This window comes from Telluria sp. Soil_C_11 (assembly GCF_057657395.1).
In genome coordinates, this window is the sequence record NZ_JBDGIN010000016.1 from 26,459 (window position 1) to 81,080 (window position 54,622).

At 62.7% G+C, this 54,622-nt stretch carries 60 protein-coding genes (1 of these 60 only partly in view); 32 read left to right on the forward strand and 28 right to left on the reverse strand.

The window, feature by feature from the left end; all coding sequences use genetic code 11:
* Positions 1–273 precede the first annotated feature (273 nt).
* Complete coding sequence (locus tag AC3A6M_RS20390; protein WP_487854551.1) at positions 274–774, forward strand: OmpH/Skp family outer membrane protein; 501 nt, start codon at positions 274–276, stop codon at positions 772–774.
* Between the two features lies 1 nt (position 775).
* Here the strand turns inward: AC3A6M_RS20390 and AC3A6M_RS20395 are convergent, their stop codons facing one another.
* From AC3A6M_RS20395 to AC3A6M_RS20415, 5 genes are all read right to left on the reverse strand, one after another.
* Entirely contained in the window at positions 776–1,069 is a 294-nt protein-coding gene (locus AC3A6M_RS20395) for a hypothetical protein (protein WP_487854552.1), read from the reverse strand.
* 106 nt (positions 1,070–1,175) lie between these two features.
* A complete protein-coding gene (locus AC3A6M_RS20400; protein WP_487854553.1) occupies positions 1,176–1,631 on the reverse strand; it encodes a hypothetical protein in 456 nt (151 codons plus the stop codon).
* The gene (locus AC3A6M_RS20405; RefSeq protein ID WP_487854554.1) at positions 1,621–2,226 is read right to left on the reverse strand and encodes a hypothetical protein; all 606 of its coding nucleotides are present in this window, start codon (positions 2,224–2,226) and stop codon (positions 1,621–1,623) included. Before AC3A6M_RS20405 ends, AC3A6M_RS20400 begins: the two co-directional genes overlap by 11 nt.
* Positions 2,227–2,335: 109 nt before the next feature.
* Positions 2,336–2,578 (reverse strand): hypothetical protein, encoded by a 243-nt coding sequence (locus tag AC3A6M_RS20410; protein WP_314542412.1) that lies wholly within the window; start codon positions 2,576–2,578, stop codon positions 2,336–2,338.
* Positions 2,579–2,650: 72 nt separating this feature from the next.
* Positions 2,651–3,157, reverse strand: coding sequence for a JAB domain-containing protein (locus tag AC3A6M_RS20415; RefSeq protein WP_487854555.1), 507 nt, complete (start codon positions 3,155–3,157; stop codon positions 2,651–2,653).
* Between the two features lie 726 nt (positions 3,158–3,883).
* On the opposite strand from AC3A6M_RS20415, the gene AC3A6M_RS20420 reads away from it, so the two are divergent.
* Positions 3,884–4,753 carry a hypothetical protein gene (locus AC3A6M_RS20420; RefSeq protein ID WP_487854556.1) on the forward strand — a complete coding sequence of 290 codons (870 nt, stop codon included), beginning with the start codon at positions 3,884–3,886 and terminating at the stop codon, positions 4,751–4,753.
* 231 nt (positions 4,754–4,984) lie between these two features.
* Here the strand turns inward: AC3A6M_RS20420 and AC3A6M_RS20425 are convergent, their stop codons facing one another.
* The 10 genes from AC3A6M_RS20425 to AC3A6M_RS20470 all read right to left on the reverse strand — a co-directional run bounded on the left by AC3A6M_RS20425 (position 4,985) and on the right by AC3A6M_RS20470 (position 12,964).
* Entirely contained in the window at positions 4,985–5,284 is a 300-nt protein-coding gene (locus AC3A6M_RS20425) for a hypothetical protein (RefSeq protein WP_487854557.1), read from the reverse strand.
* A gap of 65 nt (positions 5,285–5,349) precedes the next feature.
* Positions 5,350–5,649: a hypothetical protein gene (locus AC3A6M_RS20430; RefSeq protein ID WP_487854558.1), complete on the reverse strand. Its 300-nt coding sequence runs from the start codon at positions 5,647–5,649 to the stop codon at positions 5,350–5,352.
* A gap of 58 nt (positions 5,650–5,707) precedes the next feature.
* A complete protein-coding gene (locus AC3A6M_RS20435; protein WP_052233914.1) occupies positions 5,708–6,031 on the reverse strand; it encodes a hypothetical protein in 324 nt (107 codons plus the stop codon).
* Positions 6,031–6,258 (reverse strand): hypothetical protein, encoded by a 228-nt coding sequence (locus tag AC3A6M_RS20440; protein WP_314547679.1) that lies wholly within the window; start codon positions 6,256–6,258, stop codon positions 6,031–6,033. The genes AC3A6M_RS20435 and AC3A6M_RS20440 overlap by 1 nt, the downstream gene beginning before the upstream one ends.
* 13 nt (positions 6,259–6,271) lie before the next feature.
* Positions 6,272–6,685 carry a hypothetical protein gene (locus tag AC3A6M_RS20445; protein ID WP_487854559.1) on the reverse strand — a complete coding sequence of 138 codons (414 nt, stop codon included), beginning with the start codon at positions 6,683–6,685 and terminating at the stop codon, positions 6,272–6,274.
* A gap of 710 nt (positions 6,686–7,395) precedes the next feature.
* A complete protein-coding gene (locus AC3A6M_RS20450) occupies positions 7,396–8,211 on the reverse strand; it encodes a DNA methyltransferase (RefSeq protein ID WP_487854560.1) in 816 nt (271 codons plus the stop codon).
* Positions 8,212–9,255: 1,044 nt separating this feature from the next.
* Positions 9,256–9,468, reverse strand: coding sequence for a hypothetical protein (locus AC3A6M_RS20455; RefSeq protein ID WP_047824889.1), 213 nt, complete (start codon positions 9,466–9,468; stop codon positions 9,256–9,258).
* A 34-nt stretch (positions 9,469–9,502) separates the two neighbouring features.
* Positions 9,503–10,159 (reverse strand): phosphohydrolase, encoded by a 657-nt coding sequence (locus tag AC3A6M_RS20460; RefSeq protein ID WP_487854561.1) that lies wholly within the window; start codon positions 10,157–10,159, stop codon positions 9,503–9,505.
* A 52-nt stretch (positions 10,160–10,211) separates the two neighbouring features.
* Positions 10,212–12,452, reverse strand: a complete 2,241-nt coding sequence (locus AC3A6M_RS20465; protein WP_487854562.1) for a hypothetical protein — start codon at positions 12,450–12,452, stop codon at positions 10,212–10,214.
* A 56-nt stretch (positions 12,453–12,508) separates the two neighbouring features.
* Positions 12,509–12,964, reverse strand: a complete 456-nt coding sequence (locus tag AC3A6M_RS20470; protein WP_162600621.1) for a single-stranded DNA-binding protein — start codon at positions 12,962–12,964, stop codon at positions 12,509–12,511.
* 701 nt (positions 12,965–13,665) lie between these two features.
* On the opposite strand from AC3A6M_RS20470, the gene AC3A6M_RS20475 reads away from it, so the two are divergent.
* Entirely contained in the window at positions 13,666–14,391 is a 726-nt protein-coding gene (locus AC3A6M_RS20475) for a phosphoribosyltransferase (protein ID WP_314547818.1), read from the forward strand.
* Positions 14,392–15,133: 742 nt separating this feature from the next.
* Here the strand turns inward: AC3A6M_RS20475 and AC3A6M_RS20480 are convergent.
* The 9 genes from AC3A6M_RS20480 to AC3A6M_RS20520 form a co-directional block, all read right to left on the reverse strand.
* Positions 15,134–15,367 (reverse strand): hypothetical protein, encoded by a 234-nt coding sequence (locus AC3A6M_RS20480; protein ID WP_314547817.1) that lies wholly within the window; start codon positions 15,365–15,367, stop codon positions 15,134–15,136.
* 15 nt (positions 15,368–15,382) lie between these two features.
* The gene (locus AC3A6M_RS20485) at positions 15,383–15,766 is read right to left on the reverse strand and encodes a hypothetical protein (RefSeq protein WP_487854563.1); all 384 of its coding nucleotides are present in this window, start codon (positions 15,764–15,766) and stop codon (positions 15,383–15,385) included.
* Positions 15,767–15,904: 138 nt separating this feature from the next.
* Positions 15,905–16,660: a hypothetical protein gene (locus tag AC3A6M_RS20490; RefSeq protein WP_487854564.1), complete on the reverse strand. Its 756-nt coding sequence runs from the start codon at positions 16,658–16,660 to the stop codon at positions 15,905–15,907.
* A 145-nt stretch (positions 16,661–16,805) separates the two neighbouring features.
* The gene (locus tag AC3A6M_RS20495) at positions 16,806–18,161 is read right to left on the reverse strand and encodes a DUF3560 domain-containing protein (protein WP_487854565.1); all 1,356 of its coding nucleotides are present in this window, start codon (positions 18,159–18,161) and stop codon (positions 16,806–16,808) included.
* A gap of 1,616 nt (positions 18,162–19,777) precedes the next feature.
* Positions 19,778–20,584: a hypothetical protein gene (locus tag AC3A6M_RS20500; RefSeq protein ID WP_487854566.1), complete on the reverse strand. Its 807-nt coding sequence runs from the start codon at positions 20,582–20,584 to the stop codon at positions 19,778–19,780.
* A 346-nt stretch (positions 20,585–20,930) separates the two neighbouring features.
* Positions 20,931–21,089: a hypothetical protein gene (locus tag AC3A6M_RS20505; RefSeq protein WP_487854567.1), complete on the reverse strand. Its 159-nt coding sequence runs from the start codon at positions 21,087–21,089 to the stop codon at positions 20,931–20,933.
* A 92-nt stretch (positions 21,090–21,181) separates the two neighbouring features.
* The gene (locus tag AC3A6M_RS20510) at positions 21,182–23,245 is read right to left on the reverse strand and encodes a DNA cytosine methyltransferase (protein WP_487854568.1); all 2,064 of its coding nucleotides are present in this window, start codon (positions 23,243–23,245) and stop codon (positions 21,182–21,184) included.
* Positions 23,246–24,718: 1,473 nt separating this feature from the next.
* Entirely contained in the window at positions 24,719–25,834 is a 1,116-nt protein-coding gene (locus AC3A6M_RS20515) for a hypothetical protein (RefSeq protein ID WP_314542676.1), read from the reverse strand.
* Positions 25,835–25,846: 12 nt separating this feature from the next.
* The gene (locus tag AC3A6M_RS20520; RefSeq protein WP_487854569.1) at positions 25,847–26,221 is read right to left on the reverse strand and encodes a hypothetical protein; all 375 of its coding nucleotides are present in this window, start codon (positions 26,219–26,221) and stop codon (positions 25,847–25,849) included.
* 244 nt (positions 26,222–26,465) lie between these two features.
* Between AC3A6M_RS20520 and AC3A6M_RS20525 the strand changes: the two genes are divergently transcribed.
* Positions 26,466–26,804 (forward strand): hypothetical protein, encoded by a 339-nt coding sequence (locus AC3A6M_RS20525; RefSeq protein ID WP_487854570.1) that lies wholly within the window; start codon positions 26,466–26,468, stop codon positions 26,802–26,804.
* A gap of 85 nt (positions 26,805–26,889) precedes the next feature.
* On the opposite strand, the gene AC3A6M_RS20530 is transcribed toward AC3A6M_RS20525, so the two are convergent.
* Genes AC3A6M_RS20530 through AC3A6M_RS20545 form a run of 4 tightly spaced genes read right to left on the reverse strand, consistent with a single transcriptional unit; the run spans position 26,890 to position 29,866 of the window.
* Positions 26,890–27,261, reverse strand: coding sequence for a TrfB-related DNA-binding protein (locus AC3A6M_RS20530; protein ID WP_487854571.1), 372 nt, complete (start codon positions 27,259–27,261; stop codon positions 26,890–26,892).
* Between the two features lie 48 nt (positions 27,262–27,309).
* The gene (locus AC3A6M_RS20535; RefSeq protein ID WP_487854572.1) at positions 27,310–28,602 is read right to left on the reverse strand and encodes a ParB/RepB/Spo0J family partition protein; all 1,293 of its coding nucleotides are present in this window, start codon (positions 28,600–28,602) and stop codon (positions 27,310–27,312) included.
* A gap of 10 nt (positions 28,603–28,612) precedes the next feature.
* Positions 28,613–29,428 (reverse strand): AAA family ATPase, encoded by an 816-nt coding sequence (locus AC3A6M_RS20540; RefSeq protein ID WP_314542666.1) that lies wholly within the window; start codon positions 29,426–29,428, stop codon positions 28,613–28,615.
* A 12-nt stretch (positions 29,429–29,440) separates the two neighbouring features.
* On the reverse strand, positions 29,441–29,866 hold the full coding sequence (locus AC3A6M_RS20545) for a hypothetical protein (RefSeq protein WP_487854573.1): 426 nt from the start codon (positions 29,864–29,866) through the stop codon (positions 29,441–29,443).
* Between the two features lie 276 nt (positions 29,867–30,142).
* Here AC3A6M_RS20545 and AC3A6M_RS20550 point away from each other — a divergent pair, with 276 nt between their 5' ends.
* The 28 genes from AC3A6M_RS20550 to AC3A6M_RS20685 form a co-directional block, all read left to right on the forward strand.
* Complete coding sequence (locus tag AC3A6M_RS20550; protein WP_487854574.1) at positions 30,143–30,793, forward strand: response regulator; 651 nt, start codon at positions 30,143–30,145, stop codon at positions 30,791–30,793.
* 7 nt (positions 30,794–30,800) lie between these two features.
* A complete protein-coding gene (locus AC3A6M_RS20555) occupies positions 30,801–31,682 on the forward strand; it encodes a CPBP family intramembrane glutamic endopeptidase (RefSeq protein WP_487854575.1) in 882 nt (293 codons plus the stop codon).
* Positions 31,683–31,686: 4 nt separating this feature from the next.
* Positions 31,687–33,819, forward strand: a complete 2,133-nt coding sequence (locus AC3A6M_RS20560; RefSeq protein ID WP_487854576.1) for a TonB-dependent receptor plug domain-containing protein — start codon at positions 31,687–31,689, stop codon at positions 33,817–33,819.
* Positions 33,820–33,879: 60 nt separating this feature from the next.
* Positions 33,880–34,812, forward strand: a complete 933-nt coding sequence (locus AC3A6M_RS20565) for a hypothetical protein (RefSeq protein WP_487854577.1) — start codon at positions 33,880–33,882, stop codon at positions 34,810–34,812.
* Between the two features lie 4 nt (positions 34,813–34,816).
* Entirely contained in the window at positions 34,817–36,346 is a 1,530-nt protein-coding gene (locus AC3A6M_RS20570; RefSeq protein ID WP_487854578.1) for an ATP-binding protein, read from the forward strand.
* A gap of 302 nt (positions 36,347–36,648) precedes the next feature.
* The gene (locus AC3A6M_RS20575; protein WP_487854579.1) at positions 36,649–36,978 is read left to right on the forward strand and encodes a hypothetical protein; all 330 of its coding nucleotides are present in this window, start codon (positions 36,649–36,651) and stop codon (positions 36,976–36,978) included.
* Between the two features lie 9 nt (positions 36,979–36,987).
* The gene (locus AC3A6M_RS20580; protein ID WP_487854580.1) at positions 36,988–37,596 is read left to right on the forward strand and encodes a hypothetical protein; all 609 of its coding nucleotides are present in this window, start codon (positions 36,988–36,990) and stop codon (positions 37,594–37,596) included.
* An 8-nt stretch (positions 37,597–37,604) separates the two neighbouring features.
* Entirely contained in the window at positions 37,605–38,294 is a 690-nt protein-coding gene (locus AC3A6M_RS20585) for a DsbC family protein (RefSeq protein ID WP_487854581.1), read from the forward strand.
* The gene (locus AC3A6M_RS20590) at positions 38,291–38,818 is read left to right on the forward strand and encodes a hypothetical protein (RefSeq protein WP_487854582.1); all 528 of its coding nucleotides are present in this window, start codon (positions 38,291–38,293) and stop codon (positions 38,816–38,818) included. The genes AC3A6M_RS20585 and AC3A6M_RS20590 overlap by 4 nt, the downstream gene beginning before the upstream one ends.
* Positions 38,819–38,828: 10 nt before the next feature.
* Entirely contained in the window at positions 38,829–39,068 is a 240-nt protein-coding gene (locus tag AC3A6M_RS20595) for a hypothetical protein (RefSeq protein WP_047824873.1), read from the forward strand.
* Positions 39,053–39,589 (forward strand): transglycosylase SLT domain-containing protein, encoded by a 537-nt coding sequence (locus AC3A6M_RS20600; RefSeq protein ID WP_487854583.1) that lies wholly within the window; start codon positions 39,053–39,055, stop codon positions 39,587–39,589. The genes AC3A6M_RS20595 and AC3A6M_RS20600 overlap by 16 nt, the downstream gene beginning before the upstream one ends.
* Positions 39,586–40,239 (forward strand): conjugal transfer protein, encoded by a 654-nt coding sequence (locus AC3A6M_RS20605; RefSeq protein WP_487854584.1) that lies wholly within the window; start codon positions 39,586–39,588, stop codon positions 40,237–40,239. Before AC3A6M_RS20600 ends, AC3A6M_RS20605 begins: the two co-directional genes overlap by 4 nt.
* Positions 40,236–41,270, forward strand: coding sequence for a TraU family protein (locus AC3A6M_RS20610; protein WP_487854585.1), 1,035 nt, complete (start codon positions 40,236–40,238; stop codon positions 41,268–41,270). Before AC3A6M_RS20605 ends, AC3A6M_RS20610 begins: the two co-directional genes overlap by 4 nt.
* Positions 41,271–41,274: 4 nt before the next feature.
* Positions 41,275–41,757 carry a TrbC family F-type conjugative pilus assembly protein gene (locus tag AC3A6M_RS20615; protein WP_487854586.1) on the forward strand — a complete coding sequence of 161 codons (483 nt, stop codon included), beginning with the start codon at positions 41,275–41,277 and terminating at the stop codon, positions 41,755–41,757.
* 111 nt (positions 41,758–41,868) lie between these two features.
* Positions 41,869–42,279 carry a hypothetical protein gene (locus tag AC3A6M_RS20620; protein ID WP_487854587.1) on the forward strand — a complete coding sequence of 137 codons (411 nt, stop codon included), beginning with the start codon at positions 41,869–41,871 and terminating at the stop codon, positions 42,277–42,279.
* The gene (locus tag AC3A6M_RS20625) at positions 42,276–42,719 is read left to right on the forward strand and encodes a hypothetical protein (RefSeq protein ID WP_314542637.1); all 444 of its coding nucleotides are present in this window, start codon (positions 42,276–42,278) and stop codon (positions 42,717–42,719) included. Before AC3A6M_RS20620 ends, AC3A6M_RS20625 begins: the two co-directional genes overlap by 4 nt.
* 14 nt (positions 42,720–42,733) lie before the next feature.
* Positions 42,734–43,330 (forward strand): TraE/TraK family type IV conjugative transfer system protein, encoded by a 597-nt coding sequence (locus tag AC3A6M_RS20630; RefSeq protein WP_487854588.1) that lies wholly within the window; start codon positions 42,734–42,736, stop codon positions 43,328–43,330.
* Positions 43,327–44,358, forward strand: coding sequence for a hypothetical protein (locus tag AC3A6M_RS20635; RefSeq protein ID WP_487854589.1), 1,032 nt, complete (start codon positions 43,327–43,329; stop codon positions 44,356–44,358). The genes AC3A6M_RS20630 and AC3A6M_RS20635 overlap by 4 nt, the downstream gene beginning before the upstream one ends.
* Position 44,359: 1 nt before the next feature.
* Positions 44,360–45,730, forward strand: a complete 1,371-nt coding sequence (locus tag AC3A6M_RS20640) for a TraB/VirB10 family protein (RefSeq protein ID WP_487854590.1) — start codon at positions 44,360–44,362, stop codon at positions 45,728–45,730.
* Complete coding sequence (locus tag AC3A6M_RS20645) at positions 45,730–46,386, forward strand: TraV family lipoprotein (RefSeq protein WP_487854591.1); 657 nt, start codon at positions 45,730–45,732, stop codon at positions 46,384–46,386. Before AC3A6M_RS20640 ends, AC3A6M_RS20645 begins: the two co-directional genes overlap by 1 nt.
* Positions 46,387–46,797 carry a hypothetical protein gene (locus AC3A6M_RS20650; RefSeq protein WP_156328189.1) on the forward strand — a complete coding sequence of 137 codons (411 nt, stop codon included), beginning with the start codon at positions 46,387–46,389 and terminating at the stop codon, positions 46,795–46,797. It begins immediately after the preceding gene.
* A 63-nt stretch (positions 46,798–46,860) separates the two neighbouring features.
* Positions 46,861–49,446: a TraG/VirB4 family ATPase gene (locus tag AC3A6M_RS20655; RefSeq protein ID WP_487854592.1), complete on the forward strand. Its 2,586-nt coding sequence runs from the start codon at positions 46,861–46,863 to the stop codon at positions 49,444–49,446.
* Positions 49,439–49,816, forward strand: a complete 378-nt coding sequence (locus AC3A6M_RS20660) for a hypothetical protein (RefSeq protein WP_314542626.1) — start codon at positions 49,439–49,441, stop codon at positions 49,814–49,816. The genes AC3A6M_RS20655 and AC3A6M_RS20660 overlap by 8 nt, the downstream gene beginning before the upstream one ends.
* Positions 49,813–49,968 (forward strand): hypothetical protein, encoded by a 156-nt coding sequence (locus tag AC3A6M_RS20665; RefSeq protein WP_487854593.1) that lies wholly within the window; start codon positions 49,813–49,815, stop codon positions 49,966–49,968. Before AC3A6M_RS20660 ends, AC3A6M_RS20665 begins: the two co-directional genes overlap by 4 nt.
* Positions 49,965–50,489: a signal peptidase I gene (lepB, locus tag AC3A6M_RS20670; RefSeq protein WP_487854594.1), complete on the forward strand. Its 525-nt coding sequence runs from the start codon at positions 49,965–49,967 to the stop codon at positions 50,487–50,489. The genes AC3A6M_RS20665 and lepB overlap by 4 nt, the downstream gene beginning before the upstream one ends.
* 24 nt (positions 50,490–50,513) lie before the next feature.
* On the forward strand, positions 50,514–51,455 hold the full coding sequence (gene traF, locus AC3A6M_RS20675) for a conjugal transfer protein TraF (RefSeq protein ID WP_487854595.1): 942 nt from the start codon (positions 50,514–50,516) through the stop codon (positions 51,453–51,455).
* Positions 51,456–51,462: 7 nt separating this feature from the next.
* Positions 51,463–52,947 (forward strand): conjugal transfer protein TraH, encoded by a 1,485-nt coding sequence (locus AC3A6M_RS20680; RefSeq protein WP_487854596.1) that lies wholly within the window; start codon positions 51,463–51,465, stop codon positions 52,945–52,947.
* A 5-nt stretch (positions 52,948–52,952) separates the two neighbouring features.
* On the forward strand, positions 52,953–54,622 hold the 5' portion of the coding sequence (locus tag AC3A6M_RS20685; RefSeq protein ID WP_487854597.1) for a conjugal transfer protein TraG N-terminal domain-containing protein. It continues 1,318 nt past the right edge of the window; the window shows 1,670 of its 2,988 coding nt (coding positions 1–1,670); the start codon lies at positions 52,953–52,955; its stop codon lies off the right edge, out of view.

Below are 54,622 nucleotides of genomic sequence, written 5' to 3' on the forward strand. Positions count from 1 at the left end.
GGATCGGCCAGGACCTGGTCGGCGGCGCCGGTGCGCGTCAGCGTCACCGCGCCCGGATCGGGCCAAGGTAGCCGAAGTCCGGGAAGTCGCCGGGAGCGGCAGGACGGCGGCAAAACCGCCGGCGCCGTGATCGGCCAGCACCTGGTCTGCGGCAAGCGAAGCGCGCAGCGCCGGAGGCGCGGAGGCGTCAGGGATCAAGCCCGAAGGGTCGAGACCGCGTAGCGGGCTCGATGCGTGGCACGCCGAGCCCGGCCCCGTAGGGGAGACGCCCGAATGCAGGAGACTACGATACGCACGAAAACGATCAAAATCGTAAATCCTGACCAAATCGATTCGATCGAATCGACATACACAAGTGCGCAGGTTGTGATTAAAATGAAAATCACGCCGAGGCCAAACGGACGGTTCGGCTCCATCAATCAATCGAGGCCAACAATGAGCGATACGACCCAAAACCAGAAACAGAAGAAAGCGAAGTCACTTGACGAGGAAATTGCAGCAGCCCAGCAAAAGCTGAACATGCTGGTTGCGAAGAAACGAGAGGAAGAACGCAAGGCGCTGGAGCGGAACCAGAAGGCTATCGCCGCACTTTTGCGTACCGAGAAGCTGGACGCGGTGCCGATCGAACAGTGGACGTCTGCGCTCACGGCGTTGCGCAAGCTGTTGAAGGTCGAGGCGCCGAAGGGCGGCGAGACCGGTACGCCGTCGAAGCCGCAAAGCGACAGCGAGCCATCCAAGTCGGCTGAGTCGCCGGCGCTGCAAGAAGCTGCTTGACCTACGCGCGGGGCGCTCCAGGCCCCGCCATCATCTTGCGCTGGGCCCAGGAAAACAGGGAACCACGCTGCGCCTCTGATAGTCCTTCAAGCAAGACAGTTCGCACAAAGTCGGCGACGGCCTCGCGGAGGTTGGCAGGCAAAAAGGCCGCACTCGCCGGGGACATGACAAAGTCGGGGTGCGTGCACGCCAGAATAATTTCCAGAATGACGAGGGCGTCGTCCGTGCCGCCATGTTCTTCAACGTGGCGAATGAGTGTTACGGCGCCGTCGTGCATTTCGGGCTGATGGTCCATCGGACTCCACGGGAGGTCGCTTGTTCAGGTCGCGCCATGTTACAGGAAAAAGAATGTGTCGCCGGATGAAGAGAGGCCATGCGCCGGCGAAGCCGGCGCCCGCGCGCTATCGGAGATCGAGGGTGGAAGTCCGCTGCGCCAGGATCTGGCGGAGGATTCGTTCCCGCGCCGGAGCGCGCTCGGCGTCGATCCGGGCCAAGCGTCGCGCCTGCTCGCCGCTTTCGAGGTCGACCATGGATGCGAAGTACACGGCGGTGCACGGTCCGGTCCATGCGCGCCACTTTGCGCCGATCCGCGCTCGTACGTCGTCCGGCTGGGCGAAGTACAGCGCCCGGGCGCGGCGCCAGACGCCGGCCGTGAACTCGCGTTGACTCTGCTCGGTTTTCACGGACAGCTGTTCGCGGCGCGCCGTCTCTTCGTCGATGCCGCGCTGCTCGGCCGCTACGTGTTCCGCAAATAGTGGGTAGCGGTTCTGCTCTTTGACCAGCTTGCGCGCGTACGCGGCACGCTGACGGTCGGTGAGCTGGCGCGGTCCGTACCGCTCTTGGCGCTTAAACCGCATCGCCGCCGCTCCGGACGTCGTTGGGATTGGCGCGACCTGGCGCGCCAATCCGCTGCTCCTGCGGGTCGAACTCGATGCATGGAATCGCGTCCACCATCTGGCGCAGGGTAGCGAGCTCCTCGCCTTCCCTTTCGCTTCCCGCGTACGGGTGCTTTTCCAGGATCAGGCTGGCGGCACGCGCAAGCTGGCTGTACGTCGGAACGTCGACGTTGTGCAGGTATGCGTTCGCGCTTGCGATCGCGTCCGCCTTGATCGCGTAGTGGGGGTCCAGGCGGATGGCCATTGCTTGCGCCAGCTGCTGCGCAGTCAACAGGGCTGAGGCGAACTGCTGGCGGATCGAATCGCCGTCTTGCCCCTCGGGCAGGATGGCGAAGGTACCGGCGCGCACGGTGATGGCGTAGGGCTTTGGCGTGGCGACGCCGACAACCCGCTCTGATTGGACGAAAAGGATGTCGCCGGGGCTGGCGGTGCCGTCCTCGCAAAGGGCGCCGGCGGCAAAGGTCGAATCGCAGTGGTGGATATTCATCTTTCGATCACATGGCGTTTGGTTGGTGGTCAGCTGGGCAACTTCGTCGGGCTCAGCGAGGTCGGGCATGCTGGTCGGCAGGACGGCAAGCGCAGCGCGCAGCACCGTCAGGTGCGGAGGCTGGCGGCGGCCGGTTCGGGCGCGGCGGCGTCCGGACCGGCTGCCGCCAGCGCTTCCCCTATCCGGCTTCGACACCGATTTCGAGACAGACACGGATTTCCTGCGCCTTACGGCGTTTGCCGATCTTGATGCCGCGGTCGTAACCGTAGTTGGCAAAGCGTAGTGCCTGCTTGACCTGGTCATCCGTCCAGCCGGCGGGAAAGCTGAATACAAAACCGTCCTCGTCGAAGAGGTTGACGATGGGGCGTCCCTCGGTCGGGCGCTCGATGATTGCGTCGGCTTCGTCCAGAAATTTTTCCATGTTTCCTCCAACAGTCTGCGGGGTAAGTGGGTTGCCGGGCGGCGGGTGTGTGCACAGCCCGGCGAGGTCGGTCTACAGCTCGCCGTGCTCGGCAAAGGAATATGCAAGTTCGCCAGTCACGATGATGTGGTCGAGCACGCGCATGTCCACCAGTCCGAGCGCCTGAGTGATGTTCCGGGTAAGCAGGCGGTCGGCTTCGCTGGGCTCGGCCATGCCGCTGGGGTGGTTGTGGAACAGAATGCAGCCGGAGGCATTCAGGGCCAGCCCTGCCTTGACCACTTCGCGGGGATAGACATGGCAGCTCGCCAGCGTCCCAGTGAACAGGATTTCGCGCTTGATGATGCGGTTCTTGACGTCCAGCCAAAGGATGCCGAAATGTTCTTTTTCCGCCGCGCCGTAGGTCAGCATCAGCAGGCGCCGAACTTCCGTCGGGCTGTTGGCGCGCTCGTAGCTCGCGCGGCTGGTCCGGCGGCGCAGGATCGCCAAGGCTTCGGAAATGATTGCGTCCTCTTCCTGGCGGCGGCACATCAGGTTGGCGATCGCGCCGCTGTCGCGGCACTCAAGAGCAGTTGCATTCATCGTCACATCCTCCCGTTCAGTTGATGGAACCATTATACCGCACAAACTATTGAGACACAATAGTTTTATGTTGCGTTTTCGCTCTTGCGCGAAGCGCTGCGATACCGGAACCTGGAGACCTCGGGCCGGGTGTCGGGGCCGGAACAGGCCCTGACGGTGTTGCCTGCTCGCTCGATCAGCCAAGAACCCAGCGCAGGACAGGCCCACCCCAGAGTGACACCGTGTACCTATCGCCTCGGAGGCACGGTCGCTCGCCGGCGGGCGCCGTCATGGACACCCCGCAGGCCGCATGCGGAGCGCAGCCGAAGGCGAGCACCGAACGGGCGAGGAGTGCCTTGACGGCATAGCCCGCCGGCGTGCGATCTCTGCCGGAGAGATGGGCGATAGGTACGCGGTGTCACGGCGCCTGGTCCGTAGCGGCATCGAAGCCGGGTTGTGTTCCCTCTTCCTCACTTTCGCGCGCGAAAGTGCTAACTTCACCCAAGCGCGCCTCTGGACAGCCAAGCGGCCCAAGCCGCGCGGACGGTCGACCTGGTCGACCGGGAGGGCAAGCGCAGCGCGCAGCGCCGCCAGGCGCGGAGGCGTCAGGGATGGAAGCCCGAAGGGGCGAGACCGCGCAGCGGGCTCGATGCGCAGCACGAGAGCCCGGTCCCGCAGGGAGACGCCCATGCCTGGACGTTCTCTCGAGCTCGTTGTAGCATCGGCGCTTTGCCTCACGGTGACGCAATGAACGACCAGACAACGCCCGCACCTGAACTGCCCAAACGCGGCCGCTTCGCGGTTAACGATCCGAAATGGTGTTTCCGGCTGCACGGCAACGATTTTTGGCTCTGGAACTTGGTGCGCGATTTCAATTCGATCGACATCGACCTGTTCGCCGACCACGAGGACGATCGACCGACGGTCTACTACATGACGTCGCCGCACCTGACTGGCCTCACGGCGGTCGAGGCGACGGCGCGGGCGGGGGAGTTGCTTGTCCTGTTCAACGGAATGCTGCAGCTCAACGAAGGCATTGGCTTCCGGCCCTTCAGGCTGGGCGATTGTGTCGAGCGGGAGACCATGCGGCGCGCCTTCCTGCCGTACGGCGAGCGGGCGATGATGAAAGCCTATCCGGACAACGTGAGTATGCTGCGCTACTTGGTGCCTCGGCGGCCGCTGGACTACTTTGGGCAGGTACTGTTCCTCGCGCGTAGCGACGCGCAAGTGCAGGCAATCCTCCGGATCCTCGGCACGCATGGCGTTACCCTCGGATCGCTGTCGCAGGTGCTCGACACAGTCGAGGGCGCGCTGCGTGAGCAGTTCCCGAAGGAGAAGGACAGGATCGCGCAGGTCGCACTCTATGGCAGCAAGAAGGCGGGAGACCTCAAGAATTTCACGTACACGGCGAACAGCTTCGCGGTGTCCGGCGTCGATGCCCGTCATGGGCTTGACGAAAAGTTCGGCGTCACCGACAAGCTCGACGCGCTATCGCTCGACCAGGCGGCCGATGTTGTGCTCTCGTGCGCGCGTGGCTTCGTCACGGCGCGCGCGCACGAGACCTTTCCGGCGAAGTTCCGCGAGGTGCTGGTCGCGTCGAGGATCGACGCGTACTGAAGTCGTCGGGTCGCTGGAGCGGCCGGAGTCGCGGCGCCGGTCGACCGGCACCCGCGTCGAAGTCGGTCGTTCCCCTCCATTCACTTCCGCGCACCGGCGCGGAAGTCTGACTTCGCTAGGCGCAGCCTCTGGATGACCAAGCGGCCTCCGGCCGCGCGGAGGCGCCCCGGGCGGCCGGCCAGGCTGGCCGGGGCGCCGCGGCCCTGGGGCCGCGCTGGCGTGCCTGGCACCTCATCCATGGGACGGGCAAGGGTTGCCGGTGCCGTCGTTGCAGTGCGGGCACTCTGCCATCTCCATCATTTCCCAGTACACACTCTGACCCTGCTCCCACCATGTCAGCAGGTCCGGCTCGTTCTGAAACATGACCGGCGGCTCCGACAGTCCTTCGGTGGCCTCGCGGTGGCCGAGCGCCTGAGCCTCCATCCACACGTCAGCCATCCAGTCGCTCAAAACGTTGTTGTTCCGCACGCCATGGATGACTTCCATGATGCGCGCCTGTGCCAGCATGATCCGAACGTCAAACCCTCGCATGATTGCTCTCCCTCGCTTGTCGTGTCTTTCGGCCGGGCGGCGAACCAGTCCCCCGGCCGTCCTGCTCATCCGTGATAGAGGCACGTACTGACGGTGTGGTCGTTGCAGTACGAACAATGCTCTACCTCGGCCATGTCGATGAAGGTGTTGTAGCCGTCGTTCCACCACGACAGCAGGTCGGGCTCGTCGCGGAACATGAGCGGCGGTTCAGCACGTCCCTCCCCCGCGTCCTCGAAGCCGAGCAGCCGGGCCCTGTTGAAAGCGTCGATGAATTTCATGGCGATATCGAATCCACCATCCTCACCCGCGACCACGGCCGCGACGCGCGCGTGTGCAAGCTCGATCCTTACGTCCAGTCCTCGCATGTTTGCTCTCCTCAAGAATGGCGTTCGATGGATGAGGCGGCCCGGAGGCCGCCCCGGCTTACTTTTTCCCTTGTCCGACCAGATAGCCGACCAGTCCCGAAGTGATGGCGGTAACGATGCTGCACGCCCACTTCTTGTCATCGGCCGATCCTGCGAAGGCCACCACGATGCACGCGCCGAACACGATGCCGGTGATGACCAACGCGAACACGAAAAGCATCAGCTTCATCGTGCGCGCGAGCTTGGCATCGGCGGTTTCCCGCTCGCGCCGTGCCTGCGCATCCTCGTCGGTCTCGTTTCTGATCTTGAGTTCGAGCTGGTCGCTGTCGCCCCGGATCAGCTGGTCGAGATTGACCGTCCGTATATCGCCTTGGTTGTCCATCACAAGCCCTCGATCTTCGTTTGAACCTGATTGTTCGCGTCGAGCACCGCGAGGGAGCAAGCCCGTGCTTGCGCCGTTACGGCTACCTCGTACAGCGCAATCGCCTTCGCAAGCACTTCGCCGGGATCGCCGCCATTGGCGGCGGCGATGCGGTTCAGTTTCGTGTTGAGCGCGTCCGACATGGTCAGGGTGTACTCCACGCTCTGTTGTCCGGCTTGGCCGACCATTTTCCGTTCCTCGTCAATGAACGACGTGCAGGGCATCGGCACTACCGACAGCGGCGGCGAGCTTGAGCGGATCTGCGTTTTCGGCCGACGAGTAAAACTCGATTACCAGATCCTGCAACTTGGCGATGGCGCGGGCGCGCTCCGGTACGTCGCGGGTGTTGATGACAACATCGGCGAACCAGTTGCCGAAGGGTTCGGCCACTTCGTACAGGAAGACACCGGCCACGTTGTCGCCGACGCACAGAATCGCGGCGGTCATCATGTGGGCCAGCGGCGCAGCGTAAGTCAGCATGTCGTGAACGAGTTCAGCATGGCCGTTGTCCCACTTCGCCAGCACAAGGCCGACGTCGTGGTCGTGCATGCCGTGGACGAAAAACGCCGACAGCAATTCGGTCATGGTCACGGGTTTCGAGGCAGAGGTATTCATGGCGGTCCTTTCGGTTGGTCATCGGTCACTACAGGTACAATTTTACGCCACAAACTATTGTGCGTCAATAGTTTGTGTTGCGTGTTTGATGTTGCGCATTTCCCTGAGATACCGGAACCTGGAGACCTCGGGCCGGGTGTCGGGGCCGGAACAGGCCCTGACGGTGTTGCCTGCTCGCTCGATCAGCCAAGAACCCAGCGCAGGACAGGCCCACCCCAGAGTGACACCGTGTACCTATCGCCTCGGAGGCACGGTCGCTCGCCGGCGGGCGCCGTCATGGACACCCCGCAGGCCGCATGCGGAGCGCAGCCGAAGGCGAGCACCGAACGGGCGAGGAGTGCCTTGACGGCATAGCCCGCCGGCGTGCGATCCTGCCGGAGAGATGGGCGATAGGTACGCGGTGTCACGGCGCCTGGTCCGTAGCGGCACCGAAGCCGGGTTGTGTTCCCTCTTCTTCACTTTCGCGCGCGAAAGTGCTGACTTCACCCAGGCGCGAGCCTCTGGACAGCCAAGCGGCCCAAGCCGCGCGGACGGTCGACCTGGTCGACCGGGAGGGCAAGCGCAGCGCGCAGCGCCGCCAGGCGCGGAGGCGTCAGGGATGGAAGCCCGAAGGGGCGAGACCGCGCAGCGGGCTCGATGCGCAGCACGAGAGCCCGGTCCCGCAGGGAGACGCCCACCCCTGCGGAGCGGGCGCCGCCCTGGCCTGCCCGTCAGCCGATATCGTCAACCAAGCGCGAACGCGACTGCGCCATGCGCGTCAGGCGTTTCTTGGCGATCTCGAAATTGCCCTTGTCCAGTTCAATGCCCGTGCAATGGCGGCCGCACATCATCCCCGCCGCCAACGTCGAACCGGAACCCATGAAGGGATCGAGTACATGCGCGCCAGGCTTGGAAAATGCCTGGATCAGCGGCACGAGAATGGACAGTGGCTTTTGCGTGGGATGCAGCTTGTTGCCGGTGTAGGCGCCCCAGTCGATCACGTCGCCGATGACATTGGCTGGCTCGGGCTGCCCCTTGACGAGCAGGTAAGCCGATTCGTGCTGGTAGCGGACGAGCCGGACCGAGGAGCTATAGCGTTTCGGGAACGTGATATGGCCGCCGATCCTGAAGCCGGCGGCTTTCCATGCGGCGAAAAAGCGGTCGGTCTGGTTCCAGCCGTAGAAGCTCAGGCAAAAAGCGTCCTGGGCGAGCACCCGGTAAATCTCGCGGAAAGCCGGTTCAAGCCACTTGTCGTTGTCATCATTCGCGACGGAGCGCCCTGAGCGATCCCGGTATCCGACGATGTAAGGCGGATCGGTCACCACCAGATCGAACGACCGGTCGGCATACTGGGGCAGCAACAGCGTGCAGTCGCCCTGGTGAACCGCGAACTCGGAAGCCGTCTCGCTGCTGTCGTTGGCGGCGGGCGCGTTAGTGTCCGCCGCTGGTTTGCTGGGCTTTGCCGTGCCGGCATGCGGGCGCACCGGCGCGCTCGACGGCTGGAGAAAGGTAGGGGTGGCGATAAGGTGATGACCGAACAAGTTCATGATTGGCTCCTTGGAATGATGGTAGAAGGGTTGCGTCGCTCTCGCGGCGTCTGCTCACGCCACAAAAGCCAGTGCAGGATTACCGCACAAGTACATTCTACCAAAGCAAACTATTGTCGTGAAATAGTATATTTCAATTTGACGACGGACCCGAGTTACCGGAACTTGGGGCCTCGGGTCGGGTGTGGGGCCGGAACGGGCCCCACGACGTTGGGGTTGCCGTTTGGTCGAGCAGACAGACAGGAGCGGCGCGCAGGCCAAGGCCGGAACGTCACCGTGTACCCGTAGCCTCGAGGCCGGGGTGGCGAAGACGCGGGCGCGGTCATGGACACCCCGCAGGCCGCAGCGGAGCGCAGCCGTAGGCGAGCACCGAACGGGCGAGGAGTGCCTTGACCGCATAGCCCGCGGCGCAGCCATTCTGGCTGAGGATGGCGAGGGTACGAAAGGTGGCGTGACCTGGCGCAGAGCGTGATCGAAGTGGGCTGTTTCGTTCCTTTGCCTCGTTCCCGCCGCCGTGCGGGAACGCCGACTTCCCCAAGGCGCAGCCTCTGGTATGGACGGCCACGGAGCGACGACGCCCGGTCCGGCGACGACCTGGTCGACGCGATCGGAGCGGGCTGTTGCGTCCCTCCCCTTCGTCCCCGCCTGTTGGCGGGAACGCTGACTTCCCCAAGGCGCAGCCTCTAGCATGGATGGCCAGGAAGCCGCAACGCCCTGTCCGGCGCCGACCTGGTGGACGCGGCCGGAGCCTGGCTGTTGCGTTCATCCGTTTCGTTCCCGCCGTCGGGCGGGAACGCCGACTTCCCCAAGGCGCAGCCTCTGGTCCGAATGGTCAGGGTGCTGCCACGTCCGGGTCGGCGCCGACCAGGTCGAAGTGGCCGGAGAGGGCTGTTGCGTTCCATCCCTTCGTTTCCGCCATCGGGCGGAAACGCTGGAACCGCCAAGGCGAAGCCTCAAGAATCCGGCGCGCGCATCCCTGGTGCGTCCAACGAGGACGAAAAAAAACCGCCCGGAGGCGGCTCTCGCACGGATGGGCGGCCATCCTCACACGCCGGTGACCTCGGCCACCACGCGTCGTTCGGCATCCACGATGCCGAGATGCTGATTGTTTCGCTTCGCTTCCGAAGCAACGCCATACAATGCAAGCCCCTTCAGCAGGACTTCTTCTGGAGTCGCCCCGTTGGCCTTGGCAAGATGGCCGAGCTTCTCGTTCAGCCCGGGCGACAGGTCCAGTATCATGCTCACCGGATTTTCCATCAGCAACCTCCAAAGTTTGTTCCGTCAACAGATTCTACGCCAATTTCGCTGCGCGTTGAGGCTCCCGCGCAGCCAGCAACCGTAGTAGTTCAAGGTGGAAGCGCTCGACGGCGACCGCGCTCGGCCAGGGTTGCCACGGCGCGCACCGATATATCTCAACCAGGGGATCGTGCTTCAGCACCGGTTCGTGTATACCGAGGACGTTGACGATCTCGTACTGGGACCATCCTGCACAGTACAGCGCCTCGGACGCGGCGCACGTTACGTCCGCACGTTTGTGCTCGGCGTAATCCTCGTCGGTCCAGGCAGGGAGCCGGTACCGGTCTGCAACCGCGTCGCTCAGGCGCTCTGTTACCTCCCGCAGGGCGTCGCCCAGGAGCGGCTTGAGCTTGCTGATGGGGTCGAATCCGAGCAAGCCTTCCTCGGCGTCGTGCAGCAGTTCGCGCAGCTGCTGGTCGACCGTCAGCGGTGTTGGCGACCATTGGCGGCGCAGCTCGAGCACGGCCAGCGAATGCTGGGCGACGGAGAGCGGTACCGGATGCATCGACTCGCCGCCCCAGCGGTAGACACGTGCGAGTCGTAGCGACAGGTCATAGTCGGTCCATGCATGCGGATCGGGGTTGGCCAGGTCGATGCGCTGCCCCGAAGGGAGACGCATCCAGGCACTGGCTCGTTGTTCGATGGCGTTCATATTCGGTTGTCCTATAGAGGCGGACCGGTATCCCGGCCCGCCTTGTGTCAAGTTACGCGGTCACTTCCTCATCCACTGCCACTGCCGGGTCGGACTGTTCGGCGCTATGCACCGTGGCTTCGGTGACTCCGCCGTCTACCGGTGCCGCCGATTCGGCGGCCTGTTCCGCTGCCCCTTCCCCACCGTCTTGCTGCACCTCGGCTGGTGCCGGGGTCGCCGGGACTTCCTCAACCGGGGCACGCAGCATCGCCGGGAGCCAGCGCGTTCCGACAAGTTTCTGCTCAGCATATTTAGCAGCTTCGCCCTTCTTCATCTTGACAATCGGCATGCCGGAGCCCGGACCGCAGGCTTCTTCGACAGCGGCGATGATGGAGTCCTTGGAGACGGCGCTGAAGTACGACGCCTCGGTCGCGGTCCAGTAGTCGGCGACGTCAATCTGCAGGGCGCTTGCGATGTCGACGCCGTACTGGGTCGCAGCGTTGCCGGTAGTGGCGTCGAGCGAGAGGGCCACGCACAGGGCGAACAGTTCGTGAAGGTCGGCAGCATCGAGCGAAAGCAGCCAGCTGAATTCCTCCGATGCTTTGGCCGGTACCCGTGCCCGCCACGCGTCGATCCGTGCCTTGATCTCGTCACTGGCCCGCATGCCTTTCAGGTCAGGAGCCTTGTCGTGGAGGCTGTCCAGCGACGAGTGGCCGCTGATCTTCAGCGCATCGCGGTCGATGTAACGATGGCGGCGTGTTACCGCTTCCAGGAGACGGTGCACGGTCGCCGCCATGGCGACCTCGGGACGGTTCATCATCACAGCCTGCATGACCGCAGTCCGTTGGGCCGACAGTTGCAGGGCCAGCCGTTCCGAGATTTCCGAGCGCTCTTTCTTGGCAGGCTGGAATCCCATACCGGTCACGCTGCCCGACGCGATCGCGGTACCGGAGACGGTCGTGACCGGGATGCCCGATGCCATCGATGCCGAGCCGGTCACTTGTTGGTCGGACGCGCCTTCCTCGGGCTCGGCGCGGCGCATCAGGCCGCGCACGATTTCGACGCCGCCGCGCCCGTCGAGCGCGACGATGATCCCGCCTGCGGCGCGCACCTCGTCGGCATAGGTGACGAACGACGCTTTCAGGGCCTGAATGCTGGCACTGAGGCGCTCGATTTGCTCCTCTGCGTCGTCGGCCTCGCGCTGCAGTGCTTCGGCGCGCGACTCGGCCACTTCCGCACCTTCTGCCTCTTGCTCGTCGGCGTCCGGGTCCTCGTCGACGGCCAGCTGGTCGAGCGTGTCATACAGGCTGTCGCGCTTTTCGCTGAAGTGCTCCAGTTGCGCTTCCATTTCGGATAGCTGCGCCTGTTCGGCCTCGGAAGGCTCCCGGCGTTGCGGCGTTGCCAGTTCGAACTCGGGATGCAGGCGGCGGTCGTAGGATTCCGCGACATCGGACCACGACCAGCCTTCAGCGGCAGCGGTCTGGTCGGCAATGGCGCGCAGCTTGTCGAAGGCCAGCTGGTGGAGCAAGGCGAGGTCTTCCACGAAGCCGTCGCCGGTGTCTGCCGAGAACAGGTCTTCGGTCACGACACCACCGGCTTGCCTGTACTGGTCGAGGCCGACGAACATGACCAGCGGGTCCTTGCTACCGAGCGATTCCTGGGCGAGCTTGTTGCGGATATACATGGCGGTCCTGTAGTAGGACGGCAGCGCATTCCACACCTGAAGCTGACGCTCCTGATCGGTCGTCCTGCAGAATGCGCGGACTTCCTCGACGCCCATCTGACCGTTGCGGTACAGGTCGAGCAGTTCGGGATGCAGACCGCCGAGGCGCATGCGCTGCTTGACGGTACGAACGTTCACGCCGAAGTGCGCGGCGATGGTTTCAGGGGCTTTGCCCTCGTCGGCCATTGCCTTGAACGCCACGAACTCGTCCGCTTCGTGCGGCGCGGTGCGGTTGGCGTTTTCGACCAAACTGATGGCAATCGCGTCGTCCGTCGAACGCAGGTCGCACTTGACCGGAAAATCTTCGGGAACGAGGCCGCGCTGGACCAGCAACTCGATGGAGAGGTAGCGTCCGGCACCGGCGATGACACCGAATTCCGTGCCGCTGCCCTGCTCAGGGATCACCTGCAGGCGGTTGAGCAGGCCATAGGCCATGATCGAGGCTGCGCGGCACTCGATATCGGCCATGCTGTGCGGTTTGATCCGGGTGTTCTTGCGGCTGATGTGCAGCTTGTTGAACGGGATATCGACCTCGGTGCTGGCCGTGCCGATGACGGATTGCGGGACGGTTGGCTGGTCTGCGAGATTCATGGTTTGGCTCCTTGGTGAGATGGTTGGTACTACGAAAAAACCGCTGACGCGTCTGCTCACGCGTGCGCGGCGATACGAGCGGGCCGCGTGGTTTGCGGCACGGCGTCGTATTGCTGTAGGGCTGCGTCATAGTCCTGCAGCCACGAATCATGTTCTCCGTCCAGTACTGCCTCCGGAGCGCGGGTGATGGGCGCGCCGATGTAGCGCACGCAACCGGGGTCCGGCTCAAAGCAAAAGCCGCCGCGCTGCTTTACGCTGTCGTACCAGCTGCGGATGCGGCCACGGATCGCCACCTCTTTCCCCTTGGCGAGATACTTGAGGTCGCTCTCGGCCTGTTTGCCGTAAGTCGTGATAGGGATGAAATCGGTCGTCGTCTGGATGTTGTCGCCGTTGCGGAACTGGTGGTCGACCGCGACGACATAGAAGGCCGTGGTCACGCCGCCGCCAGTGCGTCCGCGACGGACATCGTTGACCAGATTGCCATGGATGCGAAATTCGTTAGCGAAACTCATTTGCCCCTCCATCAGTTCAGTTCATGTATCAATTATAACGCCATAAACTATTGTGCGTCAATAGTTTGTGTTGCGTGTTTGATGTTGCGCATTTCCCTGAGATACCGGAACCTGGAGACCTCGGGCCGGGTGTCGGGGCCGGAACAGGCCCTGACGGTGTTGCCTGCTCGCTCGATCAGCCAAGAACCCAGCGCAGGACAGGCCCACCCCAGAGTGACACCGTGTACCTATCGCCTCGGAGGCACGGTCGCTCGCCGGCGGGCGCCGTCATGGACACCCCGCAGGCCGCATGCGGAGCGCAGCCGAAGGCGAGCACCGAACGGGCGAGGAGTGCCTTGACGGCATAGCCCGCCGGCGTGCGATCCTGCCGGAGAGATGGGCGATAGGGGCGCGGTGTCACGGCGCCGGTCCGCAGCGGCATCGAAGCCGGAGATTGCGTGCCCTTCCCCTTCACTTTCGCGCGCGAAAGTAGCCACAGGCGCAGCCTCCATCTAGCCGTGCGGCTTTGCCGCGCGGCCGCGTCCCGGGTGGCCTGGAGAGTGACGGCCGCAGGCCGGCAGTCCCGCAGGGACCAAGCGCGGGAGCGCGCGCTCGGAATGGGCATCCCGGGTCCCGCGCAGCGGGAAGCCCAACCCTTGCCTTTCCTTGTTTTTCTTGTCCAGCCCGGTAGAATCCTTCCCTTTCACCCAGAACATATTCCGATGGGGCTTAACATCATTGGCGACCTGGTCGACGTCGACCACAGCCATAACCAGCTGCTCAACACTGGTCGTCACGGCAACCCGGTAGTCCAGCAGGTAGCGCTGGGCCAACAAGAGCTCACCGTGTATTCGACCTTTCAGAGACACAAGGCCCCGCGGAGCATGGGTCGTGACCGCAAAGGCGACAACTGCCACCTGCTGTACGCCTTGAAGGGCAAGGATGGTTTGCGGACCTCGTTTGGTGCGATCCGGCGGCTGATGCTGCATTTCGACGCCATTCTCGAGGACATGGTCGACCAGTCGGGCGAATATGATCTGGTCGTGCCCATGCCTTCCGGACACGCGATCAGTCGGCAATTCGGCCAGCGCTTGGCAGACCGGTACAGGTGTCCGGTGCAGGGAGGGTTGTTCAGCAAGATCTCGAAAACACGCGCGAGGGAGCTGCTCGAGCAGAGCGATTTGCCATCGCCTGATAAGCGCAGCGTCGCAAAACGGCTGGGAAAGGAAGACGGGGACTTCTCGTTGAAAGACATCCCGACCGGCTATCGCGAGCACTTTCCGCCGATCACGATACGGGCGGAGTTGCTGCCTGCCGGCTGCACCCGCTTCCTGCTCGCCGATGATCTGCTGTCGACCGGAACCACGCTGCTCGCGGCGCAGCGGCAGATTCAGGCCGCAGTGCCGGGCGCCCAGGTCGACGCCGCCTGCTTGTTTTCTCGGGTTTGACTGTTGTCACGACTTCGTGTACCATTTTCAGTACAGAGTGTGAGTGAGTCTCCCCGCTCTTTAAATCCAGATGAGACCCGCGTACGCACCCGTCATGGTCGGCTCGTAAAGGGCAGGTAGTGGCAGATTAGGCAGCGGCTAATCCCTCAATCCTCGGATTGTTGATGTTTCACCGGAGGAGCGATCCTCCACCCCTATTCCAAACCCCTGGTCGCGAGACCGGGGGTTTTTCATTTGTGGCGACGAAACTGGTAGCGACAGCCAAGCGGCCAAGCCGTGCGGACGGTCGACCTGGTCGACCTGGTCGGCCGGGAGGGCAAGCGCAGCGCGCAGCGCCGCCAGGCGCGGAGGCGTCAGGGATGGAAGCCCGAAGGGGCGAGACCGCGCAGCGGGCTCGATGCGCAGCACGAGAGCCCGGTCCCGCAGGGAGACGCCCGGGAGAAACGTCGAGGTGACGCTGGCGATCGCCGCGCAGCGCCGACAACCCGCGTGCAGCTGCTGCAGGACGTCGCCACGCGAAACCTCGTGCTGCCGCTCGCGGCAGAGGGGGCCGTGCGGCTTGTGGCGGGTCGGTCGGCTCGGAGAGCGGGCGGCGCAGCCGCCGCTTTCTCGGGATGCCTCCGCGGCGGGCAAAGCCCAAGAGCGGGTGCCGGCGCTCCGCCCCTCCGGCGGAGATCACGGCGATCAGCACACCCGGGCAATGTGACCTGCCCAGGTGCGGCCAGGTCAGGTGTCACGTAATTCAAACCTCGGTGCTGCCGATGAATTGTTCGCCCAGGTAGAAGTCCGCGCCGCCGGCGTCCTCGATCAGGCGCCGCCTCGCGCCTACCGCGGCGAGCAGGGTGGAATGGGTCCAGCGCGCCGCAGCGGGAACGGTGTCCAAGACCCGTCCGTCGAGACTGCACACTTCGAGGGGTTTGGTATCGTGTCCCAGCAGAAGATCGGCTTCCCCGGGGCGTACGTCGGTAACGAGCATGATGTTCTCCTCTGTTCAAAACGCGTAGAAAAATACGATCAGGCGATCGGCCAGCGCCTGGCGGGCCACCGCGACAAAGGCGATGGCTTCCGCGTCCTGCTGCACGGCGTCATGGGGTTCGCAAAAGGTCACGCCCGGGAGCCCGGTCAGATTGTCGGTCCGCACGGCCTCTTCCAGGGCGTCCAGATCCTCGGCCGTGAGGCGAACGCTCCATGCGTTGAATACGCTATCGGTTCCTCCCTTCTTCAGGTACAGCGTCTCCATCCAGGCGTAAACGTCACTCGGCGTCTTCCAGCTTTTCAGCAACAATGGTGCGTCGCCGCGACCAGACAAGAGGTCGTAAAAATCCACCAGCAGATCATCCGGTATGGCGCCTTCGGGGTAAGTAAGCACGTTCATTTCGACTCCGAACTGGTCACGGTACAGAGATAGCTTAACATATAATCTATTGCGACTCAATAGTTAAACGGCTTTTCTTGCGGACTTGTGAAGGCGTATTCGCGAGGCGCCCCGGGCACGTCGATATCCGGGAACGCGTCACGGGCGCAGACACTCGACCTGGTCGACCACGGCGCCGGCCGGCACATGTTGCAACGACTCCCACGCGAACGAGCGGCCCAAGCCCGCGACGCTGCTTAGTCCGTGCTTCCCGTCACGGGCGTTCCTCTCGATGCGCAGCGCACGTCGAAACAGAATGGGATGGGTATCGCGCAGCCATACCACCTCGGACTTACGAGACGCCGGACAAAAGAAGCAGGCACTCTTGACGGGGACGGGCAGCCCGGCCAGGGCTATCAAGCGCAGACATTCGACGCGGTCGATGCCCCATTCCTGGAGCGGGTACCAGTAGGCGTAGCGTGTCGCCTCGACGTGCCCCTCCCGCAGCTTCTTCGCGCTGGCGGTGTCGGCCTTCCGCCGCCGGCGGCAGTCCTGCTCCCCGCTGTCATAGCCGATGGCCTTGACGACGCGCAGCCCGGCGTCCCATGCCAGGCGCGCCGGCTCCCAGGCTTGCACGAAACGGTTTTGCGGTTCGACCTTGAAAACGAGACTGCACGAGTGCTTGCCGAAGGCCAGCGACGGCAGGGTCTCGTTCGCCAAGCACTTCCCTTCCAGGTTCCGGTATGGGGCGCGTTTCGGGCGGTAACGCACGACGGTGACGGGCGGGAAGCCAACCGCGGCCAGCCAAGCGTTGATGATGGGCAGATAGGCATAGGTTTCGGGCTTCTCGGCGCCGGTGTCGGCGAACAGGATGAGGTCGGGCCGGATCTCGCGCCGCCACATGGCGACCAGCATGGCCGTGCTGTCCACGCCGGCGCCATACGAGACCACGAGGGGCGGCCGCGCTGGGTGTTCCAGCGGCGGCGCCGGGAGATGCGGCGCGCATAGTTCGGCGCGACCTCGCGCTGGCAAAATCGCACTCATGACCGCGCCGCTCCGGTTACTGCTGCAGGGCTGGCTGCGCGATCGTCGCCGGCGGCGGATCCTTGCGCTTGTCGTCCGTGATGAATACGAGGTAGCTCTGGTGGGCCGGCCCGTTACGGCGCTGAGCCGCCGTCAGGAAAGAACCGAAGACGTACTTCACGCGGTGCGCCCCGTGGATGTCGTTGGCGGGAACGGCCTTGAAGCCCCTGTAGTCGCTCGGCATATCCGCGTATTCGGCCTTGGTGAGCTGCACGAAGTCCTCCCGCGGGTAGTTTGCGGCCGGAGGGATGGCCGTCGCCGCTGCAGCTGCAGCTGCGGCCTCGGCAGTGGGCGCCTGGTATTCCTTGATTTCGTCGAGCGTGCGCACGGGGACATAACGGCAATTCGTGGTCACGCTGGTGGTCTTGCCGTCGCGCTTGTTGACGCGCATGATCGTCAGCCACTCGCCGCGCACCAGGACGCGCCCGCCCGGCTGCAAGTCCACCTGCTCGGCCACCAGGCCGCCCTGAGCATCCAGCATGGCGCGCTCGTACGCGAGGCGGTTTTCGTAATGGTCGATCCAGCGCGTCGCCCACGCGACCACCCGGGGATAATGCTTCTGGGCGGCCTCGATCACCTCGGCCAGGGTGCGTTCGGCGTACAGCGTTGGGGATGCCTTCGTGAGGGCGGTATAGGCACTTGGTCCGGTGGTCACGTCTTCACGATCGCCATTTTTGCGCGGCAGGTACAGCTGGCAGTGGCTTGCTATCGCGATCGCCTCCGTCTCGGTGAGCCCTTCCTTGCACCAGTAGCCGAGCCACTGGATCGCCTCGTCCAGCGTACGCTGCTGCTTGCGCCGGTCCGCTTCGATCGTCTTGATGCGACGCGCGCGTACATCCGGGCGCTCCTTGTACTTGGCGTTTGCGAGCGCGCCGGCGGCACGTTCGCGCCAATACTGCGAGCTCTCCCACATATTCACCCATTTGCGGAAACCGTTCTGGATGCGCTCGACATCCTTGCGCGCACGACGTTCGCTGTGGTGGCCGACGAGGATGGGTTGACCGAACGGGATATTGTCGGCGATAGCCTTGGCTGCATCGTGTGCGCGCTGAGCTCCGGCCGCGTGATTTTCGCTGCGGTCTTCGAACCGCTCCGCGCGCTGCTCGGCACGATCGACCAGGCTCGTGTCCTCGTCGCCGACCTCGCCGCATAACTCGACCAACAGATCATGGCGGGCGGGCGTCCACATCGGTGCGACGAACAGTTTCTGTTGCGGCGCCCACTTGAAGCCTGCGGCTTTCACACGCGCATAGGTGTCGTCGTCCAGCTTGGCACTGGCGTACAGGCGCAGTTTGTTGTCCTCGGGTGAATAGGTGGCGGTGAGATCATGCATGATATCGGCTCCTGGTGATGATGGTGGTTTTACAGGTGTGCTGGTCGCCGGCGTCTGCTCACGCCAGCGGGCGAAAAAGGCGAGCGGCGCAGCTCGCCAGGGAAAGTTTTATCCGCCGCATCCGGCGGTCAGTTCAGGCGTCGTTGCCATACGGGCATCCTCCATGTGGTGAGCTCTTTTCGAATAAGATTATTATAACTCACAAACTATTGGCTCACAATAGTTTGTTGTCGCGCGCGTGGTCTTGCGCGAAGCGCTGCGATACCGGAACCTGGAGACCTCGGGCCGGGTGTCGGGGCCGGAACAGGCCCTGACGGTGTTGCCTGCTCGCTCGATCAGCCAAGAACCCAGCGCAGGACAGGCCCACCCCAGAGTGACACCGTGTACCTATCGCCTCGGAGGCACGGTCGCTCGCCGGCGGGCGCCGTCATGGACACCCCGCAGGCCGCATGCGGAGCGCAGCCGAAGGCGAGCACCGAACGGGCGAGGAGTGCCTTGACGGCATAGCCCGCCGGCGTGCGATCCTGCCGGAGAGATGGGCGATAGGGGCGCGGCGTCACGGCGCCGGTCCGCAGCGGCATCGAAGCCGGAAGTTGCGTGCCCTCCCCTTCACTTTCGCGCGCGAAAGTGCTGACTTCACCCAGGCGGGAGCCTCTGGCCAAGCCAGCCAGCCCAGCAACTCGCGCGGCCGCGCGCAGCACATGGTCGCCGGATTGATCATGACGGCAAGCGCAGCGCGCAGCGCCGCCAGGCGCGGAGGCGTCAGGGATGGAAGCCCGGAGGGGCGAGACCGCGCGGCGGGCTCGATGCGCAGCACGACAGCCCGGTCCCGCAGGGAGACGTCCGACCTGCACGGCGCCGCTCAGCAGCAACAAGACCGGGAGGTATGACTGACGGATCACGCCAAGGAATGTTTGCCCCGTACGAATCGGGATAGGGGCGGCCACTAGTGGCCGGCCCCTCCCACACCACCCGGCATGCGGGTCCGCACCGGGCGGTTGGAACGGTTGAGGCGACGATGCCAACCCGCGCACCGCGCCTACTTTCATCTGTGTCCAACCCGGTCGATCGAGTTCTTCACTGTCGGAGAAAGCGTCGGCTTCACCTTGGCCTCCAATTGACGAGCCCCGTTTCCAGGCATCTGAAGCATTCCCTCTCGAATGGTCGAGCAGATTCCAGCTCCCATTCCTTCGGTCCTTCAGCACCAGTCTTTAGCCTCCCCGGCCATACCAGCACCTACTACGACCTCTGCTGAGACCCCGCTCCGATTTTTTTTCGTCGCCCTTTCAGGCACAAGGCGGGGCGTCCCCAGGTAAGGGCCGCACTCCTTCATCACACAACCGCCGCATCTACGCCGCCTCTCCTTGACCACAAGAGCTTCGCGGTTTCGTGCCCGCTCACCCTGATCAGCAGCGCCTCTTATGCAGTTCTTGTCCATCGGCTCATGATTTACGATCCACGCTTCCTCCCCACACTAGGTCACCCTCGTGCAGTTGCGCTTCACTTCGCTCGCTGTGGTCAGCTTGCGGCGGGACTTGCACCCACAGGAGTGCGCCCATGCTGGGCGCACACGAAAAAAAACCCTGCCAGCATCGGCAGGGTTTCGCATCGCCCGATCAGAACACGATCGAGATATACGTGTTGGGCTTCGCGATATTCTCAAACGGGCCGCCACCGGACCAGGCGCGCGCAACACCGCCGTAGACGTTGACGTTGTACTCGCCGGCCGCGAGGATGGCGCGATCGAGCTTTGCGAATTCGACCTGGACCGTGCACCAGGTCGCGAACTTGTGATTCAGGACGTTGCCAGCTGCGTCGGCGGGATGCATCTGGAACATCTGGCGGTAGGTCCAGGTGTCGTTCTTGTCGTCGCGCAGTTTGCGCAGTTCAACGAGATCTTCGCGGTCCATCGGCACGCCGCGGGGGAGGCCTTGGTACAGCTCGTCGGTATCCTCCCAGGTGTCGGGGTCGAAGCGGATATGGTCGGCTTCCATCGCCGAGAACGCGCTGAGGACCTCGGTCGACCCGCGCAGCGCCGCCAGGATTCGGGGCTCCACGATATGGTCGACGAACGCGTTTTCGTCGCGGAAGACTTGGCCGGGCGCGAGCTTCTCGAACGCCTCCAGGAACAGCGGCGCCAGTTTCGCCGCCTCGCTGGTCGGCATGCGCAGCATGTTGGCGATGCGCTTGACGCCCAGGTCGTCGTCGAGGATCACGTAAGGCTTGGGATTGTAGTCATCCTGCAGCAGATCCATCAGGGCTTCGCCGTGATGGGAATCCAAGAGTTCTTGGCGAGTGAAGTAGGTCAGGAAGGCGCCGAACATCTCTGCCGGCCAGCCGCGCGAAATCGGAATGTCTTTCGCTTTGATGATGCGATGGATGTCGAAGGCGCGGTCGCGCCAATACTTTTGCAGCACTTGCATAGTGGGCCTCGTGGACTTGAGATTAATAAGGGCTGAATATCTGCAATGAAGCTCAATGCGGGTATTCGAGTTACTTCAAAATTCCACGTTTTAACCGACAGCCCGTCGGCAGCCACGCTGGCTCCGTCTTTGACGCTGCGTGCAGAATAGCAAGGACATCATTGCCTGTCCAGCACCGCGATTTTCGCGCGCGAAAGTAGACGGGTTGACAGGTTCAAAGCTCGAGGCCGCCTCGGCGACGCAGTTCGAGGGGCCAGCCGATTCGACCGCGGCGCAACCATTCTGAGACGAGGCCGTACCGAAGACGCGGCGGGTTTGCGCCGCCGGCCGAGCCGGCGCCCGGGGCTCAAAACAGCGGCAGAGGACCAGGCCGCAGCACACCGATCACGTAGAACACGACGTAAGCAACAGGCGAGTCGACGCCCCATATCTGGTAGTCGATCATCAACGCCAGGACGACCACGAGGGTCATCAACAGGACCAGCTTCCAATTGCTCTTCTTCATGATGTCTCCAACGAGCGTTCTAACACGCAGTGCTGGAGGCGCTGTTCCGGCACCGCACCTCCCGCGGCCGCGAGGGCCGGTGCTGGCGGTCTTCAGGAAGCCATCGCCAGGCCCAGAGCGACGTTGCGCACCCAGATGGGCGTAGCACTCAGAACGAAGGTCTCGCCCGACCAGGCCAGGAGCAAGGTGGTGCCGCACACGTCGGCGATCGCCTCGGCAGCGTCGGGCGGCACCAGGTTGCCGATGTGCTCGCGCCATACGCTGTCGCTCATCCCGTCGAGGAGCAGGTACTCCTCCGGCTCGATCAGGCTTTGCAGAGCTGCCAGCTCGAGTGTCGTGAACGGCCGGTGCCAGGTGCCGTCGAGCGAGCGAATGATGGCGACCGTTTTCTCGTCCAGCGCAGGCAGCAGGTTCAGGCGGGGATCCGCCACGCTCCAGCGTCCGTTGTCGTGTCCGGCCGCGGCGCTGACGGCGCCGCTGGGAGCATTCCAGGGCACCACGCCGTAGTGGCCGCCCGTTAGGTAGGCGTCGCCGGGCTGGCGGTTCAGCGACGTGCGCGGATCGGCTACGGCGAACGCGCCCTGACCGGTTGTACTGGCGCCGATCACCGTCCCCGTCGACTCCTCGAACGCGGTCACCGCGTACTTCCCAGCGCCGTCGAAACTACTGGTCGACCTTGGATCCGCCACCGCGTAAGCGCCGGAATCGTCGCCTCCGATGACTGTGCCGGCGGCGCCCGTCCAGGGGGTGACGGCGTATTTCCCGAACAGGTCACGCTGCGGCGGTCGTGGATCGGCCACGCACCCGCCGCCGCTGCTCGGGCCATGGCCGCTGGTTATCGTGCCGGCGGCGCCGCCCCAGGGAACGATACGGAACACGTTCTTGTGCGTCTCGGTGCCGGCGGTGCGCGGGTCGGCGACCGAAAAGCCTCCCTGGATCGGGGACCGCTGGGTCGTGATGGCTCCGGTCGCCTGGTCCCAGGCGCGCACGCCCAGCTGGCCATAGTCGCCATCATTGTGATACCGCGGATCGGCGACGCATTGCCCGGTACCGTGCGCGCTCGACACGACGCGGGATGGGTCGGTCCAGTCACCGACGCGCAACTCGTTGCTGTGCTTGTCGGGCCCGATATGGCGTGGATCGGCAACCGCGAAGTTTCCGTTCATCGGCATGCCGCGGCTGGTCACGGTGCCAATCGGCTTGGACCACTCATTCACGCCGAGGACGCCGCGGTGCATTTCTGGAACCAGCAGGTAATCGCGTAGATGTCCATTTTCCACCGCCAGACGGTTCAGGCTGCGCCAGTCGCTGCCCGCCTCGACGAAGGCCAGGCGAACCCAAGTCTTGAACTGCAATCGCGGGATGCGATGCATCGGGCCGCCGGCGGCATCGCCCGGGAATGGCATGCGGCCGAGGATTTCCCCGACGCCGCGCAAGCGCTTTTTCTCTGGCTCGTAGAGGAACGCCGGCACCTTTTCCGTGTGGCGGGCCACGAGCAGGAAACGCTTGCGGCTTTGTGCCAATCCGCCCAGCTCGCCGCAATCATGTGTGGTTTCCGCGACCGCGTAGCCGTAGCGCTGCAGCAGCTGGTTGATCTGGTCGAGCAGGTGGCGGCCGCGCGTCGCCAGGCGTGGGACGTTCTCGAACACGATGAGGTCGACCGGGTCGTCGGCCCAGGCTTCGCACATGAGCCATACGCAACGCAGCGTGAGCGAGTTCAGCGCCTGGTACTTGGCGGTCTGGCTCATTTTCTCGGACAGCAAGCCGGAAGCGCCCTTGCAGGGGCTGCTGATGAAGACGATATTCGGGCGCTCGTTGCCGGCGGCGCGCCGGATGTCCGCCGGCCCTGCTTCACGCCATGCGGCCGCCGGTTCCTTGCCGTGGAAGGCGGTGTACTGTTCGCGGGTGAACAAGTCCATGACGGTGCCGCGGACGCCCGCCTGGCGATCGAAGTCCCGGATTGCGGACGGCGAAACATCGACGCCGCCAAGGCAACGAAAGCGCGCCGAGAATGCTCCGACACGCGGGCTGGCCTTGTTGAACCCCTTCGCTGCCCCGCCGATACCGCAGCAAAAATGGAAGTGGGTGATGTCCTTGACCAGGGCGCCGCGTGATGGGGACAGCAAGCGTGGTGCATGAATCGTCGTTCCGTTCATATGCGTTTCTCCGTGATGATGGTGGGTTGTCAAGCGTCGCCAGCGTCTGCTCACACTGGCGGGCCGATCGGCGAAAAAGAAGTTCCGCCGATAAGTACCATTATACACTAAACTATTGAGGCGCAATAGTTAAAAGAATCGCATATCTACGTCTTGTCTGGCAACGCGTGCTGGCTCGTTTTCTTAAAAGTTTTGCCACTCTGCGAGTGCAGGAGAAATCGTCAGCAATGTTGTCCGTACCTGAAGCAGCTGCCGGTTACTTTCGCGCGCGAAAGTTGAAACCGTCGGAGAGCTCGCTGGCATACCGAACGGTTTGTGGGTGCGGGTCGCCGGAGTACGGTGCGAGGAACCATAGGGAGGTATGTCTGACGTCGTGATTCAGTTGATACCGGCACCTGGAAGCCTCGGGCCGGGTGTCGGGGCCGGAACAGGCCCTGACGGTGTTGTCTGCGCGTGTGAGCAGCCAGGGAAACAGTGGTGCACGGAGCGGCGCTGTAGTGACACCGTGTACCTATCGCCTCGTAGGCACGGTCGCACGGCCCTGGGCGGCGTCTAGGACACCCCGGAGGCCGCATGCGGAGCGCAGCCGCAGGCGAGCACCGAACGGGCGAGGAGTGCCTTGATGGCATAGCCCTGGGTTGTGCGATCCTGCCGGAGAGATGGGCGATAGGGGCGCGGTGGAACGGTGCATGGTGGATAACGGTCTCGAAGTCGGAAGCAATGACGGTTAGTAGAAGAGTAAATCAAAGACTAAAAGGTTAACCATGTGGATAACAGGAAAATAATGCAGAGGAATCAAATACTTAGGTGGACTTGTCCGTCAGCCAAACCTCCCTGATGACGGCTTTTTTGTGTGTTTTGAGGGCGTCAAAATCCGACTTTTGAAGCGGATTCCCCTTCCCGTCAGCCATTCCTCCTGCATTTTTCGCGTCCCGTCATCCAAACCTCCCGTCATTTTTCGATCCTGTCAGCTAGACCTCCATGGGGACACTAGTGGACGGATGCTGGTTTGCTCATGAATTAAGCTGCTGTCAGCCAAACCTTCCTACACCTGTCACCCAGACCTCCCGCAGATCGGCCCCACCTGTCAGTCATACCTACCGCACGTTTACGACCCGTCAGCCATACCTTCCTATCGAAAATGGCCCGGCTAGTTCGCCATTTTCACTTCCAGTTTCTTCTAGAAAACTCTGTACGGTCAATAAAAGTTTCTGCTGGATCTATTTTCTAAATATGGATTGATTTTTACATGCGTTGATTCAGAGCAAGTAAACTCGATCCGTCAGTCATACCTCCCGGCAGGGCGCCTTGATCGAGAATCCGTCAGTCAGGCCTACCGCGAACCGTCAGCCAAACCTACCGGCAGCGGCCATCCCGTCACCCAAACCTCCCGGCGCTTCGCTGACCTGTCAGTTAAACCTCCCGCCCGACGCGGTTGTCGGCGCGAACGTTCGGTGCTGTTTTCGGGTCGGGTCAGGCCGGGGATCCAGCTTCTTCGTTTGCGTCCTTGTGGCGTTTATTTGCAGCCTTCACTTCACGTACGAACGTGTGCGACGGGGTCAGAACGAACTCGACGTCCTCGAGCTTGTTCCGCGCGCCGCGTACCTCGTGGCCTTTTTCGACCTTCATGAGAAGACCGGCTTTAGTAAGTTCCTCGAAGGCCTCGACCACGGCGACCACGGCCTGGCGGGTTTCCTTGTAGCCGGTCAGGAGGGCGCTATCGCGTTTGATCGTCGAGAACATCATCTTGAATTCGGTGCCAAGGGCGGCGAACGTGAACTTCATTACCAGCTGCTTATGGATCCACCTGGATAGCTGGTTGCGATGGCTCATCAGCTGGTGGTAGTTGAACTGGCGGTAAGTGAGCGCGTCGATGGCGCGGGTGACCAGGGGATGGAACTGGACCACGCAACGGGCAGAAGGGTCCGCTTCGATATCCTTGCGGCGAGCCGTCGCCATGGAAGGAAAATACGTGCTGCTGCGCAGGTGCTCGTCGCGTCCGTTGGAAGTCGTGATTTCGATGTTCGTCTTGTGCAGGATTTCCAGGCTCAGCTGGATTTCGCGATACGACCGCGCGTGTCCTCGCCGGGCCAATTCCTCTCGCAGCTGATAGAGCGAGAAGGCGACACCGCTGACGTATCCCTTCTTGTCGAAGAAGCCCTGCTGCTGGTCGGCCGCCATCTTGCGCAATGCGTCCTCGACCAGTTCCTCGGAGGCGCTGGGATAGAAATCCATGGTCTTCCCCTTGTCCGGACCTTCCTTGATTTCGATGCGCGCCGGCGTGATCGTGGCCAGGTAATCCACCTGGTGGTGACGGAAGCCCAGCTTCAGGATCTCGAGCGTCCCATGCGCGCTGCGCATGCGGTTTTGCAGGTTGCGCGAGATGCTGTAGCGTGGAATGCTGTCCCACAGGGCAATCGTGTTCGAAAGCTTGTCTCGTTCCTCTTCGGTGTTCACCAGGAAGTTCTGGAACAGACTAAGCTGCGGGCTCTGGAACGCGTCGTCTCCGACGAGTCGGGTCGGGGACTTGCGTACGACGACTTGGCCGCGGTTGCGCGGCGCCGGGCGGGGAGCTTCTTGTTCGGACATCGAAACCTCTGCTTAGTTTGGTTGCGGGGCTGGACGGAGCGCTGCGTGCGCCTGGCGAAGTCTTTCCGCCACCCTTGCATATCGAGGCGGCGCCGCGGCCGGCCGGTATTGCGTGGCATCGACGCCATAAGACCGGATGCGGGCTTTTGTTTGCAGGAAGCTGTCGGCCGCGCCGATCGACGGGAACACGCGTCGCTTCTGCTCGCCGGCCGCGTTGCGCGCCGCGAGCTGCATCCGGACCTGCCCGAACGTCGCCTCGATCACGTAGCCGCCTTCTACGCCTAGTACCACCGGTGCTGATAACGCGCCTGCTTCGGCTGCTTCGCGAAACGTCTTGGACATGATGAGTTCTGTCATCGGATCACCCCTATTGATATCTTGGCTCATTCTATCTAATGGAGTGATAAAGTCAACAATGAAGCGAAATGTCGCTCTTGGTTTTCAGAAAGGAAATTATTACAATCAAGGCAAGCGAAGCGCGTCAGGGCGGAGCCGAACGTCGCGATGAGGCGGTGGGTAAATCGGGGATCGGCATGCCGATTGTCCACTGGCAGTCCAGTGGACAACCGATTTATCCACGGGCGAACGCGGGAGTGGCCCGCTGCCCGAATGTACCGTTCTAGAAAAGAAAGTGAACGGAGCCAGCGAAGCAAATTTCGATGATCACCCGTTGTCCGGGCTGGGTGCGTACGTCGACCAGGTCGATCGGAGGATCGCGCGGCTTGAGCTGGCCGTGATGGGCGACGCTCGGCGACAACTCGAAACCATTGCACACTCGGTGCGCGTGCCGCTGGCGGATCTGCTCGGCCGCGCGGAACGCAAGGGCAGGGTAGGGCGCTACCGCTACGCCAACCCGGCATATCCGCCGGCAGAATCGAATGGATTCGGACGAAAGCCGAAGTGCGCAGTGCGGTGGATCGAGGCTGGCAAGTCACTGGAGGCTTACGCGCCTGAGGGAGATCTGCTATGATCGCCCCATCTCCGGGGGCTTCGGCTTCTTGGTGATGATGGTACCGAAACGCCCGGCCTGCTCGCTGGGCGTTTCACTTTGTGGGTTAGCCCAGCTGAGTCTTTGCCTTGGCGACCGCGCTCACGAGGAGCTCGGTGACCTGTTCCACCTGCGATTCGTTCTTCGACTCCTTGAGCGCCTTGACCAGCTCGTCAAGCTGCAGCGCGAGTTTTTCAGGTAGATCCATGTCGAGCGACACCCATCCGAAACCTCCCTCACGATCCTCGAAGTACGCCTTTTCGATGACGCCCACGGCCAGACTGACTCGTTGAGGCGTCATGCCGTGGCGGGCGGCCACCCCTGTTGGCGTGCCGCCGTCAACGAGCACTTCGCGCGCAAGTTGCTTGGCGCGTTCCTTCAGGCGCGTGCCGTCAGCCAGGCGGTCGAAGTCTTGGAGAGTCAATCGCTTCAATCTCATGTTCTAACCCTAGTCGAGGGAAAAAGCGCCGCCGAAGCGGCGTGTAAGTCAGAAACGCCAGTCCTTCGGCATTGGCGCCACCGGCGTGCGCGTCGCTGTCCAATCGTCGGATCCCTTTGAATCGGCTGCAGGATGCAGCTTGTCCCAAAGTTCTTGCGGTTTCGCGGTCCGCAGCTCGGTGATCGTCCGCTGCAGGTAGCGCTGGGCTCGGGTTTCTCCCAGGGCAGCGAGAACCGGCAGGGCGATCGTTTGAAACAGGCTCCACATCGCCCATTCGGTCTGGTTCATGTCGGCGCCAAGCTCGCTGAGCTCGGTCTGCACGTCCTTCAGCAGACCGTGGTTGGCGACGCTGTTTTGGAACAGGGTGACCATTTGGTCGAGGACCAGCGCCTGTTCATTGGTGATGCGAGGCCCTTCATCCGACTGTGTCCGTTGCGCGACCTGGTGGTCGTGCGCCTCGCCGGTTTTGGGGGCGGCCGCATCGCCAGCAGTAGCCGAGGTGGTAGTCAACGTAGCGCGACCACTTCCGGCATGCGCCGTGCCTCCAGTCTCCCGGGCCGGCGCGGCGGGCACGGGCCCGGCCTTGGTGGCCTGGGCCTGGCGCGGACCCGCCTTCTCCTTCGCCGACGTGTTGCTGAGCGCCTTCCTGCGGTCGTTGCGTTGCTTCTCTTCGTCCTTCCATTCCTTCACCAGTTTGACCTTCCCCCGCACTTCGTCGCGGGACAGGGGAACGCCGTCGCGGAGGCTCTTCTCGAGCCGGGCATATTCCTGTTCGTCCAGCTGGTGGAGCTGGTTGAGGCTGTGCGCCACCTCGAGGTCGTTCGAGACGCCGTCCTGCAGCAGCTTCCGGACCGGCTCCGCGTACTTCAGCACAGCGGTGCGTTTGCTGATCCAGCCCTCCGAGCGATTCCAGATCTGCTGGGCGACTTCGAAGCCATACTTTTCGACGTCTTCGGCAACACCCATCGCTTCGTCGAACGCAGTGATGTCCTCGCGTTCCATGTTTTCCGAAACCTGGATGCGGCGGATTTCCCACGCTGACAAATTGTGCTTGACCCGGGCCGGCACTGTTTTCAGTTCGTTCGCGAAGGCGCCGCGGATGCGGTATTCGCCGGCAATGAGGTCGTACCGGCCGTCCGGTTTCGCGTGCAGGACAAGTGACTGATTGATGCCCTGAGCCGCGATGGACGCGTTGATCGACGCTTGCTTCACCGGGTTGAACTGGGTACGCACCTGCGGATTTATGTCGATCAAGTCGACAGGGATTTCCTGATCACCCCTTTGCGTGGCACTTTGCACGACACCGGCAAAAGCCTTCAGATTCATATTCGATTTGGCCATTGGTTACCTCTTACAAGCCCATGCGATTTGCGATGCAGGCACAAACTGCCATCATTTCCTTGGCCGCGACACTGCGGCTCATAGTACCGGCTTCGGTGCGCCACACCGGGCGGTCTTTCGCGACATCGATGGCCGCGCGTTCGTAAAGTTCTACCGGCAAGACGCCATCGCCCCAGGTTTCGCGCATTTCCTGCAGCGTAGTGCGGTGGAATGCCCGTTTTTTGTCGATTTGGTTAGGAAGCACGCCGAGCGAAGCCAGGCGCGGGTTGGTCCCGCGCTCGGCGACGCGGCGTACATTGGTGAAGAAGCCCATCAGTCCCTCGACGGCGTCGCGATCAGGCTTACAAGGCGAAACCGCGAAATCCGACACGGACAACGCAACGACCAGCAGGCCGGATACCGAAGGTCCCGTGTCGATGATCGCGACATCGTAGTCGTTGGCGAGCGCGGCAAAACGCTCCTGGCCTGTCGCGACTACCGCGTCCAGATCCGCGCGCTCGACGTCCAACATACCGGCGTCGGCGCCGATGAGGAACGCGTTTTCTCCCACCTGCAGCGGTTGTGCCACGTTGTCGGGCGTGAACAGGCCAGAAGCCACCAACGCGTCTTTAGGCAGCGCCGGCCGTCCAAAGTCATCCTCGGGCAATTTGATCCCGTTCGCTGCCGCCATGTTCAGCATCGTTCGCGTGAAGTTGCCCTGGATGTCCAGGTCGATCCCGAGGGTTCGCTTGCCCTTCTCGACAAAGTGCCAAAACTGGTGCCTGGACGTGGTCGTTTTACCGATACCGCCTTTTTGATTGGCAAAAGTTACGCTTTTCATCATCATGAGACGCTCTCTTCAGTTAAACGACGCGGCAGGAACGACGCTCCGGAAGGCGAACTGCAGGTTCACCAGGATCCCTAGCCAATTGACAGCGAACGAGTTTAACGGAAGGCGTCGGGATTGTGGGTAAATAGTTTCATATTGGATAGATTCTTGTCCGGACTCGGTCTGGCATGCGATCAGGCATGCAGTGCGCGCTTTGCGATCCAGCTTGAACTTCATCCATTGGGTCCGCTGTTCGATGCCGTGCGCGACTTCGTCCTTCATCAGCTCGAGCTCGAGCATGTCTCCCTCGCAGGACGAGACGCTGCAGAACAAGGCCAGGTCTGCCGGCGTTTTGGGCGGGGCGTAGAAGGCGGCGCCGAAAGCCGAGATGTTCGGAAGATCTGGAATCAGGTCTTCGAAGCGGGAAAACATGCGCGAATACAGATCGGTTTTCATGAGAATCTCCTGGATGATGGTTAGAGCTCGGCCGTACTTTCGCGCGCGAAAGTGGGGTGCGTCTGCTCACGCATGACCCGACGAGCTGACGCTATGTTACGTCTAAATCTATTTAACGTCAATAGATTTGAGGTGCCGACGTTTAGGCGAAAGCAACAAGGCTCATTATTAGCTTTGAGCCAATAGTGCCGAGTGTTAGAATTCGTGTAACAGAACAGTGGCAATGAAATTGCTATCGGTCGGCAAACCAGACGCCACGCCATTTCGGGGATGCACTTGAAGAACGAGCCCACGCGGACGACGGTATTACTCGCAGACGATCACCAGATTGTTCGGACCGGCATTGCCACTGCCCTGGAAAAGCGCGGTATTACGGTGATCGGGCAGGCGAAGAGTGCTGAGGAGGTCTTGCCGCTGTACCAGCAGACGAAGCCTGACGTCGTTTTGCTTGACATGCGCTTCGGCGAAAAAATGACCGGTTTTGACGTCGCGGCCGACCTGCTGAGGGCGGATCCGAATGCACGCATCGTGTTCTGCAGCCAGTTTGACCAAAACACGCTCATCAAGCGGACCTATGACGTCGGCGCCCTGGCGTTCGTGAACAAGGATTGCGAAGAGACCGAGCTTGCCGACGCCGTGCAACATGCCCGGGACGGGAAGCTGTATTTCCAGCCGCGTATCGCTGATCGCATGGCGAAGCTCCAGGTGCGCGGGGAGCGTACGCCGTTTTCGTCGTTGACCGAGCGGGAGCTTGAAATCGCTAAGCTGATGGCCAAGGGAATGACCATCGCGGAAATCGCCGAGGACCAGAAGCTCTCGCCGAAGACCGTTTCGAACGCCAGCATGACCATCAAGGAGAAGCTCGGCATTTCCCGCCCTGCCGAACTGACCATGCTGGCGGCGAAACACCATCTCATCGATTTGTGAAGCCTCGATGTCGCTCAGCTGGGACTTCATACTGACATTCGGGACTCTGGCCGCGGCAGTCCTGGCGCTCTGGTTGCCAGCACCGGAGATCCGCGGCTCCCGAACCTGGCTCTGGGCGCCCATCCTGGCCCTGGCGTGCCTGGCTGGCATGGCGACGGGCTTCCTGACCTGGCAGGCGCCGTGCTGGCTTGCACTCTATGCGACGCTCGCGATCGCGGGCCGTGAGGCCTCTTTACCCTGGCTGCGTGTGCCGTTGCTGCTGGCGACCTGGGTCGCACCCTTCATGTTCGCCGCGCACCGTTTTCCCGGGTTCGCCAACCCTACGCTGGTCGACCAGGTCCATTTTTCCGCAGACGCGGCCGCCTACAGCATACGTGCCAACTTCGACATGGCAGCGGTCGGCGTGATCCTCGCTGGCGTATTTTGCCAGCGGCTACGCGAACCGGGCGAGTGGGCCCAGATGCTCCGACGGGTATGGCCGGTAACGGCGCTGACGGTTGTCGTCGTGCTCGGGATTGGCATGCTCCTCGGCTACGTACGCCCGGACTTGAAATGGACCCCTTATTCGGTTTTTTTCCTGGCCTCGAACCTGCTGTTCACCTGCGTGACGGAAGAGGCGTTCTTCCGCGGCTTCACGCTCGCCGGCCTTGCGCGGCTGACGTCGAGCTGGCGTTTCGGCACGGTGTTCTCGGCAGTCGTCTCGGCGGTCCTGTTCGGGATAGCACATGTCAAGGGCGGCCCGCTGCTGATCGTTCTGGCGACGGTCGCGGGCCTGCACTACGGGGCGGCTTACCTTGTCTCGAGGCGCCTCGAAGGCGCAATCCTCACGCACTTCGCGCTCAATGCGGTCCACTTCGTCGCTTTCACCTATCCCAACTTGTCAAGCTAACCTCATGAACGGAACCCCTCGCCTCCTCGCCGTTGGTGCGCTCGCGTTGCTCGCCAACAGCCCTTCTCTTGCAAGAACCAATGACGATCCACTTTCCGACGACGTGTCGGTCGTGTTGACGCCGACACGCCTGAAGCAGTCGTTAGCGGACGTACCCGGCAGCGTCACCGTCATCTCGGCCGATATGCTCGATAAGTACGGAATCCGCTCGGTTCCTGAAGCGCTGCGCCTGGTTCCGGGCATGGAGGTCACGCAGCTGACGAACAGCGACTACCGCATCAACTATCACGGAACCAACATCTACTCGCCGCGGCGCCTGAACGTCTTGATCGACGGGGTGTCCGCCTACCGCTCGGCGTTCGCTCGCGTCGACTGGGCCGCGCTGCCGGTTTCGATCGACGACATCCAGCGGATCGAGGTGACGCGTGGGCCGAACAGTGCGTCCTATGGTCCGAACTCGATGGAAGCCGTCGTGAACATCATCACCAAGGACCCTCAGGCGGTGGACGGCGCCGCGGTGCGGGCGACCGCCGGGTCGCGCGATCTTGGCGAGGGCTATGCGCGCTATGCCGGCTCGATCGGCGCTACGCGTCTGCGGCTCTCGGCCGAGCATACGGAAAACAAGGGATTCGATCGCGTCACCAGTTTTGGCAACTCCGGAGCGTTCCCGGACCACGACGGGATCAGGACCGACCGCTTTAACTGGCGATCGACCACCGAGTTGACGGCGCAGGATCAGGTCGACCTGCAGTTCTCGCTGGTGAACAGCAAGCAGCAACAAGTCGTCGCCGACCAGTACCAGGTAACGTATCCCGACGTCGGTCTCAGGGAGCGCGACCTTAGCCTGACCTGGCGCCATACCGTATCCGCGAACCAGGAGTTCAGGGTGCAGGCGTACCAGTCCGAGCACAAGAACCGCGAAGGCTGGACCGAATGCATTCCGGCGTTCGCGTTCCTCCCCGAACTCGGGGCGCTGTGGCGCGCCAATCCGGATTACGTGCGCACCATCATCGCGGGCGGCCAGCCCAGCGGCGGCTCTGCGCAGGACAATGCCCTTTTGCTGCAGGCGCTCATCGCGATCCGTTTGCGCGGCGCCGCGGCCCTGCAGACTACGTGCGGCAACACGAACAACGACTACAGCGAGCGTCGGCGTGACATCGAGCTGCAGCACACCTACGTCTTCTCGAATGCGCTGCGCGTCGTCAGCGGCCTCGGCCTGCGCCGCGACCAAGCCGCTAGCGCGACCTACCTTGGGGGAACCGTCGGCAACACGACCTGGCGCGCATTCGCGAACGTCGAATACCGCCCATTCGAGACCATGAGCGTCAACGCTGGCGGGTTCTACCAGAAGGACGATCTGACCGGATCCTCTTTCTCCCCACGGGTCGCGCTCAACAAGCACCTGGACGCCAACAATACGGTGCGCTTCGTGGTATCGCGCGCCGACCGCATGCCGGACATTATCGAGCAGCGCGCAAACTGGTCCTACCTCACGACGAACATGACGCCGCCCGTGACGTCGTCCGGATCGGCCTACTTCGCGCAAAGCGCTCTGGCACGAGGGAACCTGGACGCCGAGAAGATGTTGTCTCGCGAGATCGGCTACAGCGGCAACTTCCCGCAATACGGCCTGATGGTGGACGCGAAGCTCTTTGACGACAACCTGACGAACCTGATCTCGGAACGGCTGACCCTCGATTCATTCTCCCCGACCAATCACGGTGAAGCACGCCTGCGCGGTGCCGAGATCCAGGCAGACCTCGACTTGACAACCGGGTGGAGCGTGCACGCCGGCTATACGCGCTTGAACAATCGCAGCAACGATCCGATGGAGCAGACGCAGTACTCGAAGAACAGTGCGCTTCTCGGCGTGGCCCGTTCTTTCGACAGCGGATGGCGCGCAGGCCTGTCGCTGTACTGGTCCGGTGCGGCGCCGAGCGGTCAAAGCCGTTACGGTCGCCAGGACCTTACCGTGTCGAAGACTTTCAGGATCGCGCGGGCGACGCTGACGCCGGTGCTCACGGTGAGCCACTTGAGTGACCGACTGACGACGTCGGTGTACGACATCGATCGCACCGTCGTGAACGGTTATTCCGATGCCACCCGTTACGCGGCGTCGATTCGCGTAAGCTACTGATCCGGCTGGTCGGCCGGCACTGACCATGCGGTGTAGTGTTTTCCGCCGAGCGCTACACGCATGAGTTCTTCCACCAAAGATCCCAGTCGGTCCCGCCGCTGGTGGCTGACACGCGCTGCAGGTGCCGCGCTGTGGATGGTCGCGCAATCTCGTGTCGTACAGGCGGCGCCGCGAGACCGCCGCGAGCTGGTGATCGCCGTGTCCGACGACGGCGAATCGACCCGAAAGGTCGTCGCCGACCTGCGCCGGCGCCTCCCCCGTGCGCAGGTCGGCGACGCCATGAGTCCGGCCACGCGCAAAGCCCTGGTCATTGCTGTCGGTCCAGCCGCCCTGCGCGCTGTGATGGCCGAGAATATCGAGGGACCGGTCATATCGGTCTTCACCTCGAGCCAGGTTTATCACTCGATCCTTGAGGCGGCCGGTGCGCGTCGGCCGCCATCGACGGCGGTCTATGCAGAACCGGCACCCGCCGCGCAGCTGCGGCTCGTGAACCTGCTGTTCAAGCGGCCGGTACGCACCACCGTCGTCCTCGGCGGGCGCACCGCCTTTCTGGAGCCGTCCCTACAGCGCGCGGCGGCCGCGACGAAGATTCCCCTTACAGTCGAAAAGTACGAACTCGACGACTCCGTCAGCCGGATCCTGAGCCGCTCCGTCGAGTCGCCGGCGATTCTGGCCATCCCGGACAGCCTGGTCTACAACAGCGACAACCTCCGCACGGTCCTGCTCACAACCTACCGCAACGGCCAGGCGGTCATCGGCTTCTCGGCAGCGCTGGTGCGCGCGGGCGCGCTTGCGACGACGTATTCCGAGGTCGAGGAGATCAACGCCCAGCTGGAGGAACTGGTGAGCGACTACGAAAGCACCGGCCGCTTGCCCGAGCCGCAATTCCCGAAGTATTTCCGAACCCTGATCAATGAAGACGTTGCGCGCTCGCTGAACCTGGTGGTCGACGAGACCGCGCGCCACTTCGCAAACAGCCCCGACAAGCGGTGACGCCATGATTTCATCGATTCGACGACGCGTGTGGACATCGGCCTGGAAGAACCGGACGATCAGCTGGCGGCTCAGCCTTATGGCCACCATTCCGCTGATGGTGATGGCGATCTTCGAGCTGGTCTACCTTTGGTACAACGGTCCCTACGAGGTGCGCAGCGATCTGCGGGAACATGGCGAGATCCTCGCGGCGGCGATTGCCGAAAACAGCGAGTACGGCCTTACGTCAGGCAATCTGAAGGACCTGGAGCGTACCGTGCGCAGCCTTGTCGCGGCCGACAAATGGATCTACCGGATCGATGTGGTCGACAGCGCGCGCAAACCACGCCTGTCGATACAGGCGAAGGATGGCCGACAGGCTGGTGGCGGCCGCTTCGACGCCCGGGTGTTTCGTCGTACGCTGCCAGTCGACGACTTCGGTAGCGACGAGCTACCTCATTTCTCGGGCGAGGCCCACGAGCGGGTCGAGACCACCGAGGTGATCGGCGAGGTGCATGTGCTGCTCTCCGAAGAGCCGGCCATCGCCAAGCAAAAGCGGCGTCTGCTGTTGCAGATGCTTCTCCTGGTCTTCGCGGTGCCTCTGAGCGTCTGGGTGGCCACCCTGCTCGGCAAAGCGCTTCACAGGCCGATGAACACGGCGATCCGGGCGTTGCGGGATGTCCGCGGCGGCGACTACTCCGTACAGCTCGACGTCGACGACGGCGGCGAGATGGGCGAACTGCTGGACGCCATCAACGACATGTCCCGAAGTCTCGACGAAGCGAAGCGCAACCTCGAAGGCAAGGTGCTGGCACGCACGCGGGATCTGGAGGCGTCTCGGAATGAGGCGCTCAAGGCTGACGCCGAGAAGCGCAGGCTGATTCAGAAGGTGGACTCCGCCGTCGAGGACGAGCGCAAGAGTATCGCGGTCGAAATCCATGATGAACTGAATGCGACCTTGCTGGGTGCTCGCTATAGCTCCAGACGGATCCTGGACATGGCGAGCGCGCTTCCCGCGAGCCATGAAACTGCCGTCATCAAGGAAAGTGCGGAAACGATCGACCGCATCTCGGCGCAGCTCTACACGAGCGCGCGCAAGATCGTCCGTCGCCTCCGGCCGGAAGTGCTGGATATGCTCGGGCTCGAGGGGGCAGTGGAAGAGATGTTGCAAACCTATGAATCGGCTCCGGGGGCGCCGTCCTTCACCTTCAATCACGCTGGCGACTTCAGCCAGGTGGAAGGTGCACTCGCGATCGCCGCTTATCGCCTGATTCAGGAATGCGTGTCCAACGTGGTCAAGCATGCTCAGGCCAAGGACGTCGTCGTCATGGCGAAAGTGCGGATCAGCCAGGATGCGCGGGTGCTGCGACTGGGCGTGATCGACGACGGCATTGGGTTCGAACCCGATGGCGTGCAGGAAGGCATTGGGCTGATTGGCATGAAGGAGCGGGTCTACGCGTTTGGCGGCACGCTGCGGATCAAAACCGGGCAGGGCGCCGGCACCCATATCGAAATCGAGTTGCCGTTGAACACCGACACTTCAACAAAGGATTAGGAAATTGTTTGGAGGAACAACATGTTAAATGATGAATAACAATATGCGAAAAAAATGTGTATTTTATTCTAATATCCTGATTGAAATTGCCTTGGTTGCTACTATAGAATTGCAACATGGTTGCTAACGCATTTCCCACAGTTTGCAATCGTGTTTCCCTCCAGGGCGCACGACTTCCCTTCCTGGCTACGCTTCGTTTGATAAAAAAATGCTCATTTCTTTAATTTTGATTGATTTTTTCACCAATTAAAATTAAACTTTTCTTCGTCGGACCGCTAACCCGTTGGTCTTGCGAGGAAACCTTGAAAACGCCCGGTCCTACCCTTCAACGTTCTGAACGCCGACTGCTGGCATTCCTTTGCGTTGCGTTGGCATTCCTCCAGGTACTTGACCTGCACAGTAGTCTCCGAGCGGCCGACACCGGCCGGTCTGAAACCAATCCGATGATTCTCTGGGCGATTGCGCATATCGGCTTCGGCCCTGGCGTATTCGTGTTCAAGGCCTCGGCGCTCCTGATCCTCGCGCTGTACTACCGCGTCGTCAGTGGCTTCGACCGGATGCTATGGCCGTCCATATCGCTTATTCCTGTCTGCGCCGCGTACATCGCGGTCGTGCTGAACAATTATTCGTAGAGGATGTGTATGTCGACTTTTCGCTGCTCGGCCGGGCACCAATCCGCACTGACCTTCTCGGGGGAGCAGGTCAGTCTGCCATGCCCGACATGCGGCACCGACGTCTACAAGTTCCGTGACGCGGTGTTGCATGACGAAGGCCTGCCGCCTGTGGCTGACGCCACAGGTACGCCTGCCACAGGCAAGAAGCGGTGGTCGCTCGAAATCCGCCGTGAAATGCGCGTCGCGTTGGGTGGCGGCGTGCTCCTGCTAGTTGCTGCCGCGTTTTTCGTGAAACGGCCGGCGCAGGCGCCTGTGGCGGCTTCGAGTACGCCGGTTCTGCCCGCGGTCGCGGTCCGCAAGGCGCCAAAGCCCGAGGATGTTTCGATCTCCGACTTCAGCGCGACGGCGAACGATGGCGGGGTCGTGAAAGTCAGCTTCCGCTTGAATAACCGTCCTGGAAATGACAACGACTATCCCGGGCTTGCCATCCACTGGCACGGGGTAGGCGGCGCTGATCAGCTGATCCGCCGCGACGCGTATGCCCACCCTTCCCTTCCCTTTACCACTGCCGACGTAACGCTCGAACTGGCCCGGCCGCAAGGCGCGACAGGCATCGACGTCAAGGTCGCCTACTGAGGAATCCCATGCGCAAATTGATACTCGCTCTTTCCCTGGCCTGCTGCGCACAAGCGCACGCGGACTTCCTGCAGGACCTGCACACGAAATATCCCCAGACCAAGGATGCCGTGGTCAAGAAGGCGTTCGGGAATTTCTATTCGATCGTGCGCGGCAACGAAATCATCTACATCAACGATGACTTGTCGATCCTGATTAACGGCGACGTGGTCGACCTGAAGGCGAACCGCTCGCTGACGAACACCCTGCGCGAGGCCAATCGACCGAAGTTCGACCTGTCGGACCTGCGCGAGTCTGACGCCATCAAGATGGGCAACGGCACGCGCAGGATCTTCGTTTTCTCTGACCCGGATTGCCCGTACTGCCGGCAACTGCAGGGCGAACTGGGCAAGCTCGAGAACGTGGCGGTCTTCGTCCTGCCTTTGCCGCTGACCGGCCTGCATCCAAACGCGGCAACGATCGCCGAGAACATCTGGTGCGCGGCCGACCGGTCGGCCGCGTGGAACGGCTACCTGCTGCGCGGGGTGAAGCCCGCCGAGAAGGCATGCAGCAATCCGCTCGTACGCAACGCCGCACTCGCGGCGAAATATCGCGTCCTTGGTACCCCGGCCATTGTCTTCGAGGATGGCTCGGTCGTCCCGGGCGCAGTGCCGGCATCGGCTATCGAAGCGCGTCTCGCGGCGCTGGCGAAGAAATGAAGCTCCTGTCCTGGCTCCCCTTCCTGAAGCGCGCCGATCCGGTGCCGCCGCCGCAGCCGGTCAACCTGGCGCTTGTGGCGTCGAGCTTCGACGACGTCGCGGAACCGCGCGACCACGCGTTGCTGGCCACTGCGCTGGGCTCGCTCAACGACCAGATGCACGAGGTGATCAACCGCAACGCCGACGGCGTCAACCGTGCGGCGATCAGCCTGCGGCGCGAGACCGACCTGTTGCTGTCGCTCGGAATCTCGGATCCGTTCGCCGGAAAAGCAGGCTCGTATGCCCAGATGGCGCTCGAGCTGGCGAATGCAGGGCGCGGGATGAACCTGCAAGCGCAGCCCCACGACCTGGGACCGCAGCAGCGCGCCGACCTGGTCGCCCGTGCGATGACGCTGATGCTTCGCGCTGAGATGCTGATGGCCGCCGCGAAGAAGAACAACCTGGCGAACATCGAGTCGGCGCTGGCCCGCCAGGAACAACTCATGCGCGGTGCCCGCACTGCGCTCGCGTGTCAACAAGCATAGGGAGGTGTTCATGAAGAATGTCGTCGGTCTTCTCCTCAACGAGTCGCGGCACAGCGCTTATCACCTGACGTCGATCGCCTTTTTCCTGCTCGGCTTCTTCGTGGCGCTGACGGCGACCGATCTCGGTCCGTTCGCTCCGCTATTGGTGTCGGGCGGGATCTATCTGGTGGCGTTCTCGATCACGCTGCAGCTGCTGTTCTGGCTGAAGGTCGCGCTGCGTAAGGTGTTATCGCCATGGCTCGCTACCTGATCGCAGTGCTGTGCATAGTCGCCTGCTCTGCAGCGCAGGCGGATTGCTTCGATCGCGCCGCCGCGCGCTTCAAGCTGAACGCCGATCTGCTGCGCGCGATGGCCGAGCAGGAATCTGGCAACCGAGAGGATGCTGTTGGGCCGCTGCTGGCCGACGGCAACCGCGCCCTCGGAAAACTGCAGGTCAACACGATCCATCTTCCCGAGCTGGCCAAGTATGGAGTCACCCGCGAGGACCTGATGACCGAATGCGGTAGCGTCTTCACCGGCGCCTGGATCTTCGCTGGATACGTGCGCCGGGTCGGTTACACCTGGCAGGCGGTCGGCATCTATAACACGGGGCCGGCGTCGAAGAATTATGCGGCACAGGCGCGCTATATCGCGGGCGTGCGACGCCGGTTCGAACGCCTCCAGCGCAAGCGCGCAGTCGCGGCGCAGCAGCTGGTGCAGCAACCAGTGCAGCAGCAGGTCCAGCAGCCGGTCCAGCTGGCGAGCAACATGGCCGTGTGGAGGAGCGAATGATGCGCGGGCTGGTCGTCTGCATGCTGCTGGCCGTGCCTTTGCTGGCGGGAGCGGAAAACCTTGGCGCACGCGGACGGACCGTGCCGGTCGACCGCGACGCCCGCGAACAGATGAAGGACAAGATCCGGCAGAAGGAAGCGAGCGGCGAGCTGGCGCGCTTCTGGGACGACTACCGCGCCAAGGTGATCGATGCGGTGAAGCACCCTGCCCCTCTGGGCGTGCCAACGGACGCGCGCGCGCGCACGGAGTTGCATCAGCTTCGCTTCGTCATGCCGCAGGACTACAGGGACGAGACGGGTCGCGTGGTGGTTCGCCGCGGGACCGTGATCGAACCGCTGAAGATTCAGCCCATGACGACCGGCCTCATTTTCATCGACGGCCGCGACGAAGCGCAAATCCAGTATGCGCTTGCCGCCGGCAGGCGCGAGCGGCTCAAGATCGTCCTGACGGCCGGTTCGCCGTATGACCTGCGGGTCAGGTTCCGGAACGTGGCTTGGAACGGGACGCCAACGGTCCCGTTCTACTTCGACCAGCGAAAGCTGATCATCAACCAACTGCAGCGCCTGTATGGAATCCAGCTTCGCAGCGTGCCTGCGAAGCTGACCCAGCAGGGATCGCAACTGCAGATCGAGTTCGGGATGCGCAAATGAAGAAGATTTTCGCTGCAGCGCTGGTCGCTGCGGGCGTCTTAGCGGGCTACTCGCAAGCCGAACCGGGCATCGGGGCAGTATGCACGGGAAAATTCCCGAACCTGATCACGGACGTTTGCTACGACTGCATGTTCCCGATCAGCCTGGCCGGCAATCTGATCAGCATCGGCGTTTCTGGAGACGATTACGACAGCGGCGCCGGCGCCTCGCCGGTCTGTGCATGCGTCTCGAATCTGTCGGTAGGGACGCCGATGAGCTTCTGGGAGCCGACGTTCATGGTCGACGTGACCAACAAGCCGGGATGCATGCCACTGCTCGGCGGAATCGACATCTCCACGCCGTTCAATTCGCTCGAGTACGGCGCCGAGCAGCGCAGCGCAGCACCGTCCGGCTCGCTCAGAAAGAGCGCCTTCATGCACGTGAACGAATATATCAATCCGGTGATGACAGCGTTGGGCGTGATCTCGGATTCGCCCTGCCTAGACCAGCGCGGTTTCGATGTCCCCTTCATCAGCTGGGCGGACCCGACCTGGAACGACGATGCGCTGGCCATGATTTTGACGCCCTACGGCTATGCATTCGCGGGGATTCCTTCGATCGCGGCCGAGGCGCCGGACGCGATTGCGGCGACCATCGGCTTCCCGACGGCGTCGCTGTTCTGGGTCGCCGGGGCATGGGGACCCATGTATCCGGTAACCGGCAACGTGGCCACCACCAATTCGCCGGAGCAGACCGCGCATCTGCTGACCGCTCGCCTGTTCGCAAAACTACACGCCGCGGGCGTCCAACAGTCGACAGCCGGCTTGGACGCGCTGCGTTCGTGCGGGGCGATGGGCCTGCCCGAATTCCTGATGGATAAGCGGCAGTACAAGACCAACCGCGTATTCCCCTTCTCCGACAACACCTGCACGCCGTTCGGGCGCCCGCTCCTCCTTCAAGAGAAGGGCGCAGCAAGGCCGCAGGACAAAGACTATGGCTACTTCATTTTCCGCAAGAAGGACTGCTGTGCGCCCGTCTACTCACCTCTGTAACGCCATGATTGGTGCCCTGCTCGGTGTGGCAGCGCCGCTGCACGCCCAGAGCCTGTTCGAGAGCATGCGAGCCGGCGCCGCCGAACAACCAGGCGGCTACGTCTTCGTTTCCGAACGCGTGACCGATACCGCGTTGATCCCCCTTGCGCGGGACGCCAGGGCGGCGGGGTTCACGATCGTGATCAACGGTTTCTGGGGCGATCTCAACGCCACGCGGCAGCGCGTGGCGCGGATCAATGAGGCGTGCTGCGGCAAGAATGGCGCGCGCTGGCAGATCAACCCGGTGCTGTTCCAGCGCTACCAGGTCACCGCGGTTCCGAGCTTCGTGATCTCGGTCGGTCCCGGTGACGCGCCGGCCGACTTCAGCAAGGTCGCCGGAGAGATGAGCGTTGCGAATGCGCTCAAGTTCTTCACGCAGCAATCGCGCGTGCCGGCAGTTCGCAAGGCGGCGCAGGCCGCGTACACGCGAGCCTTTGCGACACAATAGCTAAAAAGTTTAATTTTGATTGACTATTGAGCCAACTTAAATTAAAGTTCTTGTAAATTCTGCAAGGGAATGATGATGAGACTTTCCGCTTTTTTTCTCTCGATGGTATGCATGCCGGCCCTTGCCGCGCCGACCAGTTTTGCAGAGCGCGGCAGGTACGGCAGCGGCGCTGCCATCATCGAGCCGGCCTACGGCGGCGAATACGTCGTGGGCTCGCCGCAAGCCGATCGACGGGTGCGGGCAATGCCGATGCTTGTGCAGGCGCCGCAACGGCAGGCCTACGTGTTTTTTTCGGTGGAGGAGGAGCAGGCCCTGCTGAACTACCGCGACCAGCAGCTGGCGGCGCGTTTGAAGACGCACGTCGTCGCGTCGCGCAAGCGGCATGTGCGGGCCACGGCCAGCTTCGACTGGCCGAAGGTCGTGGTCCGCACGGACGAAATCTGCGTGCCGGAGCTGGCCAGCAGCGATGCCGTCGACTGGCGTGACCATCTGGTCTGCCATCGAGAAGGAGGCGTGAAATGAGCGACGAACTCGTTCCGAAGCACGGCAAGAAGGATGTCGCGTTCGCCGGCGCACAACTGTCGGATGCCTGGATCCTGATCGGATCGGTCTTCCTGGCCCTGTTCGTCGGCAGCACGGTCGGGTGGCTGGCCTACATCGGCATCCCGGTACTCGGTTTCGGTCTTACCAAGTTCTACATCCAGTGGAAGAGCAACAACCTGCCGGGATACCTCCGCGTGATCCTGTATCGCCTGGGCATCTCGGGTTACTCCCCGGCGTTCAACAGGAAGAAGAAGCGGTTCATCGGCGACAGCAAGGTCGTCAATCCGAGCGCGCTGCAGATCGGCGCGATCATGCGCGCGGAAGCCGCCTATCAGGCAGATGCGCTTGAGGCGGCGGATGCCGCGATCGACTTCTCCAAAGCGCCCGTCAATGACGACGCCAGCGAACTGGTGAGCTAACAGGACAAGACAGCATGGATATCTCGACTCGAACCGGAACCATCGCGGATCTGCAGGCCGCGAACAAATTCTACCGTTACTCCAACCTCGGCCTGGTGGGCGCCCTGCTGGTCGCCGTCATCTACATCTTCACCCAGGACAAGATCGTCCTGCAGCAGATACCTGGCATGTCGACGAATGCGGAATACAGCAAAAACGCGATGGACGTCGGCGCGCAGCGGGCGATCGTGCTGGCTGTGACGAACAACCTTGTCCAGGTCAATCCGTCGAACGCGTCGTACCAGAAGTTGTTCCTGCAGGCCTTCCTCGCACCGGCGGTGTACACGAAGGTGAGCGCCGAGATCGACGCCAAGGCCAAGCTTCTGGCCGACCAGCGTGAGCTCGGTTCCTATTACTTCGTCTTCCGTTCGCACCAGTACGACCCGAAGCTCAACAAGCACTTCGTGCTCGGCGAGGTCCATACCGTCAACGCCGCCAAGGATTCGGCCGAACCGTGGGTGTTCGAATATCCGGTCCACGTGGACAACTATCGCCTCGTCGTCGACGACATCGCGTCCTATAAGGGCGACAAGGCCCACAACTCAAGCTGGATGGAGGGACAGAAGCAATGAAACACGTCACGCCCATTTCCCTGATGCTGTTGGTCGGACTGGCAGCCGGAACCGCCCATGCGCAGCAGAGTGCCAGCGCTACCTTCGCCGCCGTCCCTTCGCATGCCAGCGCGTCCGGCACGTTCGGCGCCACCGCCGACCTGCCGCCGGCCAAGGCGACGAGCGACCAGTGCGAACGCACGGTGTCGGTACCGTGCGAACCGAAGCGGCCGCAGCCCCGGGTAAAAACCAGGACCGCCGTGCTCAAGAAGCCGGCTGCTCCGAAGTTCGACCCGCTCGCCGTGCATCCCGAGGCCGCGGTGAAGGATACCAAGGCGCCCGCAATCGAGCTGCCAGGCGTCATGAAGATCGCGGGCGCAGATGCGCATGCACTGGATTTCAGCCGTGCGCGCGTCATCGACGTCACCAACGCGGGGTCGCAGGTCGTCTATGTCAGCGCTGTCGACCGGAACCGGATCCAGCTGCCGTGGCCGAATCCGAAGGTCGTGGGTACGGACGAGATCACCATCGACAAGAGCCCGACCAGCAATAACGTCTACATGCAGTTCAAACCCGGCGTGAAGCGAGGCGTCACGGTGTCCTTCGAACAGCCCGACGGCTCCTCGGTCGTCGACCTGAAGCTGGAACCGAAGGACATCACCGGACAGGTGATCATCGTTCGCGATTCGATGGCGCGCGCCGGCGAGCAGAAGCCGCTCAAGGGCGGCGATTACGTGGCCGCCACCCAGTCCGTCATGGAGCAGGTCGCGCTCGGCGCGGCGCCGCAGGGTTACTCCCAGGCCGACCTCGCCGTCGGTCCGATTGCGATGAATGGCCTGGTGGTCACGCCGCAAAAGGTGTTCTCCTCGGCCGACCGGGACATCTACGTGTACGACGTGGCGAACCCCGGGCCACAGAAGGTGACGCTGCAGGAAAAGGAATTCGACGGCGAGAATGTCCTGGCCATTTCGATCTTTCCCAAGCCGATCCTCGCCGCGAACGAGCGGACCAAGGTCATCGTGTTGACCCGCAAGGCATCGGGAGGCTGACATGTCTGAGACCGGTCAAATCGCGAAATTCAAGCAGCAATGGCAGGATATGGACCCGAAGTTCAAGTGGGCCATGGGTGCCGCCGTTGTCGGCTGCGTAGTCATCATGATGGTCAAGTCCAAGGAGCGCGAGCAATACCGCCTGGAGGACCAGGCGCGCAAGACGGCGGTCGCGCAGCAGGTCGGCGCCCGCAACGGACAATCGCTGCCGAACAGCGCGAATAATTTCAGCGCCTTGCCGACAACCAACCGCAACCAGGGTCTGGAGGACTTGCTGGCCTCGCTCGACAAGGCACGCAGTGACGCGAAGGATGCGCAGGAGCGTTCCAAGAATCTCGATGAGCAGCTGCGCCGCGTGAACGAGCGCCTGTCCCAGATGGAGACGCGCGGCTCCGCATCCGCGCCGGGGCCAGCGCCCGCCTATGGTGCCGCCGCGGCGAGCGGCGGTGCGGGTAGCAATGCCGGCGGCTCCGGTGCGGCGTACGAAAACCTGCCGCCACCGGTGGACTTCGGCCAGCCCGGCGCCAATGCCGGCGCGAATGCCGGCAGCAAGACGGGTGACAAGAGCCCGTTCAGCGATGCGGGGTTCTCCCCCGACGCGCAGGCCGTCCAGGCGAAACCAACGGCGATGCGTGTCTGGGCGGCCGAAGCTGTCCCGGTCTCGTCCAAGCGGAAGGAGAGCGCGGCGCCGATGCTGACCGTTCCAATCAACTCGGCGCTCGAAAGCGTGATGCTCACCGGTATCAATGCGCGTTCGAACTCGGCGGGTGGCGGCGCGAGCGGAACGATCCTCTCCGCAAACAACGTCGGCGCCCCGTTCGTCAGCCGGCTGAAGGGAAATGCGATTCTGCCAAACGGCTGGAAGATCTCCGACTTCAACGACTGCTTCATCAGCGGTACCGGGATCGCCATTCTGTCGAGCGAACGCGCCAACGTGATCGCCAACGTAATGTCCTGCATCGACAAGCGCGGCAATGTTTACGAGGCGCCGATCAAAGCCTACGGCGTCGACCTCGACGGAATCCAGGGTATTTCCGGCCGGGTCGTGACCAAGCAAGGTTCGCTGCTGGCGAAGACGGCGCTGGCGGGCATCGCCAGCGGCCTGGGCAACGCATTCACCCCGACCGCCCTGCCGAGCTACAACCAGAACGCGCAAAGCGGTGACCGCCAGGGCATCCAATATCCGAATCCGAACCTGATCGCCGGTAGCGCACTGGGTGGTGGCGTGTCGGAAGCCGGACGGGCACTGAGCAAGTTCTACCTCGACTACGCGAAGGAAATGTTCCCGGTCATCGAAGTGAATGCCGGCACGCGGATCACCTGGATCCTGCAGGAGTCCGTCGAACTCAACCAGATGAAAAAGGCCGACTGATGAAATCCATTCATGCCCTGACGCTGGCTGCCACGATCGCGATGCTCGCCGGCTGCAGCTTCAACCCGATAGGCGAAAGCAAGTTCGACTGCAACCGCAAGGAAAACCCGTCCGAGTACTGCCGCTCCTTCAAGGCGCTCGAGAGGAGCACGAACGGTCCGCTTCCGGAAAGCCGCTTCGACAAGGAATTCAAGATGAGCGATTACGACCGCGCCACCGGCATCGCTCCCGACACCAAGGCGCCGGCGTCCAGCTCCGGCGCGGGAGTCTCCGCCGGACTTTTGCCGCACCAGCGGCTGAACGCCAGCAGCGAGCTGGTGGCCGGAATGCCGGTGCGTAAGGCGCCCGTCGTACAACGCGTCTACATCAAGCGCTTCGTCGACGAGAACGACAGCCTGCAGGAAGAGGCCATTGTCTACCGCGAGGTCAAGGGCGCGCGCTGGGCAGGCTTCGACGGTGCAGGCCAGGACAACCAAGTACCCGGTGCGTATCCGCATCGGGCAAAGAACAGCACCGCGGTGACGGCCGAAGTGGATGAGCCCTCCCCGCAGCAAACGAATCTTGCTCAGCCAGACAGCGGTATCGCTGGCGCGGCCGGGTCAGCAATGCCACCCGCTGGAAGTGGTGGCCTCAACGCTCCAAAAGCAGAAAGGTAATTGGCTATGAAACTCCTGAAAGGCAATCTGATGCAAGGCGCTGCTCGAGTCCTGGTGGCCGTCGCCGCTCCCGTCGCGGTCCTCGGCTCCATGGCCGCGATGAACAACGGCACGTCGCTGGCGGCCAACGAGTTCGCTCCTGTCGTGACCTGGCTGCGCGACATGCTGGCGAGCGACCTGACGATGGTCCTGGCCCTGGTGGTCCTGCTGGCCGGTATCTGGCAGCTGGCTCACGGTGGTGGCTACAAAACCGTCGGCGTCATCCTGGGCGTTCTGGCGATCGCGCTGGTCGGGCCGGGCGTGCTGACCACGATGTCGACCAGCATGCCGACCGCAGCACAGATGCAGTTGATCGCGCACGTCGACCAGGCTCCGGCAGCTGCACCGGTGAAGGTCCTCGTGGCCCGCTAAGGTCGTCCGCAGCTGGACATGGCGGGCAACCGCCCGTCATGTCCCTTTTTTTGGAATCCCATCATGCTCGTCCAAAACCGTCCCGACATACCAACCCAGGTCAGCAGCAGCTTCCTGCACGTCGAGTCCTATGCACGCGGCAGCAATCTGATCGTCTCGAAGCCCGAGGGCAACAGCATCTACATTGGTCGGTGCTACGAGATGAGTCCGCTAGCAGGCGGCGGCACCGAGTTTGCGGGGTTGATTCAGAATATCTACAAAAGCGCGCCGGATGAGTCCGTCCTGCAGATCACGCTGCTGAGCGTCCCGGATCACGACGTGCCATACAACCTGGTGCGCGGCAAGACCCATGGCAACAGGCTGCTGCAGGAGCTAGTGCACCGGCAGGCCCAGCTTTACCACCGTGCCCAGAAAATCGGCGTCCTGCCCAACATGCCGGCGATAAATCGCAAGACGGTCATCATGTCGCTCATGACGCCGGCGAATCTGGTGAACGATGCGACGCTGGAGCTGGCTCTGGCGGCGCAAAACGAATTCTTGAGCGGACTGCGGGCATGCGGCTTCGTCGACGCCGAAACGCGTTCGCCGTCCGAAGTGCTGGCGATCTACCGCCAGTTCGCGAATATGTACGACAGGCGCAAGGAACTTCCGCTCGACGAACTGATGGAACTGCGGCACCAGGCCTTCGGCGCGGACGAAGTGTTCGACTTCACGCCGGACGATTACGCCGTGTTCAACAAGCGGCTCTACTGCGCCGCGGTGGTGCCCAAGTCCCTGCCGGAGCGGATCTCGCATGGCTTGACGAACCTGTTGATCGGAGCGCCCCTGAACGGCGGCCGGACAAAGGACGGCGGCGGCGTGCGCGTGAAAACGCCGTTCATCCTGAACGCGACCGTGCGCGTCGCGAACCAACGCAAAGAGCTCGATCGGATCGATCGCGCCATCAAGTCGCGCAGCAGAGCCGACAACAAGCTGCCGTTCTCGCTGGGCGCCGAGAACAGCGCCGAGATCTTGAAAGACCTGCAGTACCTGCAGGACGTCTGCAAGGATGGTTCCAACAAGCTGACATATGCCAGCTTGACCGCCTTCGTGTTCGCGGAGGACAAGGCCGAACTCAAGCAGGCCAGTTCCGACTTCAAGACGACGATGAACAACCTGGACTTCGACGCGCGCGACGTCACCGACACCATCGGTGTGCGCTTCGTCCAGGTTCTGCCACTGAACTACTCCGTGAAAATTGCCGAGCGCGTCGAATCCGAGGCGCTGGTACCGGCGAGCGTGGCGGCGAAACTCATGCCGATCTTCGGCGACTACCGCGGCAATGCAAGCGGCTCGGCCGAGCGCATGGGAACGGTCTACCTGACCCGGCGCGGCTCGGCGCATTATTTCGATCCGTTCCTGACCAACACGAACAAGAACGGCGTCCTCGCTGCGGCGAGCGGCGCCGGCAAGTCCTTCGCCCTCCAGCATATGGTCGAGAACGAGCTTGCGGCCGGTACCCGGGTGACGGTGTTCGACAACGGCAGGTCACTCAAGAAATTTACTGAAGCCGCCGGCGGGGATTTCATCGAATTCTCGCTGGACGCGGCGCGCATCCCGTCCCTGAATCCGTTCACCGGTCTCAGCGAAGACGACTTCATGGAACAGCAGCCGGACATCACGGCGCTGATCCTCAAGATGGCCTATTTCAAGGAACCCGAGGACAAGGGCGCGCGGATCGCGGTGAGCGAGGCGACCAAGGCGGCTTACGGCCGGGCGCGAGGCAAAGCCGATATCAATACTGTGATCGACGCCCTGACGGTGATTCAGGAAAACACCGACGCGAACACGTTCAAGAGCGAGGTCCAGCTGGCGGCGTGCAATCTGATCCCGCGCCTTCGTAATTTCGTCGACTCGTCGACGCGCGGAGGCTACTTCCTGGGTGAATCGAACCTTGCGGCGAAAAACCCGTTCACGGTGTTTGAAATGTCGGGCCTGGATGGTGACCAGCATCTCAAGCAGTGTGTCCTGTTCTTCGTGATGAATACCCTGCTGCGGCAGATGAAGAAATACCCAGGGCGCAAGTTGAAGCTGATGGACGAGGTCAAGGATCTGCTGGAAGACGACGGCGCCGCCGCTGTCATGGAGGCGATGTACCGGAAAGGACGCAAGGACGAAGCGTCGATCTGGGTGATCACGCAGAGCCCGCGGGACCTCGCCAACAACGCAACCGGCCAGGTCATTCTCAGCCAGTCCGCCTGGAAGCTGGTCATGCAGCAGGAGCCCGAGGAAATCGACAAGATCGTGGCCGAGGGCGTGATGACCAAATTCGCCGGCGACCCTTTCTTCAACAAGCTGATCAAGGACGTGAAAAGCGAGAAAGGCGTCTTTTCGGAAATCCTCATCTGCGGCGGCAGTACCTACGAGGTCGTTCGGCTCTACGTCGACCGCTTCACGGCGGCGCTCTTCTCGACCGAGGGCGACGAGCGCAACGCGGTCTTCCAGCTCATGCGCAGTGGCGTTTCGGCCGTCGACGCCGTCAACATGGTGATCAACGACGAACGCGGCAAGCGCAACAAGTGGCTTGCCGACATCGTGGAACAGCTGCGGGCCGAGAAGTTGAGCGACGTCGAGATCCGCCGCGAGCTCGAGGAGATATTGAATGGCTGATTCCATCAAAAAGGCCGCGTCGTTCGTCGCGCCGGCGGCGGCGATCGCGTTCCTGTGCGGCGCCTGTTTCTACGCCGGCGGCAAGTTCAACAGCGTCGTCCCCAACGGTAAGTACCTGGTGGCAGACAAGAACGCCGTGATCCTGGCGGCGGTCCTCGAGCGCAACAGTACCGATGCAAAGGCGCTCCAGGCCGAGATCGCGCAGCCGGTCCTGCGGGTCATGAAGCGTTATACCGACGAGGGGTACGTGATCATCGACGGCGCCAAGGACGAACACGGGAACCTCACCATCGCCGCGCTGCCGGCCGACACGCGCGACATCACGCAGGAGCTGACGGCCGCCATTACCAAAAAGGAGACTGCGAAATGAAGATGCTGAAAACCGCGGCGATCATCCTGGTCGCCGTCGCTTCTGTCGGCCTGTCCTTGGAAACCGCGCTCGCCGGCGCCGGCAGCTTCGGCAAGTCCTGCGGCGGCTTCAAGCCCGAGACCCGTACGACGTGCTGGAGGAACCTGCTATGAGGCTGACGGCATCTCGTCCTGTGTCGCCCGCACGCCTTCGGCTGTCGCTGGTGGTCGGCGCGGCTTGTGCGGCCGCGCTGTATTTCGGCCACGGCCGCTCCTTCGTCAGCCTGTCATGGGATCCTCACGCGGTCCATTGTCTGCCGGAGCTACACTTGGCGCTCCTGGTGCACAACCAGCCGTCGACAGTCGCGCGTGGCGACTATCTCTTCTGGCGGGCGTCTTCGATCAGCGCGCTCTCCTACGTCACAGACGACTATGTGCTCAAGCGCGTGGCGGGCGTCCCTGGCGACAAGCTCGATATCCGCGACAGCAAGGTCTTCGTCAACGGAGTGCTGGTGGCGGAAGGGCTTGAGGACGCGGTGCTTTACAAGCACCGTGCCGCCGACTTCGAGCGGACCGAGGTCATTCCTCCCGGTCGCTACTTCATGGTCGGCACGGCCCGTATGTCGAACGATTCGCGCTACTGGGGGTACCTGCCGCACGACGCGATCGTCGGCAAGGGCTACCGGATTTATTAACTTTCGCGCGCGAAAGTGAAGCTCATGCGTTACTTGACCCTCGCTGTCTTTCTCGGCCTTGCCGGCACCGTCGCCGCTCAGGAGGTTCGCACCGACGACTCCTACGGCGACGCCTTCCTTCATTACCAGCCATATGTCGTGAAGGGCAAGGAGGCGAAACGGCCGGAAACCCGTCCGGCGCCGCCTGCCCCCGCCAAACGGGAGGACCAGAAGGTGAACGTGAAGTGGCTGCAGGAGAATTACAAGCTGCTCGAGGAGCGCGCGATCGACAATCCGACTGACGAGAATGTGGCCGCGTACTTGTACGTCCGGCGCATCGCGATGGACAAGTCGCAGCGCTTTTCCGAGAAGGTGAGCGAGGTGACGAACACCGACCCGCTGCTCAACGAAAACAACCGTATTCCCTACGCTAGCGCGGGTGCACAGGCAATCCGCTCGGCCAGCCGGAGCGCGCAGGAGCAGGCGACCCGCGAGCTCGCCGCGACCGGCGGTCTGGTGGTGTTCGTCGATGGCAGCTGCAGGTTCTGCGCGATGCAGATGCCGATCGTGAACGCGTTGCGCGCGCAGTACGGCATGGAAGCACTTGTCGTGTCGCTGGACGGCAAACGCCCGCGCGGCTACGAGGGGCCGCTAGTCAAGGACAACGGGTTGTATCGCAAGCTCGATCTGAAGCTGACGCCGAGCGTCGTCTATGTGCACCGGCCGCATGCATACAAGAACGGGAAGGACGAGAACCAGTACCGCGTGATCGCGCAAGGGTTCTATGCCCAGGACGAATTGGTCAAGCAGATCGCGTTCGTTGGCCACACGACCAGGTTGCTGTCCCCGGAAACGATGCGTGATCTGGCCGTATGGGACCGCGGCGTGGCCGCTACCGAAGACCTGGGCGCCCTGCAGCTCAATGCGAACGACCCGGCGGCCATCAAGCGGAAGCTGCAGCCGCTTCTGCAAAAGCAATACCAATGAGGTGACCATGAAAAAGCGCACGATTCTGGCCGTATTCTTGTTCTGCCTGCTCTCGACCTCTGCCCGGGCCGGGATCATGGCCGATCTGAATTCTATGTTCATGTCCAACTCGACGGATCCCGGCACGTTCACCACGCGTGACCGCGTCGGCATCTATGCCGGTGGCTATTCGATGAGGACCCCGATCCACAACATCAACGTCGTGGCGTTCGATCCGCCGCGCCTGAACGCCGGCTGCGGTGGCGTTGACTTGTACGGCGGCAGCTTCAGCTTCATCAATGGTCAGGAGTTGATCGCCATCTTCCGAAGCGTCGCATCGAACGCGGCGGGACTGGCGTTCAAGGCGGCGATCAAGGTCATTTCCCCCTCGCTGGATTCCCTCATGACCGAGTTCCAGACCATGCTCCAGAACATGAACAACCTGGCGAAGAATTCCTGCAGCCTTGCCCATCTGCTGGTCGAAAAGGCCGACCGAGCATTGGCCGACGCGACCGATGGCGACGGCGCGGTCGGTGCGTCGATGAAGGGCATCTTCTCGGACCTGACCGCCGGCCTCAAGGACTTCAATACGAATGCCTCGCAGTACCTGAAGAAGGCGGGCGAGGTGAACCCACGCGTGGGCAACCAGGTCGCGAAGGCGATTGTCTCTTCGGGAACCAGTTCGGTGCTCGGCGTGATCGGGCTGGCGAATATCGACGGCAGCGCCGACGACTCGAGTAATCCGAACTCGCTCAATAACCGGGTATTGATGTCCATGCTGGGCTACGAGATCTCCGGTATTCCATGCCGTTCGTTCAACCCTGACGGCGTCGAGGACACCACGAGCAATCAATCGACCAACAATATTCCGCGCGTCAGCTGCAAGAGCGGCGCCACCATCACGCTAGAGGACTTCGTGACCGGTGGCGGGACTGGGTCCAGCCGGCCCGACTACCCACTGCACCTGTACACCTGTCTTGACCCGAGCGGCACCACGCCGTCCAGCGGCGGCTTCGATCCGCAGATCTGCACCCAGATCAAGGTGGAAGACTTCAACTACCAGGGCATCGAGGGGTGGATCAATGGCATGCTGTTTGGCTCTCCGGACGACACCAGCGTCGACCCGGCTTCCATCGTCGGCATCATCAATAGCGGCACGAGCGGACAGTTCTCGACCGCGCAGCTGCAGTTCCTGCACCAGGCGAACTATCCGATCATCGCGCTGCTGCAGAAGACCAGCAACCCGGAAGCACGCAAGAGTATGGCACGCCGCATGCGTGTCGGAATCCGGAACTGCGTCGCTGCGCAGCTGGGCGGTGCTCTTTACCGCGCCGCCTCGTCGATCGGCAACAACAATTCCTACGTCCTGACCGACGAAGCGAAGCAGAACATCGAACGCCTGCGTAGCGATTTCATGGAACGGCAGCAGAGCTGCGACCATGACCGGTCCGTGCTGGAGATCGCGCAGCTGCTGAACCAGGCAGCAATCCTGAACAGCGTCACGAACCGGTAAATGCCATGATCCCCAATCAAGTCATCTACACGTCGAACGGCGATCTCACCACGCTGAACGCCATCCTCAATGCCGTGGCGATGGTGTGCAACGAGACCCTCACCATCTGGGGGTTTGCCCTGCTCGCGGCGACCTGGTCTCTCCTGTCGATGACGACCGCGGCAGCCGTCAATGCGCCGGCGGGCGGTGCCGGCGGCGAGCTGGGCAAGCGCGCGGTGGGCCTGCTCATCCCGTTCTGCCTGGCACTGCTCCTCACTGCGCCGACCTTGAAGTCGACGGTGACGATCGAGAGCGGGCTGACCGGGGCGACGACGACCGTCGACAACGTGCCGGTCATCATCTCGGCTGCGCCGGCGACGGCGAGCCTCGTCTCCAAGAGCGTTGGCCAGAAGCTCGAGACCGCGATGCAGGCGACGGGTACCGACTATGCGTCGATCTCCGCAACCGGCCGCGGCTTCATCAATCCGCTCAAGACGCTGCTGACGTCGCGCACTGCGGTCTTGCGCCTCGGCGGCATCCCGTCGAAGGTTAATGCGGTGTTGAGCGCGTGCCTGAATTCCGATTCGGGTACGGACTACGCCCAGGTCGCCAATCGGGTGCTCTTCGCCGGCAATCTGACGGGCGCGGCGGCTGGTCCGGCGCCGATCTCGGTATGGTCGGGAACAGGTTCGGAGCGCACCTCCATTGGCATGCTGCTGGCGGAAGCGGCGCAAAACACGACCGCCATCGTGACGGATGTCCAGGTCGGCACCAATCACATCGCCACTTGCGCGGATGCAGCCGCCCAGGTCGGCGCCGATATCGACGCCGCGCTCAACTCCGACGAATTCCGCCGGGTCGTCCAGGGCGCCGTGAACGCCGCCGACCAGCCGAATGCTGCCGGCGATTTCACCATCAACGGCATCGCCAGCCAGTACGCGGCCGTGCGGACGGCAAACCTGACATCGGGCGGCCTGGCGGGCGGCGTTGCCCAGTCAAACGCCGAAGTGATCAACCTGTTGTTCGCGGAACTGGTGAAAAACGACCTGGACTGCCTGCGGGCGGACGGTACCAACAAGAGCACCTGTCTCGCTATGGCTGTCCAGGCCAACGAGATCGAACGGAACAATATCCAGGCCGCAGCCAATGGCTTCGAGTCGCTGATGTACGCGGGCGCCTTCGCGAACCAGATCACCGCCGTGATCATCGGGCTTGGCCCGATCATTGTTCTGTTCATGATGTGGTCGGGGGTCGGCGCTGCCCGCAACATGAAAGTGGCGGCGCACATGATCGTCTGGCCGCTCTTGATCATGAATGTCGGCGCTGAGCTCATCAACGGGATGATTTATATCCAGGTGGCGAACTTCCTGCGCGCGATCGCGCAAAATGGCTTCATCAACCAATCGACCGCGGTCGAGGTCTACAAAAACTTTTCGCTCGAGATCGGCACCGCGAGCCACCTGATGGCTACCCTGCCGATCCTGATGTCGACCATCTTCGCATTGGGCCAATCGGCGGCGCTGGTGAAGATCTCGGAATCGATGACCTCGGGCTCGAAGGACGAGAGCAAGGCAGTCAACCCGCCCCCGGTCGACAGCGCGCCCCTGGTCACGAACAGCAGCGTGGCGAAGGCCGAGCAAGGTGTCGGCGGAACGAACCTCAGCCTTACGGGCGCAATCCCGGCAATCGCCACCAG

What these genes read in the sequence shown, in the direction of transcription:
- AC3A6M_RS20615 (WP_487854586.1), top strand. Translation starts at nt 41,275, where the DNA reads ATGATTGGTGCCCTGCTCGGTGTGGCAGCGCCGCTGCACGCCCAGAGC.
- AC3A6M_RS20640 (WP_487854590.1), top strand. Translation starts at nt 44,360, where the DNA reads ATGTCTGAGACCGGTCAAATCGCGAAATTCAAGCAGCAATGGCAGGAT.
- AC3A6M_RS20590 (WP_487854582.1), top strand. Translation starts at nt 38,291, where the DNA reads ATGAAGCTCCTGTCCTGGCTCCCCTTCCTGAAGCGCGCCGATCCGGTG.
- AC3A6M_RS20510 (WP_487854568.1), bottom strand. Translation starts at nt 23,245, where the DNA reads ATGAACGGAACGACGATTCATGCACCACGCTTGCTGTCCCCATCACGC.
- AC3A6M_RS20680 (WP_487854596.1), top strand. Translation starts at nt 51,463, where the DNA reads ATGAAAAAGCGCACGATTCTGGCCGTATTCTTGTTCTGCCTGCTCTCG.
- AC3A6M_RS20480 (WP_314547817.1), bottom strand. Translation starts at nt 15,367, where the DNA reads ATGCTCGTTACCGACGTACGCCCCGGGGAAGCCGATCTTCTGCTGGGA.
- AC3A6M_RS20540 (WP_314542666.1), bottom strand. Translation starts at nt 29,428, where the DNA reads ATGATGATGAAAAGCGTAACTTTTGCCAATCAAAAAGGCGGTATCGGT.
- AC3A6M_RS20445 (WP_487854559.1), bottom strand. Translation starts at nt 6,685, where the DNA reads ATGAATACCTCTGCCTCGAAACCCGTGACCATGACCGAATTGCTGTCG.
- AC3A6M_RS20470 (WP_162600621.1), bottom strand. Translation starts at nt 12,964, where the DNA reads ATGAGTTTCGCTAACGAATTTCGCATCCATGGCAATCTGGTCAACGAT.
- AC3A6M_RS20415 (WP_487854555.1), bottom strand. Translation starts at nt 3,157, where the DNA reads ATGAATGCAACTGCTCTTGAGTGCCGCGACAGCGGCGCGATCGCCAAC.
- AC3A6M_RS20440 (WP_314547679.1), bottom strand. Translation starts at nt 6,258, where the DNA reads ATGGTCGGCCAAGCCGGACAACAGAGCGTGGAGTACACCCTGACCATG.
- AC3A6M_RS20410 (WP_314542412.1), bottom strand. Translation starts at nt 2,578, where the DNA reads ATGGAAAAATTTCTGGACGAAGCCGACGCAATCATCGAGCGCCCGACC.
- AC3A6M_RS20655 (WP_487854592.1), top strand. Translation starts at nt 46,861, where the DNA reads ATGCTCGTCCAAAACCGTCCCGACATACCAACCCAGGTCAGCAGCAGC.
- AC3A6M_RS20390 (WP_487854551.1), top strand. Translation starts at nt 274, where the DNA reads ATGCAGGAGACTACGATACGCACGAAAACGATCAAAATCGTAAATCCT.
- AC3A6M_RS20555 (WP_487854575.1), top strand. Translation starts at nt 30,801, where the DNA reads ATGTCGCTCAGCTGGGACTTCATACTGACATTCGGGACTCTGGCCGCG.
- AC3A6M_RS20545 (WP_487854573.1), bottom strand. Translation starts at nt 29,866, where the DNA reads ATGAAAACCGATCTGTATTCGCGCATGTTTTCCCGCTTCGAAGACCTG.
- AC3A6M_RS20625 (WP_314542637.1), top strand. Translation starts at nt 42,276, where the DNA reads ATGAGCGACGAACTCGTTCCGAAGCACGGCAAGAAGGATGTCGCGTTC.
- AC3A6M_RS20515 (WP_314542676.1), bottom strand. Translation starts at nt 25,834, where the DNA reads ATGTCCGAACAAGAAGCTCCCCGCCCGGCGCCGCGCAACCGCGGCCAA.
- AC3A6M_RS20620 (WP_487854587.1), top strand. Translation starts at nt 41,869, where the DNA reads ATGCCGGCCCTTGCCGCGCCGACCAGTTTTGCAGAGCGCGGCAGGTAC.
- traF (WP_487854595.1), top strand. Translation starts at nt 50,514, where the DNA reads ATGCGTTACTTGACCCTCGCTGTCTTTCTCGGCCTTGCCGGCACCGTC.
- AC3A6M_RS20600 (WP_487854583.1), top strand. Translation starts at nt 39,053, where the DNA reads ATGGCTCGCTACCTGATCGCAGTGCTGTGCATAGTCGCCTGCTCTGCA.
- AC3A6M_RS20400 (WP_487854553.1), bottom strand. Translation starts at nt 1,631, where the DNA reads ATGCGGTTTAAGCGCCAAGAGCGGTACGGACCGCGCCAGCTCACCGAC.
- lepB (WP_487854594.1), top strand. Translation starts at nt 49,965, where the DNA reads ATGAGGCTGACGGCATCTCGTCCTGTGTCGCCCGCACGCCTTCGGCTG.
- AC3A6M_RS20495 (WP_487854565.1), bottom strand. Translation starts at nt 18,161, where the DNA reads ATGCATGATCTCACCGCCACCTATTCACCCGAGGACAACAAACTGCGC.
- AC3A6M_RS20610 (WP_487854585.1), top strand. Translation starts at nt 40,236, where the DNA reads ATGAAGAAGATTTTCGCTGCAGCGCTGGTCGCTGCGGGCGTCTTAGCG.
- AC3A6M_RS20570 (WP_487854578.1), top strand. Translation starts at nt 34,817, where the DNA reads ATGATTTCATCGATTCGACGACGCGTGTGGACATCGGCCTGGAAGAAC.
- AC3A6M_RS20490 (WP_487854564.1), bottom strand. Translation starts at nt 16,660, where the DNA reads ATGCTGGTCGCCATGTGGCGGCGCGAGATCCGGCCCGACCTCATCCTG.
- AC3A6M_RS20435 (WP_052233914.1), bottom strand. Translation starts at nt 6,031, where the DNA reads ATGGACAACCAAGGCGATATACGGACGGTCAATCTCGACCAGCTGATC.
- AC3A6M_RS20425 (WP_487854557.1), bottom strand. Translation starts at nt 5,284, where the DNA reads ATGCGAGGGTTTGACGTTCGGATCATGCTGGCACAGGCGCGCATCATG.
- AC3A6M_RS20635 (WP_487854589.1), top strand. Translation starts at nt 43,327, where the DNA reads ATGAAACACGTCACGCCCATTTCCCTGATGCTGTTGGTCGGACTGGCA.
- AC3A6M_RS20585 (WP_487854581.1), top strand. Translation starts at nt 37,605, where the DNA reads ATGCGCAAATTGATACTCGCTCTTTCCCTGGCCTGCTGCGCACAAGCG.
- AC3A6M_RS20595 (WP_047824873.1), top strand. Translation starts at nt 38,829, where the DNA reads ATGAAGAATGTCGTCGGTCTTCTCCTCAACGAGTCGCGGCACAGCGCT.
- AC3A6M_RS20520 (WP_487854569.1), bottom strand. Translation starts at nt 26,221, where the DNA reads ATGAGCCAAGATATCAATAGGGGTGATCCGATGACAGAACTCATCATG.
- AC3A6M_RS20430 (WP_487854558.1), bottom strand. Translation starts at nt 5,649, where the DNA reads ATGCGAGGACTGGACGTAAGGATCGAGCTTGCACACGCGCGCGTCGCG.
- AC3A6M_RS20420 (WP_487854556.1), top strand. Translation starts at nt 3,884, where the DNA reads ATGAACGACCAGACAACGCCCGCACCTGAACTGCCCAAACGCGGCCGC.
- AC3A6M_RS20475 (WP_314547818.1), top strand. Translation starts at nt 13,666, where the DNA reads ATGGGGCTTAACATCATTGGCGACCTGGTCGACGTCGACCACAGCCAT.
- AC3A6M_RS20580 (WP_487854580.1), top strand. Translation starts at nt 36,988, where the DNA reads ATGTCGACTTTTCGCTGCTCGGCCGGGCACCAATCCGCACTGACCTTC.
- AC3A6M_RS20455 (WP_047824889.1), bottom strand. Translation starts at nt 9,468, where the DNA reads ATGGAAAATCCGGTGAGCATGATACTGGACCTGTCGCCCGGGCTGAAC.
- AC3A6M_RS20500 (WP_487854566.1), bottom strand. Translation starts at nt 20,584, where the DNA reads ATGCAAGTGCTGCAAAAGTATTGGCGCGACCGCGCCTTCGACATCCAT.
- AC3A6M_RS20450 (WP_487854560.1), bottom strand. Translation starts at nt 8,211, where the DNA reads ATGAACTTGTTCGGTCATCACCTTATCGCCACCCCTACCTTTCTCCAG.
- AC3A6M_RS20505 (WP_487854567.1), bottom strand. Translation starts at nt 21,089, where the DNA reads ATGAAGAAGAGCAATTGGAAGCTGGTCCTGTTGATGACCCTCGTGGTC.
- AC3A6M_RS20605 (WP_487854584.1), top strand. Translation starts at nt 39,586, where the DNA reads ATGATGCGCGGGCTGGTCGTCTGCATGCTGCTGGCCGTGCCTTTGCTG.
- AC3A6M_RS20665 (WP_487854593.1), top strand. Translation starts at nt 49,813, where the DNA reads ATGAAGATGCTGAAAACCGCGGCGATCATCCTGGTCGCCGTCGCTTCT.
- AC3A6M_RS20460 (WP_487854561.1), bottom strand. Translation starts at nt 10,159, where the DNA reads ATGAACGCCATCGAACAACGAGCCAGTGCCTGGATGCGTCTCCCTTCG.
- AC3A6M_RS20530 (WP_487854571.1), bottom strand. Translation starts at nt 27,261, where the DNA reads ATGAGATTGAAGCGATTGACTCTCCAAGACTTCGACCGCCTGGCTGAC.
- AC3A6M_RS20565 (WP_487854577.1), top strand. Translation starts at nt 33,880, where the DNA reads ATGAGTTCTTCCACCAAAGATCCCAGTCGGTCCCGCCGCTGGTGGCTG.
- AC3A6M_RS20405 (WP_487854554.1), bottom strand. Translation starts at nt 2,226, where the DNA reads ATGCCCGACCTCGCTGAGCCCGACGAAGTTGCCCAGCTGACCACCAAC.
- AC3A6M_RS20630 (WP_487854588.1), top strand. Translation starts at nt 42,734, where the DNA reads ATGGATATCTCGACTCGAACCGGAACCATCGCGGATCTGCAGGCCGCG.
- AC3A6M_RS20465 (WP_487854562.1), bottom strand. Translation starts at nt 12,452, where the DNA reads ATGAATCTCGCAGACCAGCCAACCGTCCCGCAATCCGTCATCGGCACG.
- AC3A6M_RS20560 (WP_487854576.1), top strand. Translation starts at nt 31,687, where the DNA reads ATGAACGGAACCCCTCGCCTCCTCGCCGTTGGTGCGCTCGCGTTGCTC.
- AC3A6M_RS20660 (WP_314542626.1), top strand. Translation starts at nt 49,439, where the DNA reads ATGGCTGATTCCATCAAAAAGGCCGCGTCGTTCGTCGCGCCGGCGGCG.
- AC3A6M_RS20395 (WP_487854552.1), bottom strand. Translation starts at nt 1,069, where the DNA reads ATGGACCATCAGCCCGAAATGCACGACGGCGCCGTAACACTCATTCGC.
- AC3A6M_RS20485 (WP_487854563.1), bottom strand. Translation starts at nt 15,766, where the DNA reads ATGAACGTGCTTACTTACCCCGAAGGCGCCATACCGGATGATCTGCTG.
- AC3A6M_RS20645 (WP_487854591.1), top strand. Translation starts at nt 45,730, where the DNA reads ATGAAATCCATTCATGCCCTGACGCTGGCTGCCACGATCGCGATGCTC.
- AC3A6M_RS20535 (WP_487854572.1), bottom strand. Translation starts at nt 28,602, where the DNA reads ATGGCCAAATCGAATATGAATCTGAAGGCTTTTGCCGGTGTCGTGCAA.